The 57,671-nt window shown below is 43.0% G+C and carries 56 protein-coding genes (2 of these 56 cut by a window edge); all 56 read left to right on the top strand.

The genetic code is table 11. The annotated features are described in order from the left end of the window. Positions 1-99, top strand: the end of a protein-coding gene (cheA, locus tag CVV77_RS04085) for a chemotaxis protein CheA (protein ID WP_100274703.1). The gene continues 1,911 nt to the left of window position 1, outside the view; 99 of the gene's 2,010 nt are visible here — the last part of the coding sequence; its start codon lies beyond the left edge, outside the window; its stop codon occupies positions 97-99. Positions 100-120: 21 nt separating this feature from the next. Next, a complete protein-coding gene (cheW, locus tag CVV77_RS04080; RefSeq protein WP_019258411.1) occupies positions 121-591 on the top strand; it encodes a chemotaxis protein CheW in 471 nt (156 codons plus the stop codon). Between the two features lie 18 nt (positions 592-609). Continuing rightward, on the top strand, positions 610-1,239 hold the full coding sequence (gene cheC, locus CVV77_RS04075; RefSeq protein ID WP_019258412.1) for a CheY-P phosphatase CheC: 630 nt from the start codon (positions 610-612) through the stop codon (positions 1,237-1,239). Continuing rightward, positions 1,236-1,736: a chemoreceptor glutamine deamidase CheD gene (gene cheD / locus CVV77_RS04070; protein WP_088110927.1), complete on the top strand. Its 501-nt coding sequence runs from the start codon at positions 1,236-1,238 to the stop codon at positions 1,734-1,736. The genes cheC and cheD overlap by 4 nt, the downstream gene beginning before the upstream one ends. A 22-nt stretch (positions 1,737-1,758) precedes the next feature. Further along, on the top strand, positions 1,759-2,523 hold the full coding sequence (gene sigD, locus CVV77_RS04065) for an RNA polymerase sigma-28 factor SigD (protein WP_003220911.1): 765 nt from the start codon (positions 1,759-1,761) through the stop codon (positions 2,521-2,523). 28 nt (positions 2,524-2,551) lie between these two features. Next, positions 2,552-3,055 (top strand): hypothetical protein, encoded by a 504-nt coding sequence (locus tag CVV77_RS04060; protein ID WP_003238512.1) that lies wholly within the window; start codon positions 2,552-2,554, stop codon positions 3,053-3,055. Positions 3,056-3,198: 143 nt separating this feature from the next. Further along, positions 3,199-3,939: a 30S ribosomal protein S2 gene (gene rpsB / locus CVV77_RS04055; RefSeq protein ID WP_003220918.1), complete on the top strand. Its 741-nt coding sequence runs from the start codon at positions 3,199-3,201 to the stop codon at positions 3,937-3,939. Between the two features lie 99 nt (positions 3,940-4,038). Continuing rightward, positions 4,039-4,920, top strand: a complete 882-nt coding sequence (gene tsf / locus CVV77_RS04050) for a translation elongation factor Ts (RefSeq protein ID WP_003238511.1) — start codon at positions 4,039-4,041, stop codon at positions 4,918-4,920. Between the two features lie 145 nt (positions 4,921-5,065). Next, on the top strand, positions 5,066-5,788 hold the full coding sequence (gene pyrH, locus CVV77_RS04045; RefSeq protein WP_003238510.1) for a UMP kinase: 723 nt from the start codon (positions 5,066-5,068) through the stop codon (positions 5,786-5,788). A 1-nt stretch (position 5,789) separates the two neighbouring features. Continuing rightward, on the top strand, positions 5,790-6,347 hold the full coding sequence (frr, locus tag CVV77_RS04040) for a ribosome recycling factor (RefSeq protein ID WP_003238508.1): 558 nt from the start codon (positions 5,790-5,792) through the stop codon (positions 6,345-6,347). 130 nt (positions 6,348-6,477) lie between these two features. Further along, entirely contained in the window at positions 6,478-7,260 is a 783-nt protein-coding gene (locus CVV77_RS04035) for an undecaprenyl pyrophosphate synthase (RefSeq protein ID WP_003238507.1), read from the top strand. Positions 7,261-7,263: 3 nt separating this feature from the next. Then, positions 7,264-8,073: a phosphatidate cytidylyltransferase gene (gene cdsA / locus CVV77_RS04030; RefSeq protein ID WP_080010796.1), complete on the top strand. Its 810-nt coding sequence runs from the start codon at positions 7,264-7,266 to the stop codon at positions 8,071-8,073. A gap of 61 nt (positions 8,074-8,134) precedes the next feature. Continuing rightward, positions 8,135-9,286 (top strand): 1-deoxy-D-xylulose-5-phosphate reductoisomerase, encoded by a 1,152-nt coding sequence (gene dxr / locus CVV77_RS04025; RefSeq protein ID WP_100274702.1) that lies wholly within the window; start codon positions 8,135-8,137, stop codon positions 9,284-9,286. Positions 9,287-9,292: 6 nt separating this feature from the next. Next, entirely contained in the window at positions 9,293-10,561 is a 1,269-nt protein-coding gene (rseP, locus tag CVV77_RS04020; protein ID WP_100274701.1) for an RIP metalloprotease RseP, read from the top strand. Between the two features lie 32 nt (positions 10,562-10,593). Continuing rightward, positions 10,594-12,288 carry a proline--tRNA ligase gene (gene proS / locus CVV77_RS04015; RefSeq protein WP_100274700.1) on the top strand — a complete coding sequence of 565 codons (1,695 nt, stop codon included), beginning with the start codon at positions 10,594-10,596 and terminating at the stop codon, positions 12,286-12,288. A gap of 109 nt (positions 12,289-12,397) precedes the next feature. After that, complete coding sequence (locus tag CVV77_RS04010) at positions 12,398-16,711, top strand: PolC-type DNA polymerase III (protein ID WP_100274699.1); 4,314 nt, start codon at positions 12,398-12,400, stop codon at positions 16,709-16,711. A gap of 330 nt (positions 16,712-17,041) precedes the next feature. Next, complete coding sequence (rimP, locus tag CVV77_RS04005) at positions 17,042-17,512, top strand: ribosome maturation factor RimP (protein WP_003220940.1); 471 nt, start codon at positions 17,042-17,044, stop codon at positions 17,510-17,512. A 34-nt stretch (positions 17,513-17,546) separates the two neighbouring features. Then, on the top strand, positions 17,547-18,665 hold the full coding sequence (gene nusA / locus CVV77_RS04000) for a transcription termination factor NusA (protein WP_003220941.1): 1,119 nt from the start codon (positions 17,547-17,549) through the stop codon (positions 18,663-18,665). Positions 18,666-18,678: 13 nt separating this feature from the next. Then, the gene (gene rulR / locus CVV77_RS03995) at positions 18,679-18,954 is read left to right on the top strand and encodes a glucose-induced regulator RulR (RefSeq protein WP_010334283.1); all 276 of its coding nucleotides are present in this window, start codon (positions 18,679-18,681) and stop codon (positions 18,952-18,954) included. A 1-nt stretch (position 18,955) separates the two neighbouring features. Beyond that, positions 18,956-19,258: a YlxQ family RNA-binding protein gene (locus CVV77_RS03990; RefSeq protein ID WP_003220946.1), complete on the top strand. Its 303-nt coding sequence runs from the start codon at positions 18,956-18,958 to the stop codon at positions 19,256-19,258. A gap of 19 nt (positions 19,259-19,277) precedes the next feature. Then, positions 19,278-21,431, top strand: a complete 2,154-nt coding sequence (gene infB / locus CVV77_RS03985) for a translation initiation factor IF-2 (protein ID WP_003238494.1) — start codon at positions 19,278-19,280, stop codon at positions 21,429-21,431. Then, on the top strand, positions 21,428-21,706 hold the full coding sequence (locus CVV77_RS03980; RefSeq protein ID WP_003238492.1) for a DUF503 domain-containing protein: 279 nt from the start codon (positions 21,428-21,430) through the stop codon (positions 21,704-21,706). The genes infB and CVV77_RS03980 overlap by 4 nt, the downstream gene beginning before the upstream one ends. Before the next feature lie 16 nt (positions 21,707-21,722). Then, positions 21,723-22,076 carry a 30S ribosome-binding factor RbfA gene (rbfA, locus tag CVV77_RS03975; protein WP_019258420.1) on the top strand — a complete coding sequence of 118 codons (354 nt, stop codon included), beginning with the start codon at positions 21,723-21,725 and terminating at the stop codon, positions 22,074-22,076. Positions 22,077-22,159: 83 nt separating this feature from the next. Then, entirely contained in the window at positions 22,160-23,089 is a 930-nt protein-coding gene (gene truB, locus CVV77_RS03970; RefSeq protein ID WP_019258421.1) for a tRNA pseudouridine(55) synthase TruB, read from the top strand. An 18-nt stretch (positions 23,090-23,107) separates the two neighbouring features. Further along, positions 23,108-24,058, top strand: coding sequence for a bifunctional riboflavin kinase/FAD synthetase (ribF, locus tag CVV77_RS03965; RefSeq protein WP_100274698.1), 951 nt, complete (start codon positions 23,108-23,110; stop codon positions 24,056-24,058). 156 nt (positions 24,059-24,214) lie between these two features. Then, complete coding sequence (gene rpsO, locus CVV77_RS03960) at positions 24,215-24,484, top strand: 30S ribosomal protein S15 (RefSeq protein ID WP_003154182.1); 270 nt, start codon at positions 24,215-24,217, stop codon at positions 24,482-24,484. Positions 24,485-24,656: 172 nt separating this feature from the next. Next, entirely contained in the window at positions 24,657-26,774 is a 2,118-nt protein-coding gene (pnp, locus tag CVV77_RS03955; RefSeq protein ID WP_019258423.1) for a polyribonucleotide nucleotidyltransferase, read from the top strand. A 116-nt stretch (positions 26,775-26,890) separates the two neighbouring features. Further along, positions 26,891-27,850 carry a polysaccharide deacetylase family protein gene (locus CVV77_RS03950; RefSeq protein WP_100274697.1) on the top strand — a complete coding sequence of 320 codons (960 nt, stop codon included), beginning with the start codon at positions 26,891-26,893 and terminating at the stop codon, positions 27,848-27,850. Between the two features lie 39 nt (positions 27,851-27,889). Beyond that, positions 27,890-29,119, top strand: coding sequence for a M16 family metallopeptidase (locus tag CVV77_RS03945; RefSeq protein ID WP_003238480.1), 1,230 nt, complete (start codon positions 27,890-27,892; stop codon positions 29,117-29,119). 77 nt (positions 29,120-29,196) lie between these two features. Beyond that, positions 29,197-29,454, top strand: a complete 258-nt coding sequence (locus tag CVV77_RS03940) for a YlmC/YmxH family sporulation protein (RefSeq protein ID WP_003238478.1) — start codon at positions 29,197-29,199, stop codon at positions 29,452-29,454. 189 nt (positions 29,455-29,643) lie between these two features. Then, complete coding sequence (gene dpaA, locus CVV77_RS03935; RefSeq protein ID WP_003238474.1) at positions 29,644-30,537, top strand: dipicolinic acid synthetase subunit A; 894 nt, start codon at positions 29,644-29,646, stop codon at positions 30,535-30,537. 2 nt (positions 30,538-30,539) lie between these two features. After that, positions 30,540-31,142, top strand: coding sequence for a dipicolinate synthase subunit B (dpaB, locus tag CVV77_RS03930; RefSeq protein WP_100274696.1), 603 nt, complete (start codon positions 30,540-30,542; stop codon positions 31,140-31,142). Between the two features lie 125 nt (positions 31,143-31,267). After that, a complete protein-coding gene (gene asd, locus CVV77_RS03925; protein WP_100274695.1) occupies positions 31,268-32,308 on the top strand; it encodes an aspartate-semialdehyde dehydrogenase in 1,041 nt (346 codons plus the stop codon). Between the two features lie 91 nt (positions 32,309-32,399). After that, positions 32,400-33,614, top strand: coding sequence for an aspartate kinase (dapG, locus tag CVV77_RS03920; RefSeq protein ID WP_100274694.1), 1,215 nt, complete (start codon positions 32,400-32,402; stop codon positions 33,612-33,614). Positions 33,615-33,644: 30 nt separating this feature from the next. Next, positions 33,645-34,517, top strand: coding sequence for a 4-hydroxy-tetrahydrodipicolinate synthase (gene dapA, locus CVV77_RS03915; protein ID WP_003238467.1), 873 nt, complete (start codon positions 33,645-33,647; stop codon positions 34,515-34,517). Positions 34,518-34,694: 177 nt separating this feature from the next. Continuing rightward, positions 34,695-36,362, top strand: coding sequence for a ribonuclease J2 (rnjB, locus tag CVV77_RS03910; protein ID WP_019258427.1), 1,668 nt, complete (start codon positions 34,695-34,697; stop codon positions 36,360-36,362). A gap of 116 nt (positions 36,363-36,478) precedes the next feature. Next, positions 36,479-37,216, top strand: coding sequence for a translocation-enhancing protein TepA (tepA, locus tag CVV77_RS03905; RefSeq protein WP_084992421.1), 738 nt, complete (start codon positions 36,479-36,481; stop codon positions 37,214-37,216). After that, entirely contained in the window at positions 37,213-37,425 is a 213-nt protein-coding gene (locus CVV77_RS03900) for a YlzJ-like family protein (protein ID WP_003238462.1), read from the top strand. Before tepA ends, CVV77_RS03900 begins: the two co-directional genes overlap by 4 nt. A gap of 129 nt (positions 37,426-37,554) precedes the next feature. Next, positions 37,555-39,918 carry a DNA translocase SpoIIIE gene (gene spoIIIE, locus CVV77_RS03895; protein WP_003238460.1) on the top strand — a complete coding sequence of 788 codons (2,364 nt, stop codon included), beginning with the start codon at positions 37,555-37,557 and terminating at the stop codon, positions 39,916-39,918. Between the two features lie 143 nt (positions 39,919-40,061). Beyond that, positions 40,062-40,787 (top strand): GntR family transcriptional regulator, encoded by a 726-nt coding sequence (locus CVV77_RS03890; RefSeq protein WP_003238458.1) that lies wholly within the window; start codon positions 40,062-40,064, stop codon positions 40,785-40,787. A gap of 124 nt (positions 40,788-40,911) precedes the next feature. After that, on the top strand, positions 40,912-42,123 hold the full coding sequence (gene bcbE / locus CVV77_RS03885; RefSeq protein WP_080010808.1) for a bacillibactin exporter BcbE: 1,212 nt from the start codon (positions 40,912-40,914) through the stop codon (positions 42,121-42,123). A gap of 272 nt (positions 42,124-42,395) precedes the next feature. After that, on the top strand, positions 42,396-43,676 hold the full coding sequence (gene yfmF, locus CVV77_RS03880) for an EF-P 5-aminopentanol modification-associated protein YfmF (RefSeq protein WP_088110913.1): 1,281 nt from the start codon (positions 42,396-42,398) through the stop codon (positions 43,674-43,676). Continuing rightward, complete coding sequence (gene yfmH / locus CVV77_RS03875; protein ID WP_003238452.1) at positions 43,673-44,959, top strand: EF-P 5-aminopentanol modification-associated protein YfmH; 1,287 nt, start codon at positions 43,673-43,675, stop codon at positions 44,957-44,959. The genes yfmF and yfmH overlap by 4 nt, the downstream gene beginning before the upstream one ends. Before the next feature lie 54 nt (positions 44,960-45,013). After that, positions 45,014-45,742 (top strand): elongation factor P 5-aminopentanone reductase, encoded by a 729-nt coding sequence (ymfI, locus tag CVV77_RS03870; RefSeq protein WP_100274693.1) that lies wholly within the window; start codon positions 45,014-45,016, stop codon positions 45,740-45,742. An 80-nt stretch (positions 45,743-45,822) separates the two neighbouring features. Further along, complete coding sequence (locus CVV77_RS03865) at positions 45,823-46,080, top strand: DUF3243 domain-containing protein (protein ID WP_003238448.1); 258 nt, start codon at positions 45,823-45,825, stop codon at positions 46,078-46,080. Positions 46,081-46,209: 129 nt separating this feature from the next. Beyond that, positions 46,210-47,001 carry a DUF3388 domain-containing protein gene (locus CVV77_RS03860; RefSeq protein WP_003220998.1) on the top strand — a complete coding sequence of 264 codons (792 nt, stop codon included), beginning with the start codon at positions 46,210-46,212 and terminating at the stop codon, positions 46,999-47,001. Positions 47,002-47,019: 18 nt separating this feature from the next. Then, on the top strand, positions 47,020-47,934 hold the full coding sequence (gene rodZ, locus CVV77_RS03855; protein ID WP_003238446.1) for a cell shape determination protein RodZ: 915 nt from the start codon (positions 47,020-47,022) through the stop codon (positions 47,932-47,934). 49 nt (positions 47,935-47,983) lie between these two features. Continuing rightward, positions 47,984-48,565 (top strand): CDP-diacylglycerol--glycerol-3-phosphate 3-phosphatidyltransferase, encoded by a 582-nt coding sequence (gene pgsA / locus CVV77_RS03850; RefSeq protein ID WP_003238444.1) that lies wholly within the window; start codon positions 47,984-47,986, stop codon positions 48,563-48,565. An 18-nt stretch (positions 48,566-48,583) separates the two neighbouring features. Then, the gene (locus CVV77_RS03845; protein WP_100274692.1) at positions 48,584-49,834 is read left to right on the top strand and encodes a competence/damage-inducible protein A; all 1,251 of its coding nucleotides are present in this window, start codon (positions 48,584-48,586) and stop codon (positions 49,832-49,834) included. A 172-nt stretch (positions 49,835-50,006) separates the two neighbouring features. Further along, positions 50,007-51,053 (top strand): recombinase RecA, encoded by a 1,047-nt coding sequence (gene recA, locus CVV77_RS03840; protein WP_003238440.1) that lies wholly within the window; start codon positions 50,007-50,009, stop codon positions 51,051-51,053. A gap of 167 nt (positions 51,054-51,220) precedes the next feature. Next, complete coding sequence (locus CVV77_RS03835; RefSeq protein WP_100274691.1) at positions 51,221-52,396, top strand: serine hydrolase domain-containing protein; 1,176 nt, start codon at positions 51,221-51,223, stop codon at positions 52,394-52,396. A gap of 275 nt (positions 52,397-52,671) precedes the next feature. Then, the gene (gene rny, locus CVV77_RS03830; RefSeq protein ID WP_003221010.1) at positions 52,672-54,234 is read left to right on the top strand and encodes a ribonuclease Y; all 1,563 of its coding nucleotides are present in this window, start codon (positions 52,672-52,674) and stop codon (positions 54,232-54,234) included. Between the two features lie 69 nt (positions 54,235-54,303). Then, on the top strand, positions 54,304-55,098 hold the full coding sequence (gene ymdB, locus CVV77_RS03825) for a 2',3'-cyclic-nucleotide 2'-phosphodiesterase (RefSeq protein WP_100274690.1): 795 nt from the start codon (positions 54,304-54,306) through the stop codon (positions 55,096-55,098). 199 nt (positions 55,099-55,297) lie between these two features. After that, entirely contained in the window at positions 55,298-55,558 is a 261-nt protein-coding gene (gene spoVS, locus CVV77_RS03820) for a stage V sporulation protein SpoVS (protein ID WP_003154135.1), read from the top strand. A gap of 265 nt (positions 55,559-55,823) precedes the next feature. Then, positions 55,824-56,867: an L-threonine 3-dehydrogenase gene (gene tdh / locus CVV77_RS03815; protein ID WP_100274689.1), complete on the top strand. Its 1,044-nt coding sequence runs from the start codon at positions 55,824-55,826 to the stop codon at positions 56,865-56,867. 13 nt (positions 56,868-56,880) lie between these two features. After that, positions 56,881-57,671 carry the 5' portion of a glycine C-acetyltransferase gene (locus tag CVV77_RS03810; protein ID WP_100274688.1) on the top strand. 388 nt of this gene lie beyond the right edge of the window, so only the first 791 of its 1,179 coding nucleotides appear in the window; its start codon is at positions 56,881-56,883; its stop codon lies beyond the right edge, outside the window.

Below are 57,671 nucleotides of genomic sequence, written 5' to 3'. Positions count from 1 at the left end.
GGAGATTATTTAACAAACGTCTTTGCAATTTCCGGAGCTACTATTTTAGGAGACGGAGAAGTAGCGCTCATTATTGATTGTAATGCACTGATTATTTAACCATTCGAGGAGGTGTCTCACATGACTGCAGAAATTAAAACAGGCGAAAAAATGATTGTCTTTGTGGTAAATGGCAAAGAATATGCCATTTCTGTCACTCAGGTGAAATCAATTGAAAAATGGCAAAAACCAACGAGAGTGCCTGGCGTCGAACCATATATTTGCGGGGTAATCAATTTGCGCGGAGTAGTGACTCCGGTTATTGATTTAAGAAAGCGCCTGAATTTGCCAGAGTATGAAATTACGGATGAAACACGAATTATCATTATTGCTTATCGCGATATTGAAGTCGGCTGGATTGTGGATGAAGCCAATGATGTGATTACCGTACACGAAAGTGAAATAGAATCCGCTCCAGAAAGCATCCAGAAAGATACGGATGTGTCGATCAAACAGATTGTGAAGCAAGAGAACAGGCTATTAAATATTATTGATGCGAACGCGGTTTTGGATAAAGAATCATCTCAGTCCGCTGTGCCCGATCAAGCTTAATCTTAAAGGGGTTATGACATGAGTATTTTTAATGGAATCAAAGAAGAGCAGATGGACATTTTGCGGGAAGTCGGCAATATTGGCGCCGGCCACTCTGCCTCTGCAATGGCCCAGCTGTTAAATAGAAAGATAGATATGGAAGTCCCGTTTGCAAAGCTGCTGTCTTTCGATGAGCTTGTCGATTTTTTCGGAGGCGCTGATATCCCGGTTGCCAGCATCTTTTTAAGAATGGAAGGCGATTTAACGGGTTCGATGTTCTTTATAATGCCTTTTTATCAGGCGGAGCAGTTTATCAGAGAGCTGATTGGAAACCCCGATTTTGATATAGAGGACTTAAGTGAAGACCATATGAGCTCATCCGCTTTGCATGAACTGGGCAATATTTTAGCAGGATCATATTTAACGGCCTTGGCGGATTTGACGAAACTACAGCTTTATCCTAGTGTTCCTGAAGTTTCATTGGATATGTTCGGCGCTGTGATCAGCGAAGGGCTGATGGAGCTCAGCCAGGTTGGAGAACACGCTATTGTTGTCGACACGTCGATTTTTGACCAAAGCCATCAGCAGGAGCTGAAAGCGCATATGTTTATGCTGCCGGACTATGATTCATTTGAAAAGCTCTTTGTCGCCTTGGGTGCATCATTATGAGTACAACTGAGGCTGTTGTTGTAAAGGTAGGAATTGCTGACATGAAGATCGCCCGCTTCCCGGACACCATCCGGACATCTGGTTTGGGATCATGTGTGGGGCTGGTGCTTTATGATAAAGAAAAGCAAACGGCGGGCCTTGTCCATGTTATGCTGCCGGATTCAACGTTATCTAAAACTGCCGAACTCAATCGGGCTAAATATGCTGACACCGCCGTAAAGACCACGATTGATATGCTGGTAGAGGCGGGTTGCCGGAAATTTGCATTAAAAGCAAAGCTTGCGGGCGGGTCAGAAATGTTTAAGTTTAAATCAACAAATGATTTGATGAAGATCGGACCGAGAAATGTATTAGCGATAAAAGAACAGCTGTCTTTATATAATATTCCTATTATGAGTGAAGATACAGGCGGCTCAAGCGGCCGGACGATAGAATTTGAACCGAAGTCCTGCATGCTGCATATTCGAACTGTTAAACAAGGTGAAAAAACGATTTAATTAAGGTATTAGGGGGATAACAATGCAATCCTTGAATTATGAAGATCAGGTGCTTTGGACGCGCTGGAAAGAGTGGAAAGATCCTAAAGCCGGTGACGATTTAATGCGCCGTTACATGCCGCTTGTCACATATCATGTAGGCAGAATTTCTGTCGGACTGCCTAAATCAGTGCATAAAGACGATCTTATGAGCCTTGGTATGCTTGGTTTATATGATGCCCTTGAAAAATTTGACCCCAGCCGGGACTTAAAATTTGATACCTACGCCTCGTTTAGAATTCGCGGCGCAATCATAGACGGGCTTCGTAAAGAAGATTGGCTGCCCAGAACCTCACGTGAAAAAACAAAGAAGGTTGAAGCAGCAATTGAAAAGCTTGAACAGCGCTATCTTCGGAACGTATCGCCCGCAGAAATTGCAGAGGAACTCGGAATGACGGTACAGGATGTAGTGTCAACAATGAATGAAGGTTTTTTTGCAAATCTGCTGTCAATTGATGAAAAGCTCCATGATCAAGATGACGGTGAAAACATTCAGGTCATGATCAGAGATGACAAAAATGTGCCGCCTGAAGAAAAGATTATGAAGGATGAACTGATTGCACAGCTTGCTGAAAAAATTCACGAACTCTCTGAAAAAGAACAGCTGGTGGTCAGTTTGTTCTACAAAGAGGAGTTGACATTGACAGAAATCGGACAAGTATTAAATCTATCTACGTCCCGCATATCACAGATCCATTCAAAGGCACTATTTAAATTAAAGAATCTGCTGGAAAAAGTGATTCAATAATGAATTTCATGGTTAGCGAGTGAAAAACATGTCAACACTATTATGGCTTTTAAGCTTTACGCTCCACGGCGCTCTTTTGTACGCTGTCATTATTCTGTATACGAGGCTCGCGGCTGTGAAAGAAACAGAAAAACAGCAAAAGAAGATACTTGAAGAGACGGAAAACACCTTGGCGGCATTTCTTCTTGAATTAAAAGAAGAAAATGAGAAACTGATAGAAAATACCGGTCCACCTTCAAGTCAAACTGAGGAAGAAACCAAAAAGCCAGACCTTCAGCACTCTGAAAAATATTCAGAGCGGGATGCAGTTCAAGAAGAAGAGAATCTTCCTGAACATATTGAAGGTCTGATTACTGCGGTTGAGCTTCAGGAAGAGAGCGTAAACAGCGATGTCCAATCATTTGAAGACCAGGTCATAGAATTATATGAGCAGGGGTATTCGGCCAGTCAAATTGCCCAGAAACTGAAGAGTGGGAAGACAGAAATCGAGCTATTTTTAAAATTTCGCTCCAAAGGTGTAAAGGATTCTTGATTGTCGGATAAAGCTGTGTTATATTATGTCTTGGTGTTAAATACACACGCTTAACGATTTATGCAGAGGGTGCTGCAGGCGGCAGTTCTGCACAAAAATGACCTAAGCGGAGGAAAAAAACCATTATATTAGGAGGAAATAACATGTCAGTCATTTCTATGAAGCAATTGCTTGAAGCTGGTGTTCACTTCGGTCACCAAACACGCCGTTGGAACCCAAAAATGAAGCGTTACATTTTCACGGAGCGTAACGGAATCTACATCATTGACCTTCAAAAAACAGTCAAAAAAGTAGAGGAAGCTTACAACTTCACTAAAAATCTTGCTGCTGAAGGCGGAAAAATCCTTTTCGTCGGAACAAAAAAACAAGCTCAAGATTCTGTTAAAGAAGAAGCTCAGCGCTCTGGCATGTACTATGTCAACCAACGCTGGTTGGGCGGTACATTAACAAACTTTGAAACAATCCAAAAACGTATTAAACGTCTTAAAGACATTGAAAAAATGCAAGAAAACGGTACGTTTGATGTACTTCCTAAAAAAGAAGTCGTTCAATTGAAAAAAGAATTAGAGCGTCTTGAAAAATTCCTAGGCGGAATTAAAGATATGAAGGATCTTCCTGATGCATTATTCATCATCGATCCTCGCAAAGAGCGCATCGCTGTTGCGGAAGCTCGCAAATTAAACATCCCTATCATCGGTATCGTAGATACTAACTGTGATCCAGATGAAATCGATGTTGTAATCCCAGCGAACGATGACGCTATCCGCGCTGTTAAACTTCTAACTTCTAAAATGGCAGATGCAATCTTAGAAGCGAAGCAAGGCGAAGAAGAAGCGGAAGTTGCTGAAGAAACTGCACCAGAAACAGAAACAACAACTGCGTAACCTATCAAAAGGTGATAAGAGGGACTGCCTTTTATCACCTTTTTTCAAGAAAAATGTGTAAGATACATACTCTTGTTTAACATATAAGGAGGAATACAAATGGCAATTACTGCACAGCAAGTAAAAGAACTGCGTGAAAAAACTGGCGCGGGTATGATGGATTGTAAAAAAGCGTTAACTGAAACTGACGGAGATATGGACAAAGCAATTGACCTTTTAAGAGAAAAAGGGATTGCGAAAGCAGCGAAAAAAGCTGACCGTATCGCAGCAGAAGGTTCTACTCTTATTAAAACTGACGGCAACAAAGGTGTTATTTTAGAAGTAAACTCTGAAACTGACTTCGTTGCGAAAAACGAAGGCTTTAAAGAGCTTCTTAACACTTTAGCTGATCACCTTCTTGCAAATACTCCAGCAGATGTTGAAGAAGCAATGGGTCAAAAAATGGAAAACGGCTCTACTGTTGAAGAGTACATCACAAGCGCAGTTGCTAAAATCGGTGAGAAAATCACTCTTCGCCGCTTTACAGTTCTTACAAAAGACGAAAACTCTGCATTCGGTGCTTACCTTCACATGGGCGGCCGCATCGGCGTATTAACTGTTCTGAACGGTACAACTGACGAAGAAACTGCGAAAGATATCGCAATGCACGTTGCCGCGGTTAACCCTCGTTACATTTCTCGTGATCAAGTATCTGAAGAAGAAGCAAACCATGAGCGTCAAATCTTAACTCAGCAAGCCCTTCAAGAAGGCAAACCTGAAAACATCGTAGCGAAAATGGTTGAAGGCCGTCTGAACAAATTCTTCGAAGAAATTTGTCTTTTAGACCAAGCGTTCGTTAAAAACCCAGATGAAAAAGTAAAACAAGTTGTTGCAGCGAAAAACGCAACTGTTCAAACTTATGTCCGCTATGAGGTTGGAGAAGGCATCGAAAAACGTCAAGAAAACTTTGCTGAAGAAGTAATGAACCAAGTGAAAAAATAATGGCGAAAAGATTTCGCGGCCAAGTCGCGTCTTTTCAGGCAGTATAGGGGACACACTTTGTGTTCCCTATTTTTAAAACTATATTTACAAACCTTTTTTTCTCTTGCATAATAGAAAACGGCAATGTTTACACTTGGAGGTTATCATGGAAAAACCAAAATACAAACGAATCGTATTAAAGCTTAGCGGGGAAGCATTGGCAGGAGAACAGGGTAACGGAATTAACCCAACTGTCATTCAATCCATTGCAAAGCAAGTGAAAGAAATCGCTGAGCTTGATGTCGAAGTGGCTGTTGTAGTAGGCGGCGGCAACTTATGGCGCGGAAAAACAGGAAGTGACCTGGGCATGGACCGTGCAACTGCTGACTATATGGGAATGCTGGCGACAGTTATGAATTCGCTTGCTCTTCAAGACAGCTTGGAAACACTCGGAATCCAGTCCAGAGTGCAAACATCCATTGAAATGAGACAAGTTGCTGAACCGTACATAAGAAGAAAAGCGATACGCCACTTAGAGAAAAAACGTGTCGTTATTTTCGCTGCGGGTACAGGAAACCCATATTTCTCAACTGATACGACAGCTGCACTGCGGGCTGCTGAAATTGAAGCAGACGTTATTTTAATGGCGAAAAATAATGTTGACGGTGTGTATAATGCTGATCCTAGAAAAGATGAGTCTGCTGTTAAGTATGAATCACTTTCTTATCTTGACGTTCTAAAAGACGGCCTGGAAGTCATGGATTCAACAGCATCATCTTTATGCATGGATAATGACATTCCGCTTATCGTCTTTTCTATTATGGAAGAAGGAAATATCAAACGTGCCGTTATCGGTGAATCAATCGGAACGATCGTGAGGGGGAAATAACGTGTCAAAAGAAGTATTAACTCAAACAAAAGAAAAAATGGAAAAAGCAATTGCTGCTTATCAGCGCGAATTGGCTACAGTACGTGCAGGCCGTGCAAATCCATCTTTATTAGATAAAGTAACGGTTGAATATTACGGAGCACAGACACCTTTAAATCAGCTGTCTTCTATTAACGTGCCTGAAGCTCGTATGCTCGTTGTAACGCCATATGATAAATCAGCAATCGGCGATATCGAAAAAGCGATTTTAAAAGCTGATTTAGGCCTTACGCCAACAAGTGACGGCAACATGATTCGAATTGCGATTCCGGCATTAACAGAAGAAAGACGCAAAGAATTAGTAAAAGTTGTGAAAAAATATGCTGAAGAAGCGAAAGTAGCTGTCCGTAACGTTCGCCGTGATGCTAACGATGATCTCAAAAAACTTGAGAAAAACGGAGACATTACTGAGGATGAACTGCGTGCTTCAACTGAAGACGTTCAAAAACTGACAGATGAATATGTGTCAAAAATTGACAGTGTCACAAAAGACAAAGAAAAAGAAATCATGGAAGTTTAATGAAAAACTATGTACAATAGATAATAGTGAAAAGACCCTCTCATGTTTACAGGGGGTTTTTTTGTTAATACTGTTGATTACATCGGTTATCAGCAGGGAATGCAACCTTTTTGGGTGACGGAGGAATCTCATGCTCAACATACTCAAAAATTGGAAGAACCAGCAAACTGCGGCTTCCAACTTAGAACGTTATACAAAAGAAGACATACTTAAGGGAGAAATTCCCGAACACATCGCCATTATCATGGATGGAAATGGCCGTTGGGCTAAAAAACGCTCTCTTCCCCGAATTGCAGGCCACCATGAAGGAATGAAGGTGGTAAAAAGGACAACGAAGCTTGCGAACGAACTAGGTGTCAAAGTACTGACATTGTATGCATTTTCAACAGAAAACTGGAAGAGGCCGAAAATGGAAGTCGATTTTTTAATGAAGCTTCCAGAAGAATTTTTAAATACGTATCTTCCAGAGCTTGTAGAGGAAAATGTACAGGTTCGGATCATAGGAGATGAAACGGCTTTGCCGGCGCACACATTACGTGCGATTGAAAAGGCTGTAGAGGATACGGCGCAAAACGACGGAATGATCCTTAATTTTGCTCTCAATTATGGAGGCCGTACTGAAATTGTCACTGCTGCAAAAGCACTCGCGGAAAAAGTGAAGGAAGGCTCTTTGGATATTGAAGACATTGATGAATCGCTTTTTTCTAATTATTTAATGACTGAATCTTTGCAGGATCCTGAACTTTTAATTCGAACGAGCGGCGAGATTAGACTGAGCAATTTTATGCTATGGCAGGTTGCCTACAGTGAATTTGTCTTTACTGACGTCTTGTGGCCTGACTTTAAAGAAGATCACTTCTTACAGGCGTTAGCAGAATATCAGCAGAGGGGCCGGAGGTTTGGCGGAATTTAGAGGATGGTGGACATGAAACAAAGAATTTTGACAGGTGTTCTGGCAGCAATTGTATTTTTATTTTTGGTTATTGTCGGGAAATTGCCGTTCACCATATTAATTTATGCTATGGGCAGTGTGGCGCTTTTTGAGCTTTTACGGATGAAAAAGCTGAAGCTGGTTTCACTGCCGGGTTTGATCAGTCTTTTATTATTGTGGATGTTCTTATTGCCAAGCCAGTATTCGTTTTTTGAAGCGAATGGTATATCAAAAATGGAAATCGCTTTGTTTGCGGTACTGCTTTTGCTGACTTACACAGTGTTGGTGAAAAACACCTTTACTTTTGATGAAGTCGGGTTTATTACGCTTGCAGCAATTTACATCGGAATGTGCTTTCATTATTTTATAGAAATCAGAAATCTTGACCAATACGGGTTAACATACATTTTTTACGCGTGTGTTGTGATTTGGTCCACTGATTCCGGTGCATATTTTGTCGGGAAAGCGCTTGGTAAGCGAAAACTGTGGCCTGAAATCAGTCCGAATAAAACAGTGGAAGGATTTGCAGGCGGAATTGTCATCGCACTTGTACTGGCGACGATTTTTCAGCTTTTTGCACATCTTCCGATCCCGTATATCTATCTGCTTTTGATCACGCTGTTTTTGTCTGTTTTCGGACAACTTGGAGATTTAGTGGAATCCGCCTTGAAAAGACATTACGATGTAAAGGATTCTGGGAAGATTCTTCCCGGGCATGGCGGTATATTAGACCGTTTTGACAGTTTCTTGTTTGTCATGCCTTTCTTGTACTTTCTGCTTGCCCTTTTTTCATAAAAAAGTCTAATATGAATATGAGACTGATCATGCAGCAAAAAGAATAGGAGTAGTGGCAGCTTTGAAAAATATTTGTCTTTTAGGAGCAACAGGATCAATCGGCGAACAGACTCTTGACGTATTGCGTACGCATCAAGATCAATTTCAGCTGGTATCTATGTCGTTTGGCAGAAATATTGATAAGGCCGTACCAATTATTGAGGCCTTTCAGCCGAAGTTTGTCTCTGTCGGTGATCTGGATACATATCATAAATTAAAACAAATGTCTTTTTCTTTTGAATGCCAAATCGGGCTGGGAGAAGAAGGACTGATAGAAGCAGCAGTGATGGAGGAGGTTGACATTGTTGTCAACGCCTTGCTCGGAAGCGTCGGTCTTATCCCGACGTTAAAGGCAATTGAACAGAAAAAAACAATTGCGCTTGCAAATAAGGAAACTCTTGTCACTGCAGGGCATATAGTAAAAGAACATGCTAAGAAATATGATGTTCCGCTGCTGCCTGTTGACAGTGAGCATTCGGCAATTTTTCAAGCCCTTCAAGGCGAACAGGCTAAAAACATTGAACGCCTCATCATTACGGCATCCGGCGGAAGCTTTCGGGACAAGACGCGGGAGGAGCTCGAATCAGTAACAGTTGAGGATGCATTAAAACACCCGAATTGGTCAATGGGTGCAAAAATTACGATTGATTCGGCTACAATGATGAATAAGGGATTAGAGGTGATCGAGGCACATTGGCTATTCGATATACCATATGAACAAATTGATGTAGTTTTACATAAGGAGAGCATCATCCATTCAATGGTTGAGTTTCATGACAAAAGTGTGATCGCACAGCTCGGAACTCCGGATATGAGAGTTCCAATCCAATATGCGCTCACTTATCCTGACCGGTTGCCATTACCAGATGCGAAAAGGCTTGAATTATGGGAAATCGGCAGCCTCCATTTTGAGAAAGCTGATTTTGACAGGTTCCGATGCTTACAATTTGCTTTTGAATCAGGTAAAATAGGAGGAACAATGCCGACAGTGTTAAATGCGGCAAATGAAGTAGCTGTCGCTGCCTTTTTAGCCGGCAAGATACCGTTTTTGGCTATTGAAGACTGTATCGAAAAGGCACTATCCCGCCATCAGGTAATGAAAAAACCGAGCCTGGCGGACATTCAAGAAGTGGACAAAGATACCCGGGGATACGTCAATTCAATACTCACATAAGGTGGTATGTTCGTGAATACAGTTATAGCGTTTATCATTATTTTCGGAACGCTCGTTTTCTTCCATGAACTGGGCCATTTATTGCTAGCCCAAAGAGCGGGAATTCTCTGCCGTGAATTTGCGATCGGCTTCGGTCCAAAAATTTTTTCTTTCAAAAAAAATGAAACAGTTTATACGATCAGGCTGCTTCCGGTCGGCGGATTTGTCCGTATGGCAGGCGAAGATCCGGAAATGATTGAGGTGAAACCCGGTTACACGGTCGGGCTTCTCTTTAATAAAGAAGATCAAGTTGAGAAAGTCATCATCAATCAAAAGGAAAAATACCCGGATGCTTTAGTCATTGAAGTGGAAACAGCGGATTTAGAGCATGACATGAAGATCACCGGCTATGAACAGGGGAAAGAGGATGAGCTTTCCAGCTTTACTGTCAGCGAAACATCCTTTTTCATTGTAGACGGAGAAGAAGTACAGATTGCGCCGTATAATCGCCAATTTGGTTCCAAACCTGTGTGGCAGCGGATTAAAGCGATTGCTGCAGGGCCGATTATGAACTTTATTTTAGCTTACGTCATTTTAGTAATGCTTGGACTTGTTCAAGGCGTGCCGTCAAATGAGCCTGTGCTCGGGCAGCTGACTGACAATGGACGGGCGGCAGAAGCAGGGCTAAAAGAAGGGGATTACATCCAAAGCATTAACGGTGAGAAAATGAGGTCTTGGACTGACATTGTCTCCGCTGTAAAAGAAAACCCGGAAAAAGAAATGGATGTTGCAGTAAAAAGAGATAACAAAACGCTTCATATTTCAGTGACTCCGGAAGCTGTGAAAGATGAGAGCAAAAAGACAATCGGACGTTTCGGTTCCTATGCGCCGACTGAAAAAGGCGTTCTCTCAGCAGTTACTTACGGCGCGACATCAACAGTTGATGTCACCAAAGCCATTTTAACCAACTTAAGCAAATTAGTAACAGGCCAATTTAAACTTGATATGTTGTCAGGTCCTGTCGGCATATATGATATGACAGACCAAGTGGCGAAAACGGGGTTAGTTAACTTATTCCAGTTTGCTGCGTTTTTAAGCATTAACCTTGGGATTGTCAACTTGCTTCCGATTCCGGCACTTGACGGAGGAAGGCTGTTATTTCTATTTATTGAAGCGATTCGGGGCAAACCGATTAACAGAGAAAAAGAAGCATTTGTTGTGTTTATCGGGGTAGCTTTCTTAATGCTTCTTATGCTGGTCGTCACATGGAACGATATCCAGCGGCTGTTCTTGTAAATGAAAAGTAAATCAATCAGAGGTGCGAAGAAATGAGACAAAGCTTGACGCTTATTCCTACGCTCCGTGAAGTTCCAGCTGATGCCGAAGCAAAAAGTCATCAGCTTCTTCTGAGAGCAGGATTTATCAGACAGAATACGAGCGGGGTATACAGCTATATGCCTCTTGCGTATAAGGTGATTCAAAACATTCAGCAGATTGTTCGTGAAGAAATGGAGAAAATTGATGCCGTAGAAATGCTTATGCCCGCATTGCAGCAGGCTGAGACATGGCAGGAATCAGGCAGATGGTATACGTATGGTCCTGAACTGATGAGACTAAAAGACCGTCATGGCCGTGAGTTTGCTTTAGGGGCAACGCATGAGGAAGTTATCACTTCACTTGTTCGCGATGAGGTTAAATCCTATAAGCGTCTCCCTCTGACTCTGTATCAAATTCAGTCTAAGTTCAGAGATGAAAAACGTCCTCGCTTTGGTTTGTTAAGAGGCCGCGAATTTATTATGAAGGATGCGTATTCTTTCCATGCATCTGAAGAGAGCCTGGATGAAACGTATCAAAAAATGTACGAGGCCTATTCTAATATTTTTGCCCGCTGCGGCATTAATGTAAGACCTGTCATCGCCGATTCAGGCGCAATGGGAGGAAAGGATACGCACGAGTTTATGGCACTGTCTGCAATTGGAGAGGATACAATTGCGTATTCTGATGAATCACAGTATGCGGCGAATATCGAAATGGCTGAAGTTCTTTATCAAGAGGTCTCTTCTGATGAAGAGCCTAAAGCTTTAGAGAAAATTCACACGCCTAACGTGAAAACAATCGAAGAACTGACTGCGTTTTTACAGGTTTCCGCTGAAGCCTGCATTAAGTCAGTATTGTTTAAAGCAGATGACCGTTTTGTCTTAGTGCTTGTAAGAGGCGACCATGAAGTCAACGATATTAAAGTGAAAAACTTGCTTCATGCAGAAGTTGTGGAGCTTGCCTCACATGAAGAGGTCATTCAGCAGCTCGGAACAGAGCCAGGATTTGTCGGCCCTGTCGGTGTCAATCAAGATGTTGAAGTATATGCCGATCATGCTGTGAAAGCAATGGGCAATGCTGTTGCCGGTGCGAATGAAGGAGATCATCATTATCAAAATGTCAACGTGAACCGTGATGCGCAAATTAAAGAATTTGCCGATCTTCGATTTATTAAAGAAGGTGATCCTTCACCGGACGGTAAAGGCACAATCCGCTTTGCGGAAGGAATCGAAGTCGGACAAGTCTTTAAACTCGGAACACGCTACTCAGAAGCGATGAATGCGACATACTTAGACGAAAACGGACGCGCGCAGCCAATGCTGATGGGCTGTTACGGAGTAGGTGTGTCAAGAACGCTTTCTGCTATTGCTGAACAGCATCACGACGAAAAAGGATTAATATGGCCAAAAAGCGTTGCGCCGTACGATCTTCATATTCTTGCTTTGAACATGAAAAACGATTCGCAAAAAGAGCTTGCTGAAAAGCTGTATGCCAATTTAAAAGCAGAAGGCTATGAAGTGCTCTATGACGACCGTGCTGAACGCGCCGGCGTAAAATTCGCTGATTCAGATCTAATCGGCCTTCCAATCCGCATCACTGTCGGGAAACGTGCGGACGAAGGAATTGTCGAAGTGAAAATCCGTCAAACGGGTGAGTCAACTGAGGTTTCAGTAGACGAATTATCTGCTTTTATCAGCAAGCAGTAATCACCATAACGATTTATCAAAAAAACATGTTAAAATAGAAATAATAGAAGGTACCTCATTGCCTGAGGTACCTTCACTTATGATGTTTTTAGGGAGGGATACTGTCTGAATGGAACAGTTATCAGTAAACAGAAGGCAGTTTCAAATTCTTCTGCAGCAGATTAATATGACAGATGATACCTTCATGACATACTTTGAAGATGGTGAGATTAAAAAGCTGACGATACACAAAGCGACAAAGTCTTGGCATTTTCATTTTCAATTTAAATCTTTGCTGCCTTTTCAAATATATGACACATTAACAATGAGGCTGACGCAATCGTTTGCCCACATAGCAAAAGTGACATCATCAATCGAAGTGCAAGATGCAGAGGCCAGCGAAAGTCTTGTACAAGACTACTGGTCACGCTGCATTGAAGAATTGCAAGGCATTTCGCCGCCGATTATCAGTCTATTAAACCAGCAAAAACCGAAGCTGAAGGGCAATAAACTGATTGTCAAAACAAAAACGGATACGGAAGCTGCTGCACTTAAGAACAAATATAGTTCCATGATTCAAGCAGGCTACCGTCAATTTGGTTTCCCGGACCTTCAACTTGATGCCGAAATATTTGTATCCGAGCAAGAAGTTCAAAAGTTTCGGGAACAAAAGCTTGCTGAAGACCAAGAGCGGGCCATGCAAGCGCTGATTGAAATGGAGAAGAAAGACAAAGAAAGTGATGAAGATCAAGCGCCATCTGGGCCTCTTGTCATCGGTTATCAAATTAAAGATAACGAAGAAATCCGGACACTTGACAGCATCATGGACGAAGAACGGAGAATTACGGTTCAGGGTTATGTGTTTGATGTGGAGACCCGAGAGCTGAAAAGCGGGCGCACGCTATGCATCTTCAAAATTACAGACTACACAAATAGTATTTTAATCAAAATGTTTGCACGTGAAAAAGAAGATGCGGCCCTGATGAAGTCTCTGAAAAAAGGAATGTGGGTAAAAGCACGCGGAAGTATTCAAAATGACACTTTCGTCAGAGATCTCGTCATGATCGCAAATGACGTAAATGAAATGAAAGCGAAAACCCGCGAAGATACGGCTCCTGAAGGAGAAAAAAGAGTGGAATTGCACCTGCATTCCCCGATGAGCCAAATGGATGCTGTGACGGGTATCGGAAAGCTTGTCGAACAGGCAAAAAAATGGGGGCATGAGGCCATTGCTTTGACTGACCATGCTGTCGTTCAATCCTTCCCTGATGCGTATTCTGCCGCCAAGAAGCATGGAATTAAAATGATCTACGGGATGGAGGCGAATCTTGTTGATGATGGCGTGCCAATTGCTTATAACGCTGCACACCGTCTGCTTGAGGAAGAAACATATGTTGTTTTTGACGTCGAGACGACAGGACTGTCTGCTGTATACGATACCATTATTGAGCTGGCTGCAGTAAAAGTAAAAGGCGGAGAAATTATTGATAAATTTGAGGCGTTTGCGAACCCGCATCGTCCGCTTTCAGCCACAATCATAGAGCTTACTGGCATCACCGATGATATGCTTCGCGACGCTCCGGATGTCGTAGACGTGATAAGAGATTTCAGAGAATGGATCGGCAATGATATCCTTGTCGCTCATAATGCGAGCTTTGATATGGGATTCTTAAATGTAGCCTATAAAAAGCTTCTTGAAGTCGAAAAAGCTAAAAACCCAGTCATTGATACGCTTGAGCTAGGCCGTTTTCTCTATCCGGAATTTAAGAACCACCGTCTGAATACACTCTGTAAAAAGTTTGATATCGAACTCACACAGCACCACCGTGCGATATACGATACTGAAGCGACGGCTTATTTGCTCCTGAAAATGCTGAAGGACGCAGCTGAAAAAGGCATTCAGTACCATGATGAGCTGAATGAAAATATGGGACAGTCCAACGCTTATCAAAGATCAAGACCGTATCATGCAACATTACTTGCTGTGAACAGCACGGGGCTTAAAAATTTATTTAAGCTTGTGTCACTTTCTCATATTCATTATTTTTACAGAGTGCCTCGTATTCCGAGATCTCAGCTTGAGAAATACAGGGAAGGGCTTCTGATCGGTTCGGCCTGTGACAGGGGAGAGGTTTTTGAAGGGATGATGCAAAAATCGCCTGAAGAGGTTGAAGATGTCGCGTCATTCTATGATTATCTTGAGGTTCAGCCGCCTGAAGTGTACCGTCACTTGCTAGAGCTTGAGCTGGTCCGTGATGAAAAGTCGCTGAAAGAAATTATTGCGAATATCACGAAACTGGGTGAAAAGCTTAATAAACCGGTTGTTGCTACGGGAAATGTTCATTACTTGAATGATGAGGATAAAATCTACAGAAAGATTTTAATATCCTCTCAAGGCGGGGCCAATCCGCTGAACAGGCATGAACTGCCGAAAGTGCATTTCAGAACTACAGACGAAATGCTTGAAGCATTTTCTTTCTTAGGCGAAGAAAAAGCGAAGGAAATCGTTGTCACCAATACCCAAAAGGTTGCTTCTTTAATTGATGACATCAAGCCAATTAAAGATGATTTGTATACACCGAAAATCGAAGGCGCTGATGAAGAGATCAGAGAAATGAGCTATCAGCGTGCAAGAAGCATTTACGGCGAACAGCTGCCTGAAATTGTGGAAGCGCGGATTGAAAAAGAATTAAAGAGTATCATTGGCCACGGTTTCGCTGTTATTTATTTGATCTCTCACAAACTTGTAAAACGTTCACTAGATGACGGGTATCTCGTAGGTTCCCGTGGTTCCGTAGGGTCTTCATTAGTTGCGACGCTTACTGAGATCACTGAAGTGAACCCACTGCCGCCGCACTATGTCTGTTCTGAATGCCAGCATTCTGAGTTCTTTAATGACGGTTCTGTCGGTTCCGGTTTTGACCTGCCTGACAAGACATGTCCTCATTGCGGAACGCCTTTGAAAAAAGACGGCCATGATATTCCGTTTGAAACGTTCTTAGGATTTAAAGGGGACAAAGTACCTGATATCGATTTGAACTTCTCGGGGGAATATCAGCCGCAAGCACACAATTACACAAAAGTATTGTTCGGAGAAGACAATGTATATCGTGCGGGAACAATAGGCACTGTTGCAGAAAAAACAGCTTATGGTTATGTAAAAGGCTATGCCGGAGACAATAACCTTCACATGCGCGGGGCCGAAGTAGATCGGCTCGTACAGGGATGTACAGGTGTAAAACGGACGACTGGACAGCACCCTGGGGGTATTATTGTCGTTCCGGATTATATGGATATTTATGATTTTTCACCAATTCAGTTCCCGGCAGATGCCACGGGTTCGGAGTGGAAAACGACTCATTTTGATTTCCACTCCATTCATGACAACCTGTTGAAACTCGATATTCTCGGTCACGATGACCCGACCGTCATTCGGATGCTTCAGGACTTAAGCGGAATTGATCCGAAAACAATTCCAACAGATGATCCTGAAGTGATGAAGATCTTCCAGGGAACCGAATCACTCGGTGTTACAGAAGAACAGATCGGCTGTAAAACGGGCACTCTTGGAATCCCTGAATTCGGAACCCGATTTGTCCGGCAGATGCTTGAAGACACAAAGCCGACAACTTTTTCCGAGCTCGTTCAGATTTCGGGCTTGTCTCACGGAACTGATGTATGGCTCGGCAATGCGCAAGAGCTCATCCACAATAATATTTGTGAGCTGAGTGAGGTTATCGGCTGCCGTGATGACATTATGGTTTACTTAATCTATCAGGGCCTTGAGCCGTCCCTTGCCTTTAAAATCATGGAATTTGTGCGTAAAGGAAAAGGATTAACGCCTGAATGGGAAGAAGAAATGAAAAATAACAATGTCCCAGACTGGTATATTGATTCTTGTAAAAAGATTAAATACATGTTCCCGAAAGCCCACGCCGCAGCTTATGTATTAATGGCAGTCCGCATTGCTTACTTTAAAGTCCATCACGCGCTTTTGTATTATGCGGCTTATTTTACCGTTCGTGCAGACGATTTTGATATTGATACAATGATCAAGGGTTCTACAGCAATCAAGGCTGTAATGGAGGATATTAACTCTAAAGGACTTGATGCTTCACCGAAGGAAAAAAACCTTCTGACTGTTTTAGAATTAGCGCTTGAAATGTGTGAAAGAGGCTATTCATTCCAAAAAGTCGATTTATATCGCTCCAGCGCTACAGAGTTTATTATTGACGGCAACAGTCTTATCCCGCCGTTTAACTCCATTCCTGGATTAGGGACGAACGCCGCTCTGAACATTGTAAAGGCTCGTGAAGAAGGTGAATTCCTCTCGAAAGAAGATTTACAGAAGAGAGGGAAAGTGTCAAAAACGATTCTAGAGTATTTAGATCGTCATGGCTGCTTGGAATCACTGCCTGATCAAAACCAATTGTCACTGTTCTAACATGGAAAGCAGAATTTCTCTGGAAATTCTGCTTCTATGCATACATAGGCGTAAAAAGTGCCATCGTAACATTAGAGTCTCTGTTATTTGCTTAGGTATGAAGGTAAGCGTATATCCATTTGCAATAAAAATATGGTTATGGTATAGTTTTATTGGAAATGCTAACGATTACCGAGGCAAAGAGTGGGGAAACCCGCTCTTTTGTATTGAACAAGAGAATTTTGTCTCGACATGTTCATCGTTTACTTTTTAGCCCCTGCTCTTTTGAAGCAGGGTTTTTATGCAGAGTGACGAGACGAATATGAGATCGACAGCACAAGGAGGAAGAACATGAGCAAAAAAGTGACTGACACCGTTCAAGAAATGGCTCAGCCAATCGTAGACAGCCTTCAGCTTGAACTCGTTGACATTGAATTTGTCAAAGAGGGTCAAAGCTGGTTCCTTCGCGTGTTTATTGATTCCGATGACGGTGTGGATATTGAGGAATGTGCCAAAGTAAGCGAAGCTTTAAGCGAAAAGCTTGATGAGGCAGATCCAATCAGCCAAAATTACTTTCTTGAAGTTTCATCTCCGGGAGCTGAGCGTCCGCTAAAGAAAAAGGCCGATTTCGAAAAATCACTTGGAAAAAATGTGTACATTAAGACGTATGAGCCTATTGAGGGCGTTAAAGTGTTTGAAGGTGAACTGGCTGAATTTGATGGACAAACAGTGACAGTTGAGATCACGATCAAAACAAGAAAGAAACGGATCAATATTCCGTATGAAAAGATAGCTAATGCAAGATTAGCTGTTACATTCTAATGAATACAAATGTTTTAAGGGGGGAGACCGTTAAATGAGCAGTGAATTATTAGATGCTCTCACGATTCTTGAAAAAGAAAAAGGCATCAGTAAAGAAATTATCATTGAAGCAATCGAAGCTGCCTTAATTTCTGCTTATAAGCGGAATTTTAATCAAGCGCAAAATGTACGAGTGGATTTAAACCGTGAAACAGGCTCCATCCGTGTATTTGCAAGAAAAGATGTCGTTGACGAAGTATACGACCAAAGACTGGAGATCTCTATTGAAGAGGCGCAGGGCATCCATCCGGAATATATGGTCGGCGATGTCGTCGAAATCGAAGTAACACCTAAGGATTTTGGGCGCATAGCTGCTCAAACAGCGAAGCAGGTCGTCACACAGCGTGTGCGCGAAGCTGAGCGCGGTGTGATTTATTCTGAATTTATCGACCGTGAAGAAGACATCATGACAGGTATTGTCCAGCGTCTGGACAATAAGTTTATCTACGTGTCTTTAGGCAAAATTGAAGCCTTGCTGCCGGTTAATGAGCAAATGCCGAATGAAAGCTACAAGCCTCATGACCGCATTAAGGTATATATCACAAAAGTAGAAAAAACGACGAAGGGTCCGCAGATTTATGTGTCAAGAACACATCCAGGCCTGTTAAAGCGTTTGTTTGAAATTGAAGTGCCTGAAATTTATGATGGAACTGTCGAGCTGAAATCTGTTGCCAGAGAAGCCGGCGACCGTTCGAAAATTTCTGTCCGCACAGATGATCCTGACGTGGATCCTGTCGGCTCATGCGTAGGCCCTAAAGGCCAGCGTGTTCAGGCGATCGTCAATGAATTAAAAGGTGAAAAAATTGACATTGTCAACTGGTCCAGTGATCCTGTAGAATTTGTCGCGAATGCGCTCAGCCCTTCGAAAGTGCTGGATGTCATCGTTAATGAAGAAGAAAAAGCGACAACTGTTATCGTTCCTGATTACCAGCTGTCTCTGGCGATTGGCAAAAGAGGACAAAACGCACGCTTAGCTGCTAAACTGACAGGCTGGAAGATTGATATTAAGAGCGAAACGGACGCAAGAGAACTTGGAATCTATCCGAGAGAACTTGAAGAAGAAGACGATGAGCCGCTCTTTACGGAGCCTGAAACTGCTGAATCGGATGAATAAGAGGTGACCTTAGGTGAATAAACACAAGAAGATCCCGTTACGCAAATGTGTAGTGACTGGTGAAATGAAGCCTAAAAAGGAACTGATCCGAGTTGTACGTTCGAAAGAAGGCGAAATCTCAGTAGACCCGACCGGAAAAAAGAACGGGCGGGGTGCTTATTTAACGCTGGATAAAGAGTGCATCTTAGCAGCAAAAAAGAAAAACACTTTGCAAAATCAATTTCAATCACAAATCGATGACCAGATTTTCGAAGAATTGCTGGAGCTGGCGGAAAAGGTGAAAAAATAAAATGTCTGGAATGGAATGGTTTCCCTTGCTGGGTCTGGCCAATCGAGCTCGTAAGGTCGTGTCAGGCGAGGACTTGGTAATTAAAGAAATCAGGAATGCGCGTGCAAAGCTTGTCCTGCTTACAGAGGATGCATCATCTAATACAGCAAAAAAAGTAACCGACAAGTGCAATTATTATAAAGTCCCTTATAAAAAAGTCGAGAGTCGCGCGGTTCTTGGACGCTCTATCGGTAAAGAAGCCCGTGTCGTTGTCGCCGTCACTGACCAAGGTTTTGCGAATAAGCTGATCAGCTTGCTCGATTAATATTTTTGGGGGTGAACGAATGGCTAAAATGAGAGTATACGAATATGCAAAAGCGTTAAATGTTTCAAGTAAGGAAATTTTGACCGCACTGAAAAACATGGATTTAGAAGTGAATAATCATATGGCCATGCTTGAAGAAAAGGCCATTAAACAGCTTGATGCCAAATATAAAAAAGGCGGCGCAAGCGCAGCCGCTAAATCTCAAAAGCCTGCAGAAACGAACAAAAACAAACAGCCGCAAGGGGTTAATCAGCAATCAGCTGGAAATCAACCAAATAAAATTCGAGACGGAAAGAAGAATGACGTGCAGAATAATCAATTTAACAAAAACAAGAAGAATAACAACAACAAAAAAAATAAACGTAACAACAACAATAAAAATCAATATCAGCAAAAGCCTGTAAAGCCGAAAAAAGAACTTCCTGAGAAAATTACGTTCTCCGGTACTTTAACTGTCGGCGCACTGGCTGAAGAGCTTGGCAAAGAGCCTTCAGAAATCATTAAAAAGCTGATGCTTCTTGGTGTAATGGCAACCATCAACCAAGAGCTTGATAAAGATACAATTGAACTCATTGCATCAGAATATGGTGTTGAAACAGAAGAAGTCATTGTGCTTGAAGAAACAGAGCTGGAAAAATACGAAGAGCCTGATAATGAAGAGGATCTCGAAATTCGTCCTCCTGTCGTTACGATCATGGGTCACGTTGACCATGGGAAAACGACGCTTCTTGACAGTATCCGTAAAACGAAGGTTGTTGAAGGAGAAGCAGGCGGAATCACTCAGCATATCGGTGCTTACCAAATTGAAGAGAACGGCAAGAAAATTACGTTCTTGGATACTCCGGGTCACGCCGCATTTACAACAATGCGTGCACGCGGTGCAGAAGTAACTGATATTACAATTCTCGTTGTTGCTGCTGATGACGGTGTAATGCCGCAAACAGTAGAAGCGATTAACCATGCAAAAGCAGCTGAGGTTCCCATTATCGTTGCTGTGAATAAAATTGATAAAGAATCCGCAAATCCTGACCGTGTGATGCAAGAACTGACGGAATACGGGCTTGTCCCTGAAGCTTGGGGCGGAGAAACAATTTTTGTTCCGCTTTCCGCTTTAACTGGAAAAGGCATTGATGAACTCGTTGAAATGATTTTGCTTGTCAGTGAAGTAGAGGAACTGAAAGCGAACCCGAACCGCCAGGCAAAAGGAACGGTTATTGAAGCGGAACTCGATAAAGGCAGAGGATCAGTTGCGACATTGCTCGTACAGACTGGAACACTGCATGTCGGAGATCCGATCGTAGTCGGCAACACATTCGGCCGTGTCCGTGCAATGGTTAACGACATTGGACGCCGTGTGAAAACTGCCGGCCCGTCAACTCCGGTTGAAATTACCGGTTTGAATGATGTCCCTCAAGCGGGAGACCAATTCCTTGTCTTTAAAGATGAAAAAACAGCTCGTTCTGTCGGGGAAGCCCGTGCTTCGAAACAGCTTGAAGAGCAGCGCAGCGATAAAGCGAAGCTCAGTCTTGATGACTTATTCGAGCAAATTAAACAAGGTGATGTAAAAGACATCAACATCATCGTAAAAGCTGACGTTCAAGGATCTGCTGAAGCTTTAACGGCCGCACTTCAAAAAATTGAAGTAGAAGGCGTTAAAGTGAAAATCATCCATACAGGCGTTGGTGCGATTACTGAATCTGACATTATCTTGGCATCTGCTTCCAATGCAATTGTTATCGGGTTTAATGTGAGACCGGACGGAAATGCTAAGAGTACGGCTGAAGCTGAAAATGTAGATATTCGACTTCACCGTATCATTTACAAAGTAATCGACGAGATTGAAGCTGCCATGAAAGGTATGCTTGATCCTGAATATGAAGAAAAAGTAATTGGTCAAGTAGAAGTGCGCCAAACATTCAAAGTATCTAAAATCGGTACAATTGCCGGCGGATATGTTACTGAAGGAACCATTACGCGCGACAGCGGCCTCCGTTTAATTCGTGACGGCGTCGTCATCTTCGAAGGCGAAGTAGACGTTCTGAAACGCTTTAAAGACGATGTGAAAGAAGTTTCACAAGGCTATGAATGTGGTATTACAATTAAGAAATACAATGACATTCGTGAAGGTGACATCCTTGAAGCGTTTGTCATGCAAGAAATTGAAAGAACGTGATCGGATTTGCGGAGTGTGAATGCATCATTTATGACGCAGGATCGCTAAAAGAAAAGCGTGCCGTTCTGAAGCGGATCGTAACCAGGGTTCAAAATAAGTTCAATGTTTCGATTTCGGAGATTGGCTTTCAGGACACTTGGCAAAGAACCAGCTTTGGAATCGCCGCTGTTTCTTCCTCTCGCGTTCAAACAGAAAAAGAGCTGCAGCGCGTTTTGGCGTTTATCGATTCTTTTCCTGAAATTGAACGGACGATCACTAGAACAGAGTGGTTTTAACTTAGAGGTGATTGAATTGAGTATGAGAGCAAACCGTGTCGGCGAGCAAATGAAAAAAGAACTCGGTGATATTATCAGCCGCAAGCTGAAAGACCCGAGAATTGGTTTTCTGACAGTAACGGATGTACGTGTATCAGGTGATTTGCAAATTGCAAAGGTGTATATCTCGGTTCTCGGTGACGAGAAAAAACGGGAGGAAGCGCTGAAAGGGCTGGCTAAAGCGAAAGGATTTATCCGATCCGAAATTGGCAGCCGTATCAGACTTCGAAAAACGCCTGAAATTGAATTTGAGTTCGATGAATCAATCGATTACGGAAATCGTATCGAAACATTGATTCACGAAATACATTCAGAGAAACCATCTGAATAAAAATGGAGAGGATAGGCGTATATCGTCTGTCCTCTTTTCTGCGTTTTAAAGAGAAAAGCTCAAAAGAAGGAGTGAAAGGACAAATGGTTAACGGAGTTCTCCTTTTACATAAACCAGTTGGCATGACATCGCATGACTGTGTCATGAAGATCCGAAAACTGTTAAAAACAAAAAAAGTAGGGCATACGGGAACGCTCGATCCAGAAGTGTCAGGCGTGCTTCCGATTTGTGTGGGAAGGGCGACAAAAATTGTCGAATATTTAACTGAAAAGTCTAAAACGTATGATGCGGAAATAACACTTGGCTTTTCAACGACAACAGAGGATCAAACCGGAGAAACAGTTGAAACAAAGCCTGTCAGTCAAGATATTGATAAAGCCGATGTAGAAAAGGTGTTAAACAGTTTAAAGGGTAAACAGGAACAAATTCCTCCCATGTATTCCGCTGTAAAAGTAAACGGCAAAAAATTATACGAGTACGCAAGAGCAGGCATTGAAGTAGAACGTCCGAAACGCATGATTACCATTGAAGACATTGCCCTGACTACAGAGATTAAACATAACGGAGAAACCGCAAGCTTCCGATTTACAGTGACATGCTCCAAAGGGACCTATGTAAGGACGCTGGCGGTCATGATCGGAGAAAAGCTCGGATATCCGGCTCATATGTCTCATTTAATCCGTACGGCATCCGGAGACTTTTCACTTGACGAATGCTTTACCTTTGAAGAACTGGAAGCACAGGTCCAGTCCGGAACCGTGGGAGAGCATACAGTTCCTATTGAACGTGCGCTCAATCATTTGCCGAAATGGATCATAAGTGATACATTAGCTAAGAAAGTAGAAAATGGGGCTTTGCTTGAGACGCCCGAGCAGTTTTCTGAAATGACAAGCGAAGACCGAATTGCCGTCTTTACTGAATCCGGAAGCTGTTTGGCGATCTATTTCCCCCATCCTACAAAAAATGGGCTGTTAAAGCCGGCAAAAGTATTGATGCAAAAAAGCGAACAATAGAAAAAAGGTGACCGTTCTGTGAAGACGATACATATTACACATCCTCATCATTTAATCAAAGAGGAGCAGGCAAAGTCTGTGATGGCGTTAGGGTATTTTGACGGCGTTCATCTTGGACATCAAAAGGTAATCGGCACAGCGAAGCAAATAGCTGAAGAAAAGGGCTTGGCATTAGCTGTGATGACCTTTCATCCTCATCCCTCTCATGTATTGGGCAGGGATCAGGAGCCAAAGGATCTGATTACGCCTCTGGAAGATAAAATAAACCAAATTGAACAATTAGGCACAGAGATTCTGTATGTCGTTAAATTTAATGAAGTATTTGCTTCTCTTTCTCCTAAGCTGTTTGCAGATCAGTATATTATCGGCCTTAATGTGCAGCACGCAGTGGCGGGCTTTGACTTTACGTACGGGAAATACGGCAAGGGAACAATGGAGACCATGCCGCATGATTTAGAAGGAAAAGCTGAGTGCACAATGGTAGAAAAATTAACAGAGCAGGATAAAAAAATCAGTTCCTCGTATATCCGTACCGCGCTTCAAAACGGAGACGTTGAACTGGCGAATGTCTTGCTCGGACAGCCTTATTTTATTAAGGGAATTGTCATTCACGGTGATAAAAGAGGGCGGACCATCGGGTTTCCGACAGCAAATGTCGGTTTAAATAACAGCTATATCGTTCCGCCGACGGGTGTATATGCCGTAAAAGCGGAAGTGAACGGCGAAGTCTACAATGGCGTTTGCAATATCGGCTATAAGCCGACGTTTTATGAAAAACGTCCGGAGCAGCCTTCAATTGAAGTCAATCTGTTTGATTTCGATCAGGAGGTATACGGAGCCGCTATAAAGGTCGAATGGTATAAACGGATTCGGAGCGAGCGAAAATTCAATGGCATCAAAGAATTAACAGAGCAAATTGAGAAAGATAAGCAGGAAGCCATCCGTTATTTCAGCAATCTGCGGAAATAACATGCAATGCACACAAATTTTATTCTAAAATATTTGCATATAGGCCCGATTTTTAGTATGATAGTTTTCGTAGTCTTAAAACCATTGCTTGGCAATCCGAAGTCACCGACGGTTGCTAGGTAACTGGGGCTAAATATGATTTGGAGGTGAAACAGGATGGCAATTACTCAAGAGCGTAAAAACCAACTCATCAGCGAGTTCAAAACACACGAATCTGATACTGGATCTCCAGAAGTTCAGATCGCTATCCTAACTGACTCAATTAACAACTTGAACGAGCATTTACGTACTCACAAGAAAGACCACCATTCACGTCGCGGTCTTCTTAAAATGGTAGGTAAGCGTCGTAATCTTCTTACGTATCTACGTAATAAAGACGTAACTCGTTACCGTGAGTTAATTAACAAACTAGGCTTACGTCGATAATCGTAAAAAGCGGGAGGATTCCCGCTTTTTTATCGTATTAAAGCGAAATTTCTTATAACAAATCATTGAAATCCTTTTACATACTACTTTGACATTGATATGTTCAATTCATTTCGTTCATAATAGGAGTAATTGATTATTTCACACAACGAAGAGAGGAGTTCGTAATCGTATGGGACAAGAAAAACATGTCTTTACCATAGATTGGGCCGGAAGAACGCTTACAGTTGAAACCGGCCAGCTTGCCAAACAGGCAAACGGTGCTGTGATGATCCGCTACGGTGATACAGCAGTGCTTAGTACAGCAACCGCTTCAAAAGAACCAAAACCGCTTGATTTCTTCCCGCTTACTGTAAACTATGAGGAAAGATTATATGCGGTAGGAAAAATTCCGGGCGGATTTATTAAAAGAGAAGGACGCCCAAGTGAAAAAGCGGTTCTTGCCAGCCGTTTAATCGACCGTCCGATCCGTCCTTTGTTTGCAGATGGATTCCGTAATGAAGTTCAAGTCATCAGCATTGTCATGAGTGTTGACCAAGACTGCTCTTCTGAAATGGCTGCTATGTTCGGTTCATCTCTTGCTCTTTCTGTATCGGATATTCCGTTTGAAGGACCGATTGCAGGGGTAACTGTCGGACGCATTGATGATCAATTTATCATTAATCCAACAGTCGATCAGCTTGAGAAAAGCGACATCAATCTTGTCGTTGCCGGCACGAAAGATGCCATTAACATGGTAGAAGCGGGAGCGGACGAGGTTCCTGAGGAAACCATGCTTGAAGCCATTATGTTCGGCCATGAAGAGATTAAACGCCTGATTGCATTCCAAGAAGAAATTGTTGCAGCAGTCGGCAAAGAGAAATCAGAAATTACGCTCTATGAAGTTGATGAAGAGCTTAGTGAAAAAGTAAAAGCTTTAGCAGAAGACGATCTGCTGAAAGCCATCCAAGTCCATGAAAAGCATGCCCGCGAAGATGCCATTAATGAAGTGAAAAATGCAGTTGTGGCAAAATTCGAGGATGAAGAGCATGATGAAGACACAATCAAGCAAGTGAAGCAGATTTTATCCAAGATGGTGAAAAATGAAGTGCGCCGCCTGATTACTGAAGAAAAAGTAAGACCGGACGGCCGCGGTGTCGATCAAATCCGCCCGCTTTCTTCAGAGGTTGGCCTCTTGCCAAGAACGCACGGATCAGGTCTGTTTACAAGGGGACAAACTCAGGCTCTCAGCGTATGTACGTTAGGTGCTCTGGGAGATGTGCAAATCCTTGACGGCTTAGGTGTAGAAGAGTCGAAACGGTTTATGCATCACTACAACTTCCCGCAATTCAGCGTTGGGGAAACAGGACCGATGCGTGGACCGGGACGCCGTGAAATCGGACACGGAGCACTGGGTGAGCGTGCGCTTGAGCCAGTTATTCCATCTGAAAAAGATTTCCCTTACACTGTCCGTCTTGTATCAGAAGTGCTTGAGTCAAACGGTTCTACGTCTCAAGCAAGTATTTGCGCAAGCACACTTGCAATGATGGATGCCGGTGTACCGATTAAAGCTCCAGTTGCTGGTATCGCGATGGGTCTCGTCAAATCAGGCGAACATTACACTGTTCTGACTGACATTCAAGGCATGGAAGATGCGCTTGGAGACATGGACTTTAAAGTAGCTGGAACTGAAAAAGGCGTAACGGCGCTGCAAATGGACATTAAAATCGAAGGCCTTTCCAGAGAGATTCTTGAAGAAGCGCTGCAGCAGGCGAAAAAAGGAAGAATGGAAATCCTTAACAGCATGCTTGCAACATTAAGCGAATCAAGAAAAGAGCTTTCTCGATATGCGCCTAAGATTTTAACAATGGCCATTAATCCTGATAAAATCCGCGATGTCATCGGGCCAAGCGGAAAACAAATCAATAAGATCATCGAAGAAACAGGTGTTAAAATTGATATTGAGCAGGACGGCACAATCTTTATTTCTTCAACAGATGAAAGCAGCAACCAAAAAGCGAAAAAAATCATCGAAGACCTTGTCAGAGAAGTTGAAGTTGGCCAGCTTTACTTAGGTAAAGTAAAACGAATCGAAAAATTCGGGGCTTTCGTTGAAATTTTCAGCGGAAAAGACGGTTTGGTGCACATTTCAGAGCTTGCGCTTGAACGCGTAGGAAAAGTTGAAGATGTTGTAAAAATCGGAGACGAAATTCTTGTCAAGGTCACTGAAATTGATAAACAAGGACGAGTCAATTTGTCTCGTAAAGCGGTGCTCCGTGAAGAGAAAGAAAAAGAAGAACAACAATCTTAAATGAAAACATAAAAGGAGCCTGGGAGACCCGGCTTCTTTATTTTGAAGCTTTTAAAGCGCAGGCGGGTTCTACCTTGTCCTTCTCCTTCATAATGTGAGGTGAGGGGGGACAGAACATGCACAAAAAATTTGTACCGTTTGCCGTTTTTCTATTTCTTTTTTTTGTCTCATTTGAGATGATGAAAAATCCGTACGCACTTGATTATATAGGGGCAATAAAAAAAGATACGGTAACTGTCACGGCGTCCAAAGACCCGTTATATGAAGAATTGCTTCAAAAAGCGCCAGAGTACGAAGTCAAGCCCCAGGATGCCAGAATAGATAAAGTGTGGAAAAGCATTCCCGGCTATAATGGATTGAAGGTCAATATTGAAAAATCATATAAAAAAATGAAAAAGCACGGCGAGTTTCGCGAAAACGATCTGGTATACAGCCAAGTAAAACCAAGCGTTCATCTTGAGTCTCTTCAGCCTGAGCCTATTTATAAAGGAAATCCTGATAAACCGATGGTGGCTTTTTTAATTAATGTGGCATGGGGAAATGAGTATTTGGAAAAAATGCTCCCTATTCTGCAAAAGCACCAAGTCAAGGCTACGTTCTTTTTAGAAGGCAATTGGGTGAGAAACAATGAACAGCTCGCTAAGAAGATTGCAGAAGACGGACATGAAATCGGAAATCATTCATACAATCATCCAGATATGAGCAAACTGACTACAGGAAGAATTTCCGAGCAGCTCGACAAGACAAATGAGCAAATAGAACAAACAATCGGCCATAAGCCGAAGTGGTTCGCTCCGCCGAGCGGAAGTTTCAGAAAAGCGGTTGTCGACATTGCAGCTGAGAAACAGATGGGAACAGTAATGTGGACAGTTGATACGATTGATTGGCAAAAACCGGCTCCTTCTGTACTCCAAACGAGAGTGTTAAGCAAGATACATAATGGTGCCATGATTTTAATGCATCCGACTGAACCCACGGCGGAAAGTCTTGAAGCGCTGATTACAAAGATAAAAGATAAAGGATATGCGCTTGGAACAGTCACTGAACTAATGGATGAAACCAGACTGTTGAAGTAACAGATGCAGGCAGCTTGTCTTTGAATAGGAGGAACAAATTTGATAAAACGATATACTTGTCAAAATGGTGTAAGAGTTGTGCTGGAAAATAACCCGACAGTCCGTTCTGTTGCGATCGGCGTGTGGATCGGCACAGGTTCACGGCACGAAACACCGGAGATAAACGGGATTTCTCACTTTTTAGAGCACATGTTCTTTAAAGGGACGAGCACAAGATCTGCACGCGAGATAGCAGAATCTTTTGATCGTATTGGCGGTCAGGTCAATGCGTTTACCTCAAAGGAATATACCTGCTACTATGCAAAGGTGCTTGACGAGCATGCGAATTACGCGCTGGACGTATTAGCAGATATGTTCTTTCATTCAACATTTGATGAAAACGAGCTGAAAAAAGAAAAAAATGTAGTATATGAAGAAATTAAAATGTACGAAGATGCGCCGGACGACATTGTGCATGATTTACTGAGCAAAGCCACTTACGGCAATCATTCTTTAGGCTACCCAATTCTTGGCACGGAAGAAACGCTTGCTTCTTTCAATGGTGACTCTCTCAGACAATACATGCATGATTATTATACACCGGACAGAGTGGTGATTTCGGTAGCGGGCAATATATCTGACAGTTTTATCAAAGATGTAGAAAAATGGTTCGGGTCATACGAGGCGAAGGGCAAAGCGACAGGTCTTGAGAAACCCGAGTTCTACACGGAAAAACTGACAAGAAAAAAAGAAACAGAGCAGGCTCATTTGTGCCTTGGATTTAAAGGCCTTGAGGTTGGCCATGAACGCATTTATGATTTAATCGTCCTGAATAATGTGCTCGGAGGCAGTATGAGCAGCCGGCTGTTCCAGGATGTCCGCGAAGATAAAGGCCTCGCTTATTCTGTTTACAGCTATCACAGCTCTTATGAGGACAGCGGAATGCTTACCATTTATGGCGGAACCGGTGCAAATCAGCTTCAGCAGCTGTCAGAAACAATTCAAGAAACCCTTGCGACATTAAAACGCGACGGCATTACCTCGAAAGAGCTGGAAAACAGCAAAGAGCAAATGAAGGGAAGCTTGATGCTGAGTTTAGAGAGTACAAACAGCAAAATGAGCCGAAACGGGAAAAATGAACTGCTGCTCGGCAAACATAAAACATTAGATGAGATCATCAATGAATTAAACGCCGTGAACTTAGAGCGTGTCAACGGCCTTGCCAGACAATTGTTTACTGATGACTATGCATTGGCACTCATCAGCCCTTCCGGCAATATGCCTTCTTAAAAGGAAATGCCTGCCCTATAACGGAGCAGGCATTTTTTTATCCTTTTGAACATACATAGTACAAGGGGGTGACAGACATGCGGCTCAGTGAATTATCAGGAAAGGAAATTGTAGACATCAAAAGAGCTGAACGGCTGGGAGTGCTTGGCCAGACCGATTTAGAAATCAATGAACAGGATGGCCAGATTACAGCACTCCTCATTCCGACAGTTAAGTGGTTTGGTTTGAGAAAACACGGTCAAGACATTCGTGTCCCCTGGCATCATATTCAAAAGATCGGATCAGATATGATCATATTAGACGTACCTGAGGAAATGTCTCCTCGACAAGAGTAAATGAAAAAAGCCCAAAATGACTGTGATGCGGGCTCTAAAGTAAACATGAAACATCGGCTCCGGCAGCCGATGTTTTTTTATATGAAAAAAGCGCATGTTTTAATTCACCGGTATTTCCTTTTGATCATAAGATGAAGGGGAGCTTAACAACTAGAGATCCAGTATATACAAAGAAGGTGAACGTTTAGAATGTTAACCGGATTGAAAATTGCAGTTATCGGCGGTGACGCAAGACAGCTCGAAATTATTAGAAAGCTCACTGAACAGCAGGCTGACATCTATCTTGTCGGTTTTGACCAATTGGATCATGGTTTTACCGGAGCAGTAAAATGCAATATTGATGAAATTCCTTTTCAGCAAATTGACAGCATCATTCTTCCGGTGTCTGCGACAACAGGAGAAGGTGTCGTATCGACTGTATTTTCGAATGAAGAGGTTGTGTTAAAACAAGAGCATCTCGACAAAACGCCTGCACACTGTGTCATTTTCTCAGGAATTTCTAACGCCTATTTAGAAAACATTGCAGCTCAAGCAAACAGAAAACTTGTTAAGCTGTTTGAGCGGGATGACATTGCGATATACAATTCTATTCCGACTGTAGAAGGAACGATCATGCTGGCTATTCAGCACACGGATTATACGATACACGGATCTAAGGTGGCCGTTCTAGGTCTGGGGCGCACCGGGATGACGATTGCCCGTACATTTGCCGCGCTCGGGGCGAATGTAAAAGTGGGGGCAAGAAGTTCAGCGCATCTGGCACGTATCACTGAAATGGGGCTCATTCCTTTTCACACCGATGAGCTGAAAGAGCATGTAAAAGATATAGATATTTGTATTAATACCATACCAAGTATGATTTTAAATCAAACGGTACTTTCTAGCATGACACCAAAAACCTTAATATTGGATCTGGCCTCACGTCCCGGGGGAACGGATTTTAAATATGCCGAAAAACAGGGGATTAAAGCACTTCTTGCCCCAGGTCTTCCAGGGATTGTCGCTCCTAAAACAGCCGGACAAATCCTCGCAAACGTCTTGAGCAAGCTTTTGGCTGAAATACAAGCTGAGGAGGGAAAATAAGCATGTCGTCATTAAAAGGAAAAAGAATCGGGTTTGGGCTGACCGGCTCGCATTGCACCTATGAAGCGGTTTTTCCGCAAATTGAGGCGCTGGTCAACGAAGGTGCTGAAGTCCGTCCGGTTGTCACATTTAACGTGAAGTCCACAAATACCCGATTTGGAGAGGGAGCAGAATGGGTTGAAAAAATTGAAGACCTGACCGGATATGAGGCCATTGATTCGATTGTAAAGGCAGAGCCCCTTGGGCCGAAGCTGCCCCTTGACTGCATGGTCATTGCTCCTTTAACAGGCAATTCAATGAGCAAGCTGGCAAATGCCATGACGGACAGTCCGGTGCTGATGGCGGCAAAAGCGACAATCCGAAACAATCGGCCGGTCGTTCTTGGCATTTCCACAAATGATGCTCTCGGATTAAACGGAACAAATTTAATGAGGCTCATGTCAACAAAAAATATCTTTTTTATTCCATTCGGGCAAGACGATCCATTTAAAAAACCGAATTCAATGGTAGCCAAAATGGATCTGTTACCGCAAACCATTGAAAAGGCATTGGTGTATCAGCAGCTTCAGCCGGTTCTAGTTGAGAATTATCAGGGAAATGACTAAATTTACAGAAAATCTTTCCCAAACTAAAAAATTCGGTCATCACCCGCATATTCTATGGTAAAATAAAACGTAAAATCATAGTCAAATCAATTCAATGATGCTGATTGGCGGAAGGAGTTTTACAGATGGGAAGAGGTTTACACGTAGCTGTTGTCGGAGCGACAGGAGCTGTAGGACAACAAATGCTTAAAACACTTGAAGACAGAAACTTTGAAATGGACACACTTACATTGCTATCTTCAAAACGCTCTGCGGGGACAAAAGTCACGTTTAAAGGCCAAGAGCTGACTGTTCAGGAAGCTTCTCCTGAGAGCTTTGAAGGGGTAAATATTGCTTTGTTCAGCGCCGGCGGAAGCGTATCACAAGCATTGGCACCAGAAGCTGTAAAACGCGGCGCTATTGTTATAGATAATACGAGTGCATTCCGTATGGACGAAAATACACCGCTAGTTGTGCCTGAAGTGAATGAGGCAGACATGCATGAACACAACGGCATTATTGCCAATCCTAACTGCTCTACAATCCAAATGGTTGCGGCTCTTGAACCGATCCGCAAAGCATACGGCTTAAATAAAGTCATCGTATCAACTTACCAGGCGGTATCAGGAGCGGGAAATGAAGCTGTAAAAGAGCTTTTCAGCCAAACACAGGCGATTTTAAATCAAGAAGAAATTGAGCCTGCGATCATGCCTGTCAAAGGTGACAAAAAACACTATCAAATCGCCTTCAACGCGATTCCGCAAATTGATAAATTCCAAGATAACGGCTATACGTTTGAGGAAATGAAAATGATAAATGAAACGAAAAAAATCATGCACATGCCTGACCTTCAGGTAGCGGCTACATGTGTGAGACTCCCAATTCAAACTGGGCACTCAGAGTCCGTCTACATCGAGGTAGACCGTGATAACGCTACAGTTGAAGGTATTAAAAATCTATTAAAAGAAGCTCCGGGCGTGACACTTCAGGATGACCCAAGCCAGCAGCTTTATCCGATGCCTGCTGATGCGGTCGGCAAAAACGATGTGTTTGTAGGCCGCATCCGCAAAGACTTAGACAGAGCAAACGGTTTTCATTTATGGGTTGTTTCTGATAACCTATTAAAAGGCGCGGCATGGAACTCTGTTCAAATTGCAGAAAGCCTGAAAAAACTAAACCTCGTATAAAAGAGAGAATTTCCTAAAGACGAATAGAAGAGAGTAAGGCGCTATCAGCCTGCTCTCTTCTGTTACGTCCGAATAATTTGGAGTGAAAACAGTGAAGATAATTGTTCAAAAGTTCGGCGGAACATCTGTAAAAGATGATAAAGGCCGTAAACTGGCTTTAGGGCATATTAAAGAAGCAATCAGTGAAGGATATAAGGTTGTCGTTGTCGTTTCAGCGATGGGCCGGAAAGGAGACCCGTACGCAACAGATTCTTTGCTGGGGCTGCTTTACGGCGATCAATCAGCGATTTCTCCAAGAGAGCAGGATTTGCTTTTATCTTGCGGAGAGACCATTTCCTCTGTCGTCTTTACAAGCATGCTGCTTGATAACGGTGTGAAAGCAGCTGCGCTGACAGGGGCCCAGGCTGGCTTTTTAACAAATGATCAGCATACCAATGCGAAAATCGTTGAAATGAGACCGGAGCGTTTATTCAGTGTGCTCGCGAATCATGACGCTGTAGTCGTCGCAGGGTTCCAGGGTGCAACTGAAAAGGGTGATACAACAACGATTGGCAGAGGGGGCAGCGATACGTCAGCAGCCGCACTCGGAGCATCGGTTGACGCAGAATACATCGATATTTTCACAGATGTTGAAGGTGTGATGACTGCTGACCCGAGAGTGGTGGAAAATGCGAAACCGCTCCCTGTCGTGACGTATACGGAAATTTGCAACCTGGCGTATCAAGGGGCGAAGGTCATTCATCCTCGGGCTGTGGAAATTGCGATGCAGGCCAAGGTTCCGATCCGCGTCCGTTCGACTTATTCGAAAGATAAAGGCACATTGGTGACATCACATCACTCTTCTAAAGTCGGAAGCGATGTATTTGAAAGGCTGATTACGGGAATTGCCCATGTCAAAGATGTCACGCAGTTTAAAGTTCCTTCGAAAATTGGCCAGTATAACGTTCAGACTGAAGTGTTCAAGGCGATGGCGAATGCGGGAATCAGCGTCGATTTCTTTAACATTACACCTAGTGAAATCGTATATACGGTAGCCGGGAATAAAACAGAAACAGCTCAGCGTATTTTAATGGATATGGGCTATGATCCGATGGTAACGAGAAATTGCGCGAAGGTATCGGCGGTCGGAGCGGGCATTATGGGTGTTCCTGGTGTCACGTCCAAAATTGTTTCGGCTCTTTCAGAAAAAGAAATACCGATCCTTCAGTCGGCTGACAGCCATACAACGATATGGGTGCTCGTCCATGAAGCGGATATGGTACCTGCTGTAAACGCTTTGCATGAAGTGTTTGAACTTTCCAAGTAAATGTGATTGAATCATGATGAGGTGAAAAAAATGAATTTCGGAAATGTGTCTACAGCAATGATTACACCCTTTGACAATAAAGGGAACGTAGACTTTCAAAAACTGTCTACACTGATTGATTACTTGTTGAAAAACGGAACGGATTCTTTAGTAGTAGCGGGAACAACTGGAGAATCTCCAACCCTTTCAACTGAAGAAAAAATTGCGCTTTTTGAATATACGGTAAAAGAAGTGAACGGAAGGGTGCCGGTTATTGCGGGTACTGGAAGCAACAACACAAAAGATTCCATTAAGCTGACAAAAAAAGCTGAGGAAGCGGGCGTAGACGCGGTTATGCTCGTTACGCCGTATTACAATAAACCTTCTCAAGAAGGAATGTACCAGCATTTTAAAGCAATTGCGGCAGAAACGTCTCTTCCTGTTATGCTGTATAATGTGCCGGGCCGAACGGTAGCTTCTCTCGCTCCTGAAACGACGATCCGTTTGGCGGCAGACATCCCGAATGTGGTTGCGATTAAAGAAGCGAGCGGAGACCTAGAAGCGATTACAAAAATTGTTGCAGAAACGCCGGAAGACTTCTCTGTCTATTCAGGGGATGACGCCCTGACGCTTCCTATTCTCTCAGTCGGAGGAAGAGGGGTTGTGTCAGTTGCGAGCCATATTGTAGGCTCTGATATGCAGCAAATGATCAAAAATTATACGAATGGGCAAACAGCTAATGCGGCACTAATTCATCAGAAACTGCTGCCGATTATGAAGGAACTGTTTAAAGCGCCTAACCCGGCTCCTGTCAAAACAGCTCTTCAGCTGAAAGGCCTTGATGTCGGATCAGTGCGACTTCCTCTTATCCCGCTAAGCGAAGATGAACGGCTGAGCTTAAGCAGCACGATCAGCGAACTGTAAGAAAAATTTCATACAGTGAAACAAACGCGGTCATTCTCACATTCAGCTGAGTTTGACCGTTTCTTATACATATTGGTTTTCCCTAAACTTCTGCTTTATCTTGTTTTCTAAATTTACTTTCAGTTATAATAGGAACAAGTGATGATGGACGGGTATGAGACTAGGAGGATATAGATTTTGAAAAAGAAAAATACAGAAAACGTTAGAATTATCGCCCTTGGCGGTGTCGGAGAAATTGGGAAGAACCTTTATGTCATTGAAATTGACTCAGACATATTTGTTGTTGATGCCGGCCTTATGCATCCAGAAAACGAAATGCTCGGTATTGATGTTGTGATTCCTGACATATCATATTTGATTGAACGGGCTGACCGCGTCAAGGCAATCTTTTTAACGCACGGGCACGATGAAAATATCGGCGGCGTTTTTTACTTATTAAACAAGCTTTCCGTTCCCGTTTACGGAACAAAGCTGACGCTTGCACTGTTAAGAGAAAAATTAAAACAATACGGACATAACCGAAAAACTGATTTAAGAGAAATTCACTCCAAATCTGTCATTACATTTGAATCGACAAAAGTATCGTTCTTTAGAACGATTCACAGCATCCCTGATTCTGTAGGTGTAAGTTTTAAAACATCACTTGGATCTATTGTATGCACGGGAGACTTCAAATTTGACCAAACACCTGCACTTAATCAAACGTGCGACATTGGCGAGATCGCCAAGATCGGCAATAGCGGCGTGCTCGCCCTGCTTTCTGACAGTGCAAATGCGGAACGTCCGGGTTATACCCCTTCGGAAGCAGCTGTCAGCGGCGAAATTTCGGACGCGCTGTATAATTCAGATAACCGGGTGATTATTGCTGTTTTTGCATCCAATATTAACCGGATTCAGCAAGTCATTCATGCTGCGGCTCAAAATGGCAGAAAGATTGCCGTTGCCGGAAAAAATCTTCAATCTGTCCTGCAGCTGGCAAGAAAGCTCGGATATATTGAAGCAGATGATGAACTGTTTATTTCTGTGCAGGATGTCAAGAAATATCCGAAGCGCGAAGTGGCCATTATTACAGCCGGCAGCCAAGGTGAACCGTTAGCTGCCCTGACAAGAATGGCAAACAAAGCTCACAAACAGCTGAACATTGAAGAAGGGGATACGGTTGTGATTGCGTCCACACCAATCCCTGGGCAGGAACTCATTTATTCTAAAACAGTAGATCTTCTCGCGAGAGCCGGTGCACAAGTCATCTTTGCTCAAAAGCGTGTCCATGTATCTGGCCACGGCTCACAAGAAGAGTTAAAGCTGATGATCAATCTGCTTAAACCAAAATATTTAATTCCTGTAAACGGCGAATACAGAATGCAAAAAGCTCATTCGAAAATCGCTGAAGAAATCGGCATGAAGCGCAGTGACATTTTCTTAATTGAAAAAGGAGACGTTGTTGAATTCCGCGGCCAAAACGTAAAAATTGGGGATAAAGTTCCGTACGGCAATATTTTGATTGATGGTTTAGGTGTCGGTGATATCGGCAATATCGTATTGCGAGACCGCCGCTTACTTTCACAGGACGGGATTTTAATCGTTGTCATTACACTTGATAAACAAAAGAAACATCTTGTATCAGGACCAGAAATTATCACGCGCGGTTTTGTTTATGTAAGAGAGTCTGAAGGCCTTATCGTACAGGCTACTGAGCTTGTCCGCTCTATCGTGACAGAAGCGACAGAAACATCAAATGTTGAATGGTCAACGCTGAAGCAGGCAATGCGGGATGCGTTGAACCAATTCCTATATGAAAAAACGAAACGTAAACCGATGATCATCCCAATCATTATGGAAGTATAATATCTGAATAAAGGCCGGAGCTGCTCCGGTCTTTATTTTTTTGCCTTTCAAGACGGGATTGAATTGAGTATCTTTGTTCATAATACAAAGAGAAACTCGGAAAGGGTGAAAGCGAGATGGATCATCGTATGGAAAACACAGAAGAAGAGCGTTCTGACAAAAATGATGCGAAAGACAGCATTATGAATAAAATACAGCAGCTTGGTGAAACGACGCTCCCGCAGCTGTCCCAAGATACAAATATTCATTGTCTGACCATTATCGGACAAATAGAAGGCCATGTTCAGCTTCCTCCGCAAAACAAAACAACAAAATATGAACATGTCATCCCGCAAATTGTCGCAATTGAACAGAATCCCAAAATTGAAGGCTTGCTGATTATATTAAATACTGTGGGAGGAGATGTTGAAGCGGGTCTTGCGATAGCTGAAATGCTCGCATCTTTATCAAAACCGACCGTTTCTATCGTGCTTGGCGGCGGGCATTCTATCGGCGTTCCGATTGCAGTATCCTGTGATTATAGCTATATCGCTGAAACAGCAACAATGACGATTCATCCCGTTCGGCTGACCGGACTGGTCATCGGTGTGCCGCAAACGTTTGAATACCTGGATAAGATGCAAGAAAGAGTTGTAAAATTTGTGACAAGCCATTCTAATATAACCGAAGAGAAGTTTAAAGAGCTGATGTTTTCAAAAGGAAATTTAACACGTGACATCGGAACAAATGTAGTCGGCAAGGATGCAGTTGAATACGGACTGATCGATCACGCTGGCGGTGTCGGACAAGCGATTAATAAGCTAAATGAGCTCATTGAGGAAGCAAGGGCAGAAGAAGGACGGATGATTCAATGATTCTGTATACCGTGATGCCACAGGAAATTGTGTTTGCGGAACAGAACCAGGAGACAAGCGTTCATGAGCAAATTGAGTATAAAGGTGTGCCGCTTCTTGTCGAGATGAAAGGCAATGAAGCGGAAGTCATTCAAATCATGAGCACAAATCCAATGCATTTTCTGCACCCAGACATTTCTCCGGGACAAAGGCTTAAATTAAACGTATAAGATCCACCCCTTTTTTAAGGGCAAAATATGCTATAATAGGGGAATCCTACAGAAAAAACGCAGCCTGTAAACGGCTGCTTTCTTCATTATGTATGAACTTACATTTTTTAACGCAGTAAGGTGATGAGTGTGGCAAAGAAAAAACGAAAATCAAGAAAAAAACAGGCGAAACAGCTCAATATAAAATACGAACTCAACGGATTGCTGTGTATAGCCATTTCAATTATCGCGATTCTGCAGCTGGGGGTAGTCGGCCAAACCTTTATTTACTTGTTCCGCTTTTTTGCTGGAGAGTGGTTTATTTTATGTTTGTTAGGTTTATTGGTGTTAGGTGTCTCGCTGTTTTGGAAGAAGAAAACGCCAAGCCTATTAACGAGACGAAAGGCTGGGTTGTACTGCATCATCGCAAGCATATTGCTGCTTTCTCATGTGCAGCTATTTAAAAATTTGACGCACAAAGGGTCTATTGAGTCCGCAAGCGTGGTGCGCAACACGTGGGAATTGTTTTTGATGGACATGAATGGCAGCTCCGCTTCACCTGATTTGGGCGGAGGGATGATCGGTGCGCTGCTGTTTGCGGCTTCACACTTTTTGTTTGCGTCTACTGGTTCTCAGATCATGGCGATTGTCATGATTTTGATCGGAATGATTTTAGTTACAGGTCGCTCTCTTCAAGAAACGCTGAAAAAGTGGATGAGCCCGATTGGCCGCTTTATAAAAGAACAATGGCTTGCATTTATTGATGATATGAAATCCGTCAAAACAAATATGAAGTCATCGAAAAAAACGAAGGCGCCTAGCAAAAAACAAAAGCCGGCCCGCAAAAAACAGCAAATGGAACCAGAGCCTTCTAATGAAGAGGAGGACCAGGAAACGGCATCGCCTCTTATTCATTCAGAGCCGATTATCTCAAGCTTTTCAGATCGTAATGAAGATGAAGAATCTCCAGTCTTAGAAAAGCGAGCTGAACCTGTATCAGAGCCGCTTCAGGACATCCAGACTGAAACAGGTGATCAGGAAACTGTTTCTGCTCCTCCTATGACCTTTACGGAGCTTGAAAATAAGGATTACGAGATGCCGTCACTGGATTTACTGGCCGATCCAAAGCATACCGGCCAGCAGGCTGATAAAAAGAATATTTATGAAAATGCAAGAAAGCTCGAACGCACCTTCCAAAGCTTTGGCGTAAAGGCGAAAGTTACACAGGTTCATCTCGGGCCGGCCGTAACCAAATATGAAGTGTATCCCGATGTCGGAGTGAAGGTTAGCAAAATTGTCAATTTAAGCGATGACTTAGCGCTTGCACTTGCTGCGAAGGATATCAGGATTGAGGCGCCTATACCAGGGAAATCAGCAATCGGAATTGAGGTTCCGAACGCAGAAGTGGCAATGGTATCACTGAAGGAAGTGCTCGAGTCTAAATTAAATGACAGACCGGATGCGAAACTGCTAATTGGACTCGGCCGTAATATTTCAGGTGAAGCTGTATTGGCTGAGTTAAACAAGATGCCCCATCTTTTGGTCGCAGGCGCAACCGGAAGCGGGAAAAGCGTTTGTGTTAACGGCATCATTACAAGCATCTTGATGCGTGCGAAACCGCATGAAGTGAAAATGATGATGATCGATCCTAAAATGGTAGAGCTGAATGTCTACAACGGGATTCCGCATTTGCTTGCTCCGGTCGTAACCGATCCGAAAAAAGCGTCACAGGCTTTGAAAAAAGTTGTCAATGAAATGGAGCGGCGGTACGAATTATTTTCTCATACAGGTACAAGAAATATTGAGGGATACAATGATTATATAAAACGCGCCAACAATGAAGAAGGAGCGAAACAGCCGGAGCTGCCGTATATCGTTGTGATTGTGGACGAGCTTGCCGATCTCATGATGGTCGCTTCATCTGATGTGGAAGATTCGATTACGAGATTGTCCCAAATGGCGCGGGCTGCCGGCATCCATCTCATTATTGCGACACAGCGGCCGTCGGTTGACGTTATCACAGGGGTCATCAAAGCGAATATTCCGTCACGAATCGCGTTCAGTGTTTCTTCACAGACGGATTCAAGGACGATTCTTGACATGGGTGGCGCTGAGAAGCTGCTCGGACGAGGCGATATGCTGTTTTTGCCTGTCGGGGCTAATAAACCCGTCCGGGTGCAGGGAGCATTTATGTCGGATGACGAAGTGGAGAAGATCGTCGACCATGTGATTACGCAGCAGAAAGCGCAATACCAGGAAGAAATGATTCCTGAGGAGACAACGGAAACACATTCCGAGGTTACCGATGAGCTTTATGATGAAGCTGTTGAATTAATCGTTGGCATGCAGACGGCATCTGTTTCAATGTTGCAAAGAAGATTCAGAATCGGTTATACGCGAGCGGCGCGCCTGATTGATGCAATGGAGGAAAGAGGCGTTGTTGGGCCGTATGAAGGCAGCAAACCTAGGGAAGTCTTATTATCAAAAGAGAAATATGATGAGCTCTCTTCTTAATGAAGGGAGTTCAGTTTTCTGCAGTTACCAATAATAACATTATGTAAACTAACAACCTTTCTATTTATTTTTTCGACAAAACATGATATAGTTGTCCCAATTGTTCAATAATTTTTATCGAAAGTGGTTTACGGAGGGGAAACATGTCTACAAAAGCTGATAATCGGCACTTGTATTTAAAAGTGATTGAACGAATTAAAGAGGATATCAAAAATGGCATCTACACTGAGAAGGAAAAGCTGCCTTCTGAATTTGAGCTTTCCAAAAAGCTGGGTGTCAGCAGAGCGACGCTAAGAGAAGCCTTGCGGATACTGGAAGAAGAGCATGTGATTATCAGAAGGCATGGTGTAGGCACTTTTGTCCATTCTAAGCCGTTATTTCTTTCGGGCATTGAACAGCTGAACAGTGTAACCAAGATGATAGAACAGGCAAATTTGACACCTGGCACGATTTTTCTATCATCGCAAGTGCTTATGCCGTCTGAAGATGATATCAAGAGATTTCATTTGGCAGAAGGGCAAGAACTTTTTTACCTCGAACGAGTCAGAACAGCTAACGGACAGCCGATTGTGTATTGTATAGACAAAATTCCGATGGATATTTTGCCGAATTCTTTTTCTCATCAGCAAGAATCTATGTTTGATTTGCTTGAAAAAAATTCAGGCTCCGTGATCAGCTATGCAGTAACTGATATTGAACCGATCGGCTATCATGATACGATTTCTCCAGTGCTGGAATGCGATCCGGAAACAGCTCTCCTGCTGTTAAAACAAACCCATTACGATCAGCACGATCAACCGGTGCTTTACTCATTAAATTATTTTAGAGCGGATAAATTCAGATTTCATGTTTTGCGTAAACGATTCTAAAACGGACGCCTGTGATGTGTCTGTTTTTTTATTTGTCTTTTTACATACTTTCACTCGGGTTAACGCAACATATAAGGGATGACAAGAAAGTGAATGGGTGAAAATGTTGAGAGAGAAAAATGGAATGAAAAATATTATTGCATTGTCCTCCGTACCGCTTGTGATGACACTCGGGAACTCCATGCTGATTCCCGTTCTGCCGATGATGGAGAAAAAGCTGTCGGTGACTTCATTTCAAGTGTCTTTAATCATTACTGTATATTCGGTCGTGGCAATTATTTGCATTCCGATTGCGGGGTATCTGTCAGATCGATTCGGGAGAAAAAAAATATTGCTGCCATGCCTCCTCATTGCAGGATTAGGAGGGGTGGTCGCTGCTTTTGCCTCCACCTATATGAAAAATCCTTACGCTATGATTTTGGCGGGCCGGGTTCTTCAAGGCATCGGTTCTGCAGGTGCAGCTCCTATCGTCATGCCGTTTATCGGCGATTTGTTTGAAGGAGACGATGAAAAGGTCAGCGCCGGTCTTGGCGATATTGAAACCGCCAACACATCTGGGAAGGTACTGAGTCCCATACTTGGCGCTTTACTGGCTTCCTGGTACTGGTTTGTACCGTTTTGGTTTATTCCGTTTTTCTGTTTAATCAGCTTTTTGCTCGTGTTGTTTCTGGTGTCTAAGCCTGAAGAAGATGAAGATGCACCAGCGGTTTCTGAGTTTGTCAAGAGTGTGCGGAAAATCTTTAAACAGGACGGGCGCTGGCTTTATACGGTCTTTATTATCGGGTGTGTGATTATGTTTTTGTTATTCGGCGTATTATTTTATTTGTCAGATACGCTGGAGAACAAGTATGCCATTGACGGAGTGGCTAAAGGCGGATTACTGGCAATCCCACTTTTGTTTCTATCAACCAGTTCTTTTATAGCTGGCAAAAAGATCGGTAAAGATAAAGGGCGCATGAAATTTTGCGTTGTTACGGGAATGGTTATGTTAACCCTGTCGTTTATTGCTTTGTGGTGGAACCACAGTTTTTATTTTTTATTTGCCTTTTTAAGTTTTGGCGGGATTGGGATCGGAATGGCTCTCCCTGCTTTAGATGCACTGATAACCGAAGGCATTAAAAGTGAGCAATGCGGAACCATTTCCTCCTTTTACAATAGCATGCGCTTTATAGGAGTAGCTCTCGGTCCTCCTGTGTTTGCGGCGTTAATGTCTAATGCAAACTGGCTGATTTTCATTCTATCGGCGTTTTGCAGCATTGTTTCTTTATTTCTAGTGCTCTTTACTGTGGATGCTAAAAAAAGTGAAGAGGAAGAAAAAAACTTAGGGACGGTCTAGCCAACCGTCTTTTTTTGCTGTGAAGGCCGGATGCTGTCATTTAGCGGAAAGTCATTCTCTCTTGCAGTTTGCATTTTTCATTCTTTGAGGCTTAAACAGCAGCCTTTCAGAATGAAAAAGGATTAACCTATACAGCCTCTGTCTTGTCAGGCGGAGGTTATTGTTTCCTTATAAATCCTACAGTTGCTATAATTACATGAAAGAGTGTTTCTGCGTATGCTGAAAATTGGTCATAATACATACTAATAAGAAATGAACGAAGGAGGTTCCATATGTCATATGTAAATGAAGTCAAAACAAAGCACGGCGGTTTAACCGCGCACATTGTAGAAACAGAAAAATTCAAAACCGTCTCGCTTATTTTTAAAATGCTTGCGCCGCTGACAAAGGACCAAGTCACTAAAAGAGCACTGCTTCCGCATGTGCTTCTTCGCGGAACAAAAAAACATCCGAAAACAGCAGAATTGCGCTCTTATTTAGATGAACTGTACGGCACGTCAGTTTCGGCGGATCTTTCGAAAAAAGGAGAGCGGCACGTCATTACGCTCAGGCTTGAAATCCCGAATGAAAAATATTTAAAAGATCAAACGCCGCTTCTTGAAAAAGGACTGCAGCTTCTCGCAGAAATCGTCTTTTCACCTGCTCTTGAGGGAGGCGTATTTCAATCACAATATGTGGCTCAAGAAAAACGGACGCTCAAGCAAAGAATCCAAGCGGTCTATGATGATAAAATGCGCTATTCGAATTTAAGGCTGATACAGGAAATGTGCAAAAATGAGCCTTACGCGCTCCATGTCAATGGCGAAATCGACGATGTTGATGCCATTACGGCTGATCAATTGTATGAAACATACCAAAGCGCGATCCAAAAAGACCAGCTTGATCTTTATGTTGTTGGCGATGTGGACAGTAACCAAGTGCAAACGTCAATTGACAAGTATTTTCAAACAGAAGAGCGCACCCTCGCAACGATTGAAAACAATCAAGCTGAGCAAAAAGCCCAGCCTAAAGAAGTGATTGATGAAGAAGATGTCAAACAAGGAAAGCTGAACATAGGCTACCGCACCGATATCACTTATACGGATCAGGATTATCCTGCCTTACAAGTGTTTAACGGACTGTTCGGCGGGTTCTCTCATTCCAAGCTTTTCATCAATGTTCGGGAAAAAGCCAGTCTTGCTTACTACGCCGCTTCTCGAATAGAAAGTTTTAAAGGCTTGTTAATGGTGATGTCGGGCATTGAAGTGAAAAATTACGAACAGGCTGTTTCTATTATTGCTGAGCAATTTCAGGCAATGAAAAACGGCGACTTCAGTGAGCAGGACATCGCTCAGACAAAGGCCGTCATTCGAAATCAAGTGCTGGAAACCATTGATACTGCGTACGGTTTATCTGAATTTTTATACCAGCAGGCCGCTGCTCAGGTCGATATTCCAATCGAAGACTTTCTTGCCAATATCGAGCAGGTCACAAAAGAGGATATCATGAAAGCCGGCGAAAAGATTCAGCTTGATACGACTTATTTCTTAAAAGGGACGGAGGGTGCATCTTGATCAAACCAATCGAATATGAACAGCTTCAGGAGACGCTGTACCATGAAAAAATGCCAAACGGCCTTGATGTTTACGTTTTGCCGAAAAAAGGCTTCAACAAGACATATGCGGTCTTTACAACAAAGTACGGCTCTATAGATAACCGGTTTGTCCCTTTAGGTAAAAATGAGATGGTCCACGTGCCGGACGGCATTGCCCATTTTCTTGAGCACAAGCTATTTGAAAAAGCGGACGGAGACGTTTTTCAAGATTTTAGCAAACAGGGCGCTTCTGCCAATGCGTTCACGTCATTTACAAGAACGGCTTACCTTTTTTCAAGCACATCAAATGTTGAACGCAATTTAGAGACACTGATCGATTTTGTGCAGGACCCATATTTTACTGAAAAAACGGTTGAAAAAGAAAAAGGGATTATCGGGCAGGAGATTAACATGTATGACGACAACCCTGATTGGAGGCTTTACTTCGGTGTCATTGAAAACATGTACAAAGAACATCCTGTCAGAATTGACATAGCCGGAACAGTGGAAAGCATTTCACATATTACAAAAGACCTTCTTTATGAATGCTATGAAACGTTTTATCACCCGAGCAATATGCTCCTCTTCATTGTTGGCCCAGTAGATCCTGAAACGATCATTTCTCAGGTAAGAGAAAATCAGGAAAGAAAGCCGTATACTGATCAGCCGGAGATCAAACGGGAGGAAGTACAGGAGCAAGAAGCGGTTTTCCGAAAAGAAAAAGAGATCAAAATGAACGTGCAGGGACCGAAATGCCTTGTCGGGCTGAAATCAAAGAACCCTTTTAAATTAGGCAAAGAGCTGTTAAAGCATGAACTTTCAATGAACTTATTGCTTGAATCTCTTTTCGGCAAAAGCTCTGCCCAGTACGAAACACTTTATGAAAAAGGGTATATTGACGAAACGTTCAGCTTTGATTTTACTGCAGAATATGGGTTTGGTTTTGCGGCGATCGGAGGCGATACGCCGGAACCTGATCAATTGGCTGAAGACATTTCAAGCATGCTTCTACGCGCTGGTGAACTGATTACTGCTGAAAAGATTGAACTTGCCAGAAAGAAAAAGATCGGTTCATTCTTAAAGGCGCTGAATTCACCTGAATACATTGCCAATCAATTTACCCGTTATGCTTTCTTGGATATGAGCCTGTTTGACGTCGTAACGGTACTCGAGCAAATTACCCTCGAGGATGTCCAGCAAGTCATACAAGAGGAAATTGCTGCAGACAGACTGACCGTCTGCAAGGTTGTTCCTAAATCATAAACAAAACATCCCTCCAGTGTGAGGGGTGTTTTTCTGCGGAAAGAAGGAAAGAGGATGAACAAAACAGCACTAATCACCGGAGCAAGCGGCGGCATTGGCAAAAGCATAAGTGAAACCCTTGCGGCAGATGGATATAATTTGCTGCTGCATTACAATACAAATCAAAACGCGGCAGCGGAGCTTGCTGAAAAACTAAGAGAGACGTTTGGCGTGCATGCTGAAATTTTACAAGCCGATCTGTCCGCGCCAGAAGGAGCAGATAAGCTGGCAGGTTCAATTGTTCAGCCGATTGATGCGATTATTTTAAATAGCGGAAGAAGCCATTTTGGGCTGATTACGGATGTGGATAATGCAACGGTCCAGGAAATGGTTCAGCTCCATGTGGCGAGTCCTTATATGCTGACGAGAAACCTTCTTCCAGGCATGATCCGGAAGAAATCAGGAGCAATTGTGGCTGTCAGTTCTATTTGGGGAGAGACTGGAGCATCTTGTGAAGTGCTGTACAGCATGGCAAAGGGAGCTCAGCACTCGTTTGTAAAAGGACTGGCTAAAGAGCTGGCGCCAAGCGGAATCAGAGTAAACGCCGTAGCGCCAGGCGCGGTTGATACACATATGATGAATCAATTCACCCCGTCTGAAAAAGAAGAGATCGCTGATGAGATCCCGATCGGCCGGCTGGCCCGGCCGCAAGAAATTGCGGATGCAACAGCTTTTCTCCTGTCTGAAAAAGCGTCATATATCACTGGCCAAATTTTGTCGGTGAATGGCGGCTGGCACTGCTGATCCGAAAATATTCGGTGTATAGTTTCTTTTGCGAAGGACACAATAATCTTGTAACTTCACATGAAATGGAGGAAACAAGCATGTCAGTATTAGAAAACTGGGATAGCTGGAAAAACTTCCTTGGCGACCGTCTGAACTATGCGCAAGATCAAGGTATGAGCCAAGATACTATTACAGATCTTGCGACAGAAATCGGCAGCTACTTGGCTAATGAAGTGGAATCTAAGAACGAGCAGGAAAAAGTGCTGGCAGATCTTTGGAGCGTAGCATCAAAAGATGAACAGCACGCCATTGCCAATATGATGGTTAAGCTTGTTGAAAATAACAGCACTCACTAGGAAGAGAGGGGATTTTTCCTCTCTTTTTTATGTTTTCCTTATCACAGCAACATTCTTCTTTCTAATTAGAGAAAAATGCTTTATGATAAAGGAAGGTAAAATTTTGCCACAATGAAGGGGGTATATCATTTGGCAAAGCTCGAATGGTATTTTGAATATGAAATTCAAGTGAACCGCCCCGGACTGCTCGGGGATATTTCATCTCTTCTTGGGATGCTTTCTATTAACATCGTAACGATAAACGGCGTCGATCTTTCCAGAAGGGGAATGCTCCTCAGGTGCCGCCATATAGATCAAATTAAACGATTAGAATCAATCTTAAAAACGATGGAAACAATTAAAGTAACGAAGCTGAGAGAACCAAGGCTTCGCGACCGTCTTGCCGTACGCCACGGCCGTTACATTCAAAGGGATGCCGATGACAAGAAAACGTTCCGCTTTGAACGGGACGAGCTAGGCTTATTAGTCGATTTTATGGCCGAACTATTCAAAAAAGAAGGCCATAAGTTAATCGGAATTCGTGGTATGCCGCGTGTCGGGAAAACAGAATCAATTGTGGCCTCCAGCGTGTGTGCAAGCAAAAGGTGGCTTTTTGTGTCATCAACCTTGCTGAAGCAGACGATAAGAAGCCAGCTGATTGCCGATGAATACAGCACTGAGAATGTCTTTATTGTTGACGGAATTGTGTCAACACGAAGAGGGTCAGAACGCCATCTCCAGCTGGTCAGAGAAATTATGAGGCTGCCTGCAACAAAAGTGGTGGAGCATCCAGACATATTCGTTCAAAATACAGAGTATACACTAGATGACTTTGATTATATTATTGAACTGAGAAATGACCCTGATGAGGTTATTACATATGAACATGCCGAGGAACCCCAAATGTTTGATCAATCCGGGTTTTCAAGCTTTGATTTTTAAAATTGGAAGGTGTTTGTTGTGACTGAACTAGGAATCCGGCTCAAAGAAGCCAGAGAGGAAAAAGCAATGTCATTGGATGATCTCCAAGCGGCAACAAAGATTCAAAAAAGGTATTTAACCGCCTTGGAGGAAGGAAACTATGACATTATTCCGGGGAAGTTTTATGTTCGGGCATTCATCAAGCAATATGCAGAAGCCGTCGGGCTAGATGCGGATCAGCTGTTTGAGGAGCATAAAAAAGATATCCCGAATACGTATCATGACGATGTGTCTGAAAAGATCTCCGGCATGAATCTTCAAAAGGAAATGCCAAAGCCAGCATCTAAGGCGCTGGAGCTGCTGCCAACAATACTTGTGATTCTCGGCGTGATTGTCGTAATTGCGATTGTGTACGCGATCATTCAATTTGCGAATCATAAAAACAGCGATGATAACAATGCGGCATCTGAAAAATCAATTACGCAAAGTGAAAGCAAGTATGAAATCCCTAAAGATTCAACACTAAAAGAGAATCAAAATAACAGCTCTGAAAAAGAGGCAGACACTAAAAAAGAAACAAAAGAAAATGAAGATAAAAAAGAAGAAAGTGACAGTGATAAACTGGAGATTAAAGCGGCTGGCACTGAAGGATCGTTAACGACTTATGAAGTGTCCGGCGCTGATAAAATCGAGCTTGAACTGAAGGCATCAGACAGCTCTTGGGTTCGAGTGCGCGATGAAAACAGCAGCTCGTTAAAAGAGGGAACGCTCAAAAAAGACGAAACCTATAAAAAAGACATAACTGATCAGAAACAAGTTGAAATCCGCACAGGATATGCACCTAATCTGAAAATAAAAATCAACGGTAAGGTTCTTTCTTATGAACTTGATCCGAATGATGTGATGGCACAAACCATTAAGATTGTAAATAAAAAGGAAGAAAAGTCATCTTAATTACCAGATGACTTTTCTTCACGTCCGAGTATGAAACTGGAGGGGCTTTATGTTTAACTTACCAAATAAAATCACACTAGCTAGAATCGCATTAATCCCAATCTTCATGATTATCATGCTGGCGCCGTTTGACTGGGGCAGGCTCGAATTTGGAGACGAATCGATCCCGGTCGCACACTTGGCGGGCGCTATTTTATTTATTATTGCATCCACAACAGACTGGGTGGACGGGTATTATGCCCGAAAACTGAATCTCGTGACAAACTTCGGGAAATTTCTTGATCCGCTTGCGGATAAACTGCTTGTATCCGCAGCGTTAATTATCCTTGTTCAATTTGATCTTGCTCCAGCTTGGATGGTCATTGTGATTATCAGCCGGGAGTTTGCCGTCACAGGTTTAAGGCTTGTCTTAGCCGGAACAGGAGAAGTAGTAGCTGCTAATATGCTTGGTAAAATTAAAACCTGGGCACAAATCATTGCGGTTTCCGCATTGCTTCTTCATAATCTTCCGTTTGAACTTGTGTCATTCCCGTTTGCTGACTTAGCGCTATGGGTAGCTGTCTTCTTTACTGTCGTATCAGGCTGGGAATATTTCTCTAAAAACTGGGAAGCGCTAAAAACATCTAACTAAGAAAGAAGGACTTACGTCATGGGATTTCCAAAAAAAGCAGAAATTATTGCAGTCGGTTCAGAGCTGTTGCTTGGCCAGATCGCCAATACAAATGCTCAATTTATCAGTAAACAGCTCGCTGAGATCGGAGTTAACGTATTTTATCATACAGCAGTCGGAGATAATCCGGAGCGGCTGAAGCAAGTCATCCGCATTGCTGAAGAACGCTCTGACTTCATTATTTTTTCAGGAGGTCTCGGACCGACAAAAGATGATCTGACGAAAGAAACGATTGCAAACGCGCTGGGACGTCCGCTCGTATTAAATGATGAAGCGTTCCAATCCATTGAGGACTATTTCAAACGGACCAAACGCACGATGTCACCTAATAACCGCAAACAGGCGCTTGTGATCGAAGGATCTGACGTACTGGCGAATCACTTTGGAATGGCGCCGGGAATGCTCACAGAGCATGAATCGCGCTTTTATATGCTTCTTCCTGGGCCACCAAGCGAGTTGCGTCCAATGTTTGAAAATGAAGCAAAGCCTCTTCTGCTGAAAAAGATGGGCTCAAATGAAAAAATTGTTTCAACTGTTCTTCGCTTTTTCGGTATCGGCGAATCTCAGCTTGAAGCCGATTTGGAAGACATTATTGATGCACAAACGAACCCGACAATCGCCCCTTTGGCGGCTGACGGAGAGGTGACGCTGCGACTGACAGCCAAACATGCTGACGAAAAGGAAACAGAGCGTCTGTTAAAAGAAACAGAGGCTGTTATCTTAGAACGAGTCGGTGAATTTTTCTATGGCTACGATGATACTTCCCTTGTAAAAGAGCTTTCTAAAGCATGTAAGGAAAAAGGCATTACGATTTCCGCGGCGGAAAGTTTTACCGGCGGGCTGTTTTCTGAATGGCTGACGGATCTTAGCGGGGCTTCAAAATTATTTGCCGGCGGCGTCGTTTGCTATACAAACGACGTGAAGCAGAATGTGCTTGGCGTCAAGAAGGAAACATTAGATCGTTTTGGCGCGGTCAGCAAGGAGTGCGCATCAGAGCTGGCAAAGGGTGTTCAAAAGCTCACTGGCAGCGACATCGGCATCAGCTTTACCGGTGTAGCAGGACCTGATACTCAAGAAGGGCATGAGCCTGGACATGTGTTTATCGGTATTTCAGCAAATGGAAAAGAAGAGGTTCACGAGTTTCACTTTGCCGGCTCCAGAACGGGAATCAGAAAACGAGGCGCTAAATACGGCTGCCATTTAATCTTGAAGCTTTTAGAGCAAAAATAATATTTTCAGCACATTATCCTCCTAAGAAAACATGATTTCTCTGATGCATTATGATATTTTGATAGAAATCACGCCAGGAAAAAATCCGAATATGCGTTCGCTTTTTTCTTGGCAAATCCCTTCAAACAGGGTATAGTATATGTAGTGGTAACATAAAGGAGGAAAAAATAGAATGAGTGATCGTCAGGCAGCCTTAGATATGGCTCTTAAACAAATAGAAAAACAGTTCGGTAAAGGTTCCATTATGAAACTGGGAGAAAAGACAGATACAAGAATTTCTACTGTCCCAAGCGGCTCCCTCGCTCTTGATACGGCACTGGGAATTGGCGGATATCCGCGCGGACGGATTATTGAAGTATACGGTCCTGAAAGCTCAGGTAAAACAACTGTTGCGCTCCATGCGATTGCTGAGGTTCAGCAGCAAGGCGGACAAGCCGCGTTTATCGATGCGGAGCATGCGTTAGATCCGGTATACGCGCAGAAGCTCGGAGTCAACATCGAAGAGCTCTTACTGTCTCAGCCTGATACAGGCGAGCAGGCGCTTGAAATTGCGGAAGCGTTGGTTCGAAGCGGTGCAGTTGACATTGTCGTAGTCGACTCTGTGGCGGCTCTCGTTCCGAAAGCGGAAATTGAAGGCGACATGGGAGATTCACATGTCGGTTTACAAGCACGCTTAATGTCTCAAGCGCTTCGTAAGCTTTCAGGGGCCATTAACAAATCGAAGACAATTGCGATTTTCATTAACCAAATTCGTGAAAAAGTCGGCGTTATGTTTGGAAACCCGGAAACAACTCCTGGCGGCCGTGCGCTGAAATTCTACTCTTCCGTGCGTCTCGAAGTGCGCCGTGCTGAACAGCTGAAACAAGGCAACGACGTAATGGGGAACAAAACGAAAATCAAAGTCGTAAAAAACAAGGTGGCTCCGCCGTTCCGTACAGCCGAGGTTGACATTATGTACGGAGAAGGCATCTCAAAAGAAGGCGAAATCATTGATCTTGGAACTGAACTTGATATCGTGCAAAAAAGCGGTTCATGGTACTCTTATGAAGAAGAGCGTCTTGGACAAGGCCGTGAAAATGCAAAACAATTCCTGAAAGAAAATAAAGATATCATGCTGATGATCCAGGAGCAAATTCGTGAACATTACGGCTTGGATAATCACGGAGTAGTGCAGCAGCAAGCTGAAGAGGCACAAGAAGAACTCGAATTTGAAGAATAAAAATATAATAAGTTTGAAATGATACAAAAGGCTGAGTGAAAAACTCAGCCTTTTTGTATTTTGCAAAAAAATGATAAAAATATTGCTTTTTTTGACAACTTTTTCAGTGCTTTATTCGTCTAACAAAACGTGTGCAAAATGGAATTTATTTTGGGAGGAAAAAATGAATGACAAGCCCAACCCGCAGGAGAACTGCAAAACGCAGACGGAGAAAACTAAATAAAAGAGGCAAACTTTTGCTTGGTCTTTTAGCAGTGATGATTTGCTTTACGATTTGGAATGCGCTTCATCGAAATAGTGAAGAAAACGAGCCATCTCAAGAAACTGCAGCAGTTTCAGATACCAGTCAGAAAAAAGAAGTCAAAAAGAAAACCGCCAAAAAAACAGAGGAACAAATCAAAACAGTCGATCGTAATCAAAAAATAAGCAATTATTTAAATGAGATCGGTTTCAGCGGAACAGCCATGATTGTCAGAAATGGAGAAATCGTAACAAGTAAAGGTTTTGGTTATGCAGACCGTAAACATCACATTCAAAATAATCCATTGACATCTTTTTATATCGGTTCGTCACAAAAAGCGCTGATTGCAACCGCAATTTTGCAGCTTGAGGAAAAGGGGAAACTTCAGACAAGTGATCCGGTAAGCACGTATTTACCTCATTTCCCTAACGGACAAACGATTACTTTGAAGAATCTGCTTACACATACATCGGGAATAAACGGACATATTGAAGGAAACGGCGCAATCACTCCGGAAGATTTAGTAAAAGACATAGAACGTCAGGGAATCAAACGCCAGCCGGGCGTATGGGACTATAAGGATTCCAACTATTCTGTTCTCGCTTATATTGTTGCTGAAGTGAGCGGCGAGTCCTATGAACAATACATAACGAATCATATTTTTAAACCGGCGGGAATGACGCATGCAGGCTTTTATAAAACATATAATAAAGAACCTTATCCTGCTGTCGGGTATAAGCTGAAGGGCGGCAGAACGTTTACACCGTATATGCCTGATTTATCCCAGCTGTATGGGGCCGGTGATATATATATGAGTGCTATAGATATGTACAAATTTGACCAAGCGCTGATAGACGGCAAACTGTACTCGCCAAAAAGCTATGAAAAGATGCTGACACCAGGGAGCAGCTCTACATACGGTATGGGATTTTATGTTGCTCCCGGAAGCTATTCAAACCATGGTGTCATGCCGGGCTTCAACATCTTGAACAGCTTTAGCAAATCTGGGCAAACGATTGTAGTTTTGTTCTCAAACATTCAAAATAACGCTAAACTCGGCCAAGTGAACAATAAAATATACCAGCTTTTGAATCAAGAATAATTCATGATCTTCTTTTGGAAGGATTGCATTCGGCACGCTAAAAGGCATCTGGTCGCAATCGTTAAGATGGCAAGCTTGACAAGTATTTCCGACACATTTACAATGAAGTTGTAACATTTGTTTTTTTAACATGATTGTTAAACCATTTAAACTTGACAAGGGCGATGAAAATACTCATTCCCTGTGAAGGTTCTGTATGTTGAGAAAACTAGACAATGTACATGCCGACACTTATTTAAGCAACAACCAAGTTCATAGCAAGAGGAGGTGAAAGTATGACCCCAATTATGATGGTTCTCATCTCCATTTTGCTGATTCTACTCGGTTTAGTTGTTGGCTACTTTGTTCGTAAAACCATTGCCGAAGCGAAAATTGCGGGCGCACGCGGTGCAGCCGAGCAAATTCTTGAAGATGCAAAGCGTGATGCTGAAGCACTGAAAAAAGAAGCTCTGCTTGAAGCAAAGGATGAAATCCACAAACTTCGAATAGATGCTGAACAGGAAGTTCGTGAAAGACGAAATGAGCTTCAAAAACAAGAAAACCGTTTACTCCAAAAGGAGGAAAACCTTGATCGCAAACATGAGGGAATTGATAAACGGGAAGCGATGTTGGAGAAGAAAGATCATTCTCTGAATGAACGACAACAACATATTGAAGAGATGGAAAGCAAAGTGGATGAGATGATTCGTATGCAGCAGTCAGAGTTGGAACGAATTTCGAGTCTGACTCGTGATGAAGCAAAACAAATCATTCTTGAGCGGGTTGAAAACGAGCTTTCACATGACATCGCCATCATGACAAAAGAAACTGAAAACCGTGCGAAAGAAGAGGCGGATAAGAAAGCGAAAAACATTCTTTCACTCGCCTTACAGCGCTGCGCAGCGGACCACGTTGCCGAAACAACGGTATCAGTTGTCAATCTTCCAAATGATGAGATGAAAGGACGTATCATCGGACGGGAAGGGCGTAACATTCGTACGCTTGAAACGCTGACAGGTATTGACCTGATTATTGATGATACACCTGAAGCTGTCATTCTTTCCGGATTTGATCCGATCAGACGTGAGACAGCAAGGATTGCTCTTGATAAACTCGTTCAGGATGGCCGTATTCATCCGGCACGGATTGAAGAAATGGTTGAAAAATCTCGCCGCGAGGTCGATGACTATATTCGTGAGATGGGTGAGCAAACGACATTTGAGGTTGGCGTTCACGGCCTCCACCCAGATCTCATCAAGATCCTCGGCCGCTTAAAGTTCCGTACAAGCTACGGTCAAAATGTGCTCAAGCATTCCATGGAAGTCGCATTCTTGGCCGGTCTAATGGCATCGGAGCTTGGAGAAGACGCAAAGCTTGCTAAACGTGCGGGCCTTCTTCACGACATCGGAAAAGCAATTGACCATGAAGTAGAAGGAAGCCACGTTGAAATCGGGGTAGAGCTTGCGACCAAATATAAAGAGCACCCAGTCGTGATTAACAGTATTGCATCACACCACGGGGATGAAGAGCCGACTTCTATTATCGCTGTGCTGGTAGCTGCAGCAGATGCACTTTCCGCTGCAAGACCTGGCGCAAGAAGTGAGACGCTCGAGAATTATATTCGAAGACTTGAAAAGCTCGAAGAAATTTCTGAGTCCTACGAAGGTGTAGAAAAATCATTTGCGATTCAGGCTGGACGCGAAGTGCGCATTATGGTGAAGCCGGATTCAATTAATGATCTTGAAGCTCATCGACTGGCGCGAGATATCCGTAAGCGAATTGAGGACGAGCTTGATTATCCAGGTCATATTAAAGTGACGGTAATCAGAGAAACTCGAGCCGTAGAGTATGCAAAATAAAGTGATGCGCTAAGCATCACTTTATTTTTTTGACGGCCAAGGAATTTTCAAGAAGAAAGGATTTACAAAATGAGAATTTTATTTATCGGAGATGTTGTCGGTTCACCGGGCCGTGACATGGTCAAAGAATATGTACCAAAGCTAAAAACAAAATATAAGCCTCACTTTACCATTATTAATGGTGAAAATGCTGCACATGGAAAAGGCCTGACAGAAAAAATTTATCACAGCTTAATCCAAGCCGGTGCAGATGCAATCACAATGGGGAACCACACATGGGATAAAAAAGAAATTTTCGATTTTATAGATGACGTTCCGAACTTGGTTCGCCCCGCAAACTTTCCAGAGGGAACACCGGGAAAAGGGATAACCTATGTGAAAGCAAACGGCAAAGAGCTTGCCGTCATTAATTTACAGGGACGCACGTTTTTACCGCCGCTTGATGATCCGTTTTTAAAAGTGGATGAATTGATTGTAGAAGCTGCGAAAAGAACACCGTACATTTTTATCGACTTCCATGCTGAAGCGACAAGTGAGAAGCTCGCACTTGGCTGGTACACGGATGGACGGGCATCAGCTGTTGTTGGAACTCATACACACGTGCAAACAGCGGATAACCGCATTTTGCCGAAGGGTACAGCATATATTACTGATGTAGGAATGACTGGCCCATATGACGGTATACTGGGGATGGACAGAGAGACGATTATCAAGCGCTTCAAAACAAACCTTCCAGTGCGTTTTACTGTCGCTGAAGGAAAAACAACACTGAGCGGTGTTGTCATCGACATCGATGATCAAACGAAAAAAGCCGTTAAAATCGAACGTATTTTAATCAATGATGATCACATGTTCTTTGAATAATTGAACATATGGTTATTTTATAAAAATATTAAAAAGAAAAGCAGGAATATAGCAACTCCTTAGTGAATATAGTAAAAATGGAAGGTAGCCCGCTATTTTTGAAAAGCATTGTGGGGATGGCTTTTTGGATAGCAACATCTAATAATGATTGTTCTAATGAACACTCACTTATCCATTGTAAAACTAAGGGGGAGCAGAAATGGAAATCTTAAAAGTTTCAGCAAAATCGAGTCCAAATTCAGTGGCAGGTGCGCTTGCAGGTGTGTTAAGAGAGCGAGGGGCCGCCGAGATTCAAGCAATTGGAGCGGGTGCATTAAACCAAGCTGTAAAAGCTGTGGCGATTGCCAGGGGATTTGTGGCGCCTAGCGGCGTAGATTTGATTTGTATTCCGGCTTTTACTGATATTCAAATCGATGGTGAAGAAAGAACGGCGATTAAATTAATCGTGGAGCCTCGCTAAAAACAAATAAAGCATTCTCAACCTGTTTGCCTCATGCAAACAGGTTGTTTTTCATTTATTGTGATATTTTCTTCCGATAGTATTTTCGGCATATAAATGACGGGAATACAAAAGTCAGAAATGAACTAGAACGTTTCAGAAAAAAATTTCGTCCATTTTTCAAGACGGATACTTTTGTCTTTCTCAGAAAGACAGTGCTATTTACGCTTATTCCATATCATGGTACAATCCGAATGTAACAAGAATTTTTCAAGGAGGATTGTACATGCAGAGTGGAAAGATGAAAGCTCTAATGAAAAAGGACGGGGCGTTTGGTGCTGTGCTGACTGAAGTTCCCATTCCTGAGATTGATAAACATGAAGTCCTCATAAAAGTAAAAGCTGCTTCCATATGCGGCACGGATGTGCATATTTATAATTGGGATCAATGGGCACGTCAGAGAATCAAAACACCTTATGTTTTCGGCCATGAGTTCAGCGGCATTGTTGAAGCTGTAGGAGAGAATGTCGGCAGTGTAAAAGTGGGGGAGTATGTGTCTGCTGAAACGCATATTGTCTGCGGTGAATGTGTCCCTTGCGTAACCGGAAAATCTCATGTTTGTACCAATACTGCTATTATCGGGGTGGACACAGCAGGCTGTTTTGCGGAGTATGTAAAAGTCCCCGCTGATAACGTTTGGAAGAATCCCGCCGATATGGACCCAGCGGTTGCTTCCATTCAAGAGCCTTTAGGAAATGCGGTTCATACAGTACTCGAGAGCCAGCCGGCAGGAGGGACGACTGCAGTCATTGGATGCGGACCGATTGGTCTTATGGCTGTTGCGGTTGCAAAAACAGCAGGTGCTTCTCAGGTGATTGCGATTGATAAAAATGAATACAGGCTGGCGCTCGCCAAACAAATGGGAGCTGCACGTACTGTTTCTATTGAAAAAGAAGATCCGCTCAAAATTGTAAGCGCTTTAACGGATGGGGAAGGAGCGGATCTCGTTTGTGAAATGTCGGGCCATCCCTCAGCGATTGCCCAAGGTCTTGCGATGGCTGCGAATGGCGGAAGATTTCATATTCTCAGCTTGCCGGAACATCCAGTGACAATTGATTTGACGAATAAAGTGGTATTTAAAGGACTTACGATCCAAGGAATCACAGGAAGAAAAATGTTTTCGACATGGCGGCAGGTGTCTCAATTGCTCAGATCAAACGTGCTCGATCTTTCACCTGTTATTACCCATCAGTTTCCGTTAGAGGAGTTTGAGAAAGGATTCGAACTGATGAGAAGCGGCCAGTGCGGAAAAGTGATTTTAATTCCATAATAGGGGGATAAACATGACGAAGGAATTTGAGTTTTTAAAAGCAGAGCTTGATAGAATGAAAGAAAACCATACATGGCAAGAGATAAAACAGCTTGAATCAATGCAGGGACCTTCTGTCACAGTAAATCACAAAAACGTCATTCAGCTTTCTTCTAATAACTACCTCGGATTTACTTCACACCCAAGACTCATCAAAGCCGCGCAGGAGGCTGTTCAGCAATTTGGAGCCGGCACCGGATCAGTGAGAACGATTGCCGGTACACTTACAATGCATCAAGAGCTTGAGCAAAAGCTGGCAGCCTTTAAAAAAACGGAGGCGGCACTTGTATTCCAATCAGGCTTTACAACCAACCAAGGCGTACTTTCAAGTATTCTTTCAAAAGAAGATATTGTCATCTCAGATGAATTAAACCATGCCTCTATCATCGACGGAATCAGGCTGACAAAGGCGGATAAAAAGGTGTATCAGCATGTTGATATGAGTGATTTAGAGAGGGTGCTGAGAAAGTCAATGAATTATCGGATACGTCTGATTGTGACAGACGGCGTATTTTCCATGGATGGCAACATAGCCCCTTTGCCTGATATTGTAGCGCTCGCTGAGAAATATGACGCATTTGTGATGGTGGATGACGCCCATGCATCCGGAGTGCTTGGCGAAAACGGGAGGGGAACGGTGAACCACTTCGGTCTTGACGGCAGAGTCCATATTCAGGTTGGAACGCTAAGCAAGGCAATCGGAGTGCTCGGTGGCTACGCTGCCGGTTCAAAGGTGCTGATCGATTATTTGCGCCATAAAGGCCG

The sequence above is a fragment of the Bacillus sp. SN1 genome (genome assembly GCF_002796895.1).
Taxonomy (GTDB): domain Bacteria; phylum Bacillota; class Bacilli; order Bacillales; family Bacillaceae; genus Bacillus; species Bacillus inaquosorum.
The sequence above is the reverse complement of the archived record's forward strand: the minus strand, read 5'-3'. Positions and strand labels throughout refer to the sequence as shown.

Excerpts from the sequence above, each read along its gene's own strand:
- cheW (WP_019258411.1), top strand. The coding sequence starts at position 121 with ATGACTGCAGAAATTAAAACAGGCGAAAAAATGATTGTCTTTGTGGTA.
- cheC (WP_019258412.1), top strand. The coding sequence starts at position 610 with ATGAGTATTTTTAATGGAATCAAAGAAGAGCAGATGGACATTTTGCGG.
- cheD (WP_088110927.1), top strand. The coding sequence starts at position 1,236 with ATGAGTACAACTGAGGCTGTTGTTGTAAAGGTAGGAATTGCTGACATG.
- sigD (WP_003220911.1), top strand. The coding sequence starts at position 1,759 with ATGCAATCCTTGAATTATGAAGATCAGGTGCTTTGGACGCGCTGGAAA.
- CVV77_RS04060 (WP_003238512.1), top strand. The coding sequence starts at position 2,552 with ATGTCAACACTATTATGGCTTTTAAGCTTTACGCTCCACGGCGCTCTT.
- rpsB (WP_003220918.1), top strand. The coding sequence starts at position 3,199 with ATGTCAGTCATTTCTATGAAGCAATTGCTTGAAGCTGGTGTTCACTTC.
- tsf (WP_003238511.1), top strand. The coding sequence starts at position 4,039 with ATGGCAATTACTGCACAGCAAGTAAAAGAACTGCGTGAAAAAACTGGC.
- pyrH (WP_003238510.1), top strand. The coding sequence starts at position 5,066 with ATGGAAAAACCAAAATACAAACGAATCGTATTAAAGCTTAGCGGGGAA.
- CVV77_RS04035 (WP_003238507.1), top strand. The coding sequence starts at position 6,478 with ATGCTCAACATACTCAAAAATTGGAAGAACCAGCAAACTGCGGCTTCC.
- cdsA (WP_080010796.1), top strand. The coding sequence starts at position 7,264 with ATGGTGGACATGAAACAAAGAATTTTGACAGGTGTTCTGGCAGCAATT.
- rseP (WP_100274701.1), top strand. The coding sequence starts at position 9,293 with ATGTTCGTGAATACAGTTATAGCGTTTATCATTATTTTCGGAACGCTC.
- proS (WP_100274700.1), top strand. The coding sequence starts at position 10,594 with ATGAGACAAAGCTTGACGCTTATTCCTACGCTCCGTGAAGTTCCAGCT.
- CVV77_RS04010 (WP_100274699.1), top strand. The coding sequence starts at position 12,398 with ATGGAACAGTTATCAGTAAACAGAAGGCAGTTTCAAATTCTTCTGCAG.
- rimP (WP_003220940.1), top strand. The coding sequence starts at position 17,042 with ATGAGCAAAAAAGTGACTGACACCGTTCAAGAAATGGCTCAGCCAATC.
- nusA (WP_003220941.1), top strand. The coding sequence starts at position 17,547 with ATGAGCAGTGAATTATTAGATGCTCTCACGATTCTTGAAAAAGAAAAA.
- CVV77_RS03990 (WP_003220946.1), top strand. The coding sequence starts at position 18,956 with ATGTCTGGAATGGAATGGTTTCCCTTGCTGGGTCTGGCCAATCGAGCT.
- infB (WP_003238494.1), top strand. The coding sequence starts at position 19,278 with ATGGCTAAAATGAGAGTATACGAATATGCAAAAGCGTTAAATGTTTCA.
- truB (WP_019258421.1), top strand. The coding sequence starts at position 22,160 with ATGGTTAACGGAGTTCTCCTTTTACATAAACCAGTTGGCATGACATCG.
- rpsO (WP_003154182.1), top strand. The coding sequence starts at position 24,215 with ATGGCAATTACTCAAGAGCGTAAAAACCAACTCATCAGCGAGTTCAAA.
- pnp (WP_019258423.1), top strand. The coding sequence starts at position 24,657 with ATGGGACAAGAAAAACATGTCTTTACCATAGATTGGGCCGGAAGAACG.
- CVV77_RS03950 (WP_100274697.1), top strand. The coding sequence starts at position 26,891 with ATGCACAAAAAATTTGTACCGTTTGCCGTTTTTCTATTTCTTTTTTTT.
- CVV77_RS03940 (WP_003238478.1), top strand. The coding sequence starts at position 29,197 with ATGCGGCTCAGTGAATTATCAGGAAAGGAAATTGTAGACATCAAAAGA.
- dpaA (WP_003238474.1), top strand. The coding sequence starts at position 29,644 with ATGTTAACCGGATTGAAAATTGCAGTTATCGGCGGTGACGCAAGACAG.
- dpaB (WP_100274696.1), top strand. The coding sequence starts at position 30,540 with ATGTCGTCATTAAAAGGAAAAAGAATCGGGTTTGGGCTGACCGGCTCG.
- asd (WP_100274695.1), top strand. The coding sequence starts at position 31,268 with ATGGGAAGAGGTTTACACGTAGCTGTTGTCGGAGCGACAGGAGCTGTA.
- dapA (WP_003238467.1), top strand. The coding sequence starts at position 33,645 with ATGAATTTCGGAAATGTGTCTACAGCAATGATTACACCCTTTGACAAT.
- tepA (WP_084992421.1), top strand. The coding sequence starts at position 36,479 with ATGGATCATCGTATGGAAAACACAGAAGAAGAGCGTTCTGACAAAAAT.
- CVV77_RS03900 (WP_003238462.1), top strand. The coding sequence starts at position 37,213 with ATGATTCTGTATACCGTGATGCCACAGGAAATTGTGTTTGCGGAACAG.
- CVV77_RS03890 (WP_003238458.1), top strand. The coding sequence starts at position 40,062 with ATGTCTACAAAAGCTGATAATCGGCACTTGTATTTAAAAGTGATTGAA.
- bcbE (WP_080010808.1), top strand. The coding sequence starts at position 40,912 with ATGAAAAATATTATTGCATTGTCCTCCGTACCGCTTGTGATGACACTC.
- yfmF (WP_088110913.1), top strand. The coding sequence starts at position 42,396 with ATGTCATATGTAAATGAAGTCAAAACAAAGCACGGCGGTTTAACCGCG.
- ymfI (WP_100274693.1), top strand. The coding sequence starts at position 45,014 with ATGAACAAAACAGCACTAATCACCGGAGCAAGCGGCGGCATTGGCAAA.
- CVV77_RS03865 (WP_003238448.1), top strand. The coding sequence starts at position 45,823 with ATGTCAGTATTAGAAAACTGGGATAGCTGGAAAAACTTCCTTGGCGAC.
- pgsA (WP_003238444.1), top strand. The coding sequence starts at position 47,984 with ATGTTTAACTTACCAAATAAAATCACACTAGCTAGAATCGCATTAATC.
- CVV77_RS03845 (WP_100274692.1), top strand. The coding sequence starts at position 48,584 with ATGGGATTTCCAAAAAAAGCAGAAATTATTGCAGTCGGTTCAGAGCTG.
- recA (WP_003238440.1), top strand. The coding sequence starts at position 50,007 with ATGAGTGATCGTCAGGCAGCCTTAGATATGGCTCTTAAACAAATAGAA.
- CVV77_RS03835 (WP_100274691.1), top strand. The coding sequence starts at position 51,221 with ATGACAAGCCCAACCCGCAGGAGAACTGCAAAACGCAGACGGAGAAAA.
- rny (WP_003221010.1), top strand. The coding sequence starts at position 52,672 with ATGACCCCAATTATGATGGTTCTCATCTCCATTTTGCTGATTCTACTC.
- ymdB (WP_100274690.1), top strand. The coding sequence starts at position 54,304 with ATGAGAATTTTATTTATCGGAGATGTTGTCGGTTCACCGGGCCGTGAC.
- spoVS (WP_003154135.1), top strand. The coding sequence starts at position 55,298 with ATGGAAATCTTAAAAGTTTCAGCAAAATCGAGTCCAAATTCAGTGGCA.
- tdh (WP_100274689.1), top strand. The coding sequence starts at position 55,824 with ATGCAGAGTGGAAAGATGAAAGCTCTAATGAAAAAGGACGGGGCGTTT.